This window comes from Streptomyces thermodiastaticus (assembly GCF_014656135.1).
In the GTDB taxonomy this organism is placed as follows: domain Bacteria; phylum Actinomycetota; class Actinomycetes; order Streptomycetales; family Streptomycetaceae; genus Streptomyces; species Streptomyces thermodiastaticus.
Window position 1 is genome coordinate 57672 of record NZ_BNBV01000022.1, and the last position, 44472, is coordinate 102143.

A 44472-nucleotide genomic window follows, 5' to 3' on the forward strand; every position below is an offset into this window, starting at 1 on the left:
TCGCCGCCGCCGTCAAGGAGTGGTTCGCCGAGGACTGGCACCGCGAGATCATCCGCAAGTGGAAGGCCGCCGGCGTCCCGCTGGAGGACGAATCCACCGGCGAGGAGGAGGGCCCGCGCCCCCTGGAGGGGCTCACCGTGGTGGTCACCGGCACGCTGGAGCGCTACACCCGGGACGCCGCCAAGGAGGCGTTGCAGAGCCGCGGCGCCAAGGTGACCGGCTCGGTGTCGAAGAAGACCTCCTTCGTGGTGGTGGGGGAGAATCCCGGCTCGAAGTACGACAAGGCCGTGCAGTTGAAGGTGCCGGTGCTCGACGAGGCCGCATTCGGCGTGCTGTTGGAGCAGGGACCCGAGGCGGCGGCCCAGGCCGCGCTCGCGCCCGGCCAGTAGCGGTCGAAGGCCACCCGTACGCCGCATACCAGGTGCATACGGGTGGCCGGGGCGCATTCGGGCAACCGCCGACGACCGCTGCCCTGAACGGCCTTGAGCGGCCTACTGTTGAGGGGTGCGCCTGCCGCTCCCGGCTGCGGCCGGGGCATCCCCGTGCTCCCGCTCGGGCACGGGGGAGTTGTGCGGCGTGGTGCCCCGCAGGATCGCCGGGCACGGCGCCGGAACGAGGCGTGGCGCGGGCACCGCCGGCTGTGAGAGGGACGGGAATGGAACCGACCGGAAGCGCCGCCCCGCACTCACGGCTGCGCCGGATGACCGGCGTGTGGCGGGGGTGCCGGGGGCGGACCGGGAAGCGCACGGACGCTTCGCGACATCACGGGCAGGCCGCCCAGGGGCAGCCTGTTCCCGCCGGGCACAGGACGAGCGGGTCCAGGGCGCCGGCCGGCGCGCGGCCCGCCGCGCCGTCCGCCGCCGGGACGGGCCCCGTCCGGCAGACCCTGCCCGCAGTGGTGGTCGCCGTCGCCGCGCTCGCCCTGGGCTTCGGCTTCTACCGGGCCTTCGCCCGCGGCCACGCCCTCTTCCCCGCGGGCGCGGCCGGCTGGTCGCTGGCCGTGCTCACCGGCATCGTCGTCGGCCACCTGGCGATGCTCGGCCGCGCCCGCTGGTGGGGCGGCACGGGCTCCGGCACGGCCCTGACCCTGGCCGTGTTCCTGCTCTACGGCTGGGTGCCCGCGGGGCTGGTCAGCCTCACCGTGGTCGTCCTGGTCGGCATGGCCCGCCGCCACCGCTGGCGGCCCGGCGTGCTCGACGGCGCCGTGGACATCACCGGGCTGTGCGCCGCCGCCTGGGTCCTCGGCGCCCTCGACCGCGTCCCGAGCGTGGAGCACCCCTGGGACCCGGCCACCTGGACCGCCCGCACCGCCCCCGAGGTGGCGCTGGTGGCGGCCGTCTACCTCACGGTCACCCGCACCCTGCAGTGGTTCGTGCACGCGCCGCCCTCCGACGGCCTGCCCACCGCGGTCCGCACCGCCCTGGCCCGGCAGGGCCTGCTCGCCGTCGCCCTGCTCGGCATCGCGCCGCTGATCTGCGTCGTCGCGGTCGCCGAACCGGTGCTGCTGCCGCTGTTCGCCATCCCGCTCATCGCGCTGGACTCCGCGCTGTGGATCGCCCGCGCCCGCGCCGAGGAGCAGCTGCGCGACCGGCTGACCGGCCTGCCCAACCGGCAATGGCTGCTGGAACGCATCTGGACCGCCCTCGACGACGCCGAACGCCTCGGCGCCCGCTCGGCGTTGATGCTGATCGACCTGGACCGGTTCCGCTCGGTCAACGACACGCTCGGCCATCTCGCCGGGGACCGGCTGCTGCTGCAGATCGCCGACCGGCTGCGCCAGGCGCTCCCGCGCGGCGCGGAGGCCGCCCGCCTCGGCGGGGACGAGTTCGCCGTGTTACTGCCCGTCGCCGACTCCACCACCTCCGCGATCCGCATCGCCCGCGCCCTGGTCACCACCCTCAGCTCACCGCTCGACCTGGACGGGCTCACCCTGGTCCTGGAGGCCAGCGCGGGCGTGGCCGTCTTCCCCGACCACGCCCTGGACGCGGAAGGCATGCTGCGCCGCGCCGACGTGGCGATGTACCAGGCCAAACGGGACCGCACCGGCGTGGAGGTCTACGAGTCCAAGCGGGACTCCAACACCCCCGACCGGCTCGGGCTGCTCGGCGACCTGCGCCGCGCCCTGGACGCCCACGAGGTCCAGCTGCACTACCAGCCCAAGGTCCGCTTCGACGGCCAGGTCGCCGGGCTGGAGGCGCTGGTGCGCTGGATCCACCCCGAGCGCGGAAAGGTCCCGCCGGACGAGTTCATCGCCATCGCCGAGTCCTCCGGGCTGATGCCCCAGCTGACCGAGTACGTGCTGGAGACGGCCCTGGAGCAGGTCGCCGCCTGGCGCGCCCAGGGGCTGTACGTGCCGGTCGCGGTCAACGTCTCCCCGCGCGATGTGCACCTGCCCGGTTTCGCCGGCTCGGTGGCGGCGCGGCTGGCCCGGCACGGCGTCCCGGCCGGCTCCCTGCAGCTGGAGATCACCGAGCATGTGCTCCTGGAGGACCCGCAGCGGGCCGCCGACACCCTCGCCGCCCTGACCGGGCACGGCGTGAAGATGTCGCTGGACGACTTCGGCACCGGGTACTCCTCCCTGGTGCATCTGCGCCGGCTCCCGGTGAGCGAACTGAAGATCGACCGCTCGTTCGTGGCCCGGCTGGCGAAGGACACCGAGGACGCCGAGATCGTCCGCTGCACCGTCGACCTGGCGCACTCCCTGGGCCTGCTCGTCGTCGCCGAGGGCGTCGAGGACGACGAGACCTGGGAACGCCTGCGCGACCTGGGCTGCGACGCCGTCCAGGGCTGGCTGGTGGCGGCCGCCATGCCGGCGGAGGAGACCACGGCCTGGCTGCGGGCGCGCGGCTCGCGGGGCTGGGTGAAGCCCGCGAAGCCCGCCGCGGCCCTTCCCGCGGCGGCGAGCGACGAGTGACCCGCCGTCCGGGCCGCACCGTCACCACCGCGGCCGGGACGGACCCCGCACCACCGCGGCCGGGACACACTCCGTTCGGAGCCCGGTGCGAGGTGTGGCCCGCCCGCCGCGTGGCACTCGGGCCGCCCGCAGGGCCGCAAGCCCGAGGGACGCCCGCCCGGGGCGCCGGGCGGCCGGCGGCACCCCAGGGCGCACCCTTGAGCGTCCCTCACCGCGCCCGGCGCGCCCGTAGCACCCGGAACGGCGCGCCCGCCACCGCGCCCGCGGCCGCCGCACGGCCCGGACCGCACCACACCGAGGGATCGCCATGTCACTGTTCGTGCCGCACTTCGACGGCACCGTGCTCGTCCGCGAGGCCGACGCCGAGACCGTCGGCCGGGCACCCGTCACCGTCCGCCTGCTCGCCGACAGCAGCGCCACCGGCGGCGCCCTGTCCACCCAGCGCGTCACCCTCCAGCCCGGCGCCGACGGCGCCCTGCCGCACCGGCACACCCGCAGCGCCGAGATGTTCTTCCTGCTCGACGGCGCCGCCGACATCCTCACCGGCGAGGAGGTGGTGACCGCCGGCCTCGGCGACCTCGTCGTCGTCCCGCCCGGCACACCGCACGCCTTCGCGGCCGTGCCCGGCACCGGCGCCGACCTGCTCATCGTGCTCACCCCGGGCGTCGAACGCTTCGAGTACTTCCGGCACCTGCAGCGCGTCCGCACCGGCGAGGCCACCCGGGAGAGCCTGCTCGATGTGCAGGAGCGGTACGACAACCACTTCCTGCACAGCACTGCCTGGCAGGCCCGCCGCGGCTGAGCCGCGGGCGAAACCGTTTCACGGCCACCACCGCCCGCCCCATAGGATTGGCCCCAAACCGCACACACTCACCCCAGAGGATCGCTGCATGCCTGGCATCACGCGCGAGGAGGTCGCCCACCTCGCCCGGCTGGCGCGTCTGGAGCTGAAGCCCGAGGAACTCGACCACCTCGCGGGACAGCTGGACGACATCATCGGCGCGGTGGCCCGCGTCAGTGAGGTCGCCGACCAAGACGTACCGCCGACCTCCCACCCGCTGCCGCTGACCAACGTCATGCGGGCGGACGAGGTCCGTCCGTCGCTCACCCCCGAGCAGGCGCTCTCCGGCGCCCCGGCCCAGGAGCAGCAGCGTTTCAAGGTGCCGCAGATCCTGGGGGAGGAGTGACCGCCATGACGGACACCAACAGCATCATCAAGCTCACGGCCGCCGAGATCGCGGAGAAGATCGCCTCCGGCGAGCTGACGGCCGTCGAGGTCACCGAGGCCCACCTCGCCCGGATCGAGGCCGTCGACGAGAAGGTGCACGCCTTCCTGTACGTCGACCGCGAGGGCGCCCTCGCCCAGGCCCGCGCCGTGGACGAGAAGCGGGCACGCGGCGAGAAGCTCGGCCCGCTGGCGGGCGTGCCGCTCGCGCTGAAGGACATCTTCACCACCGAGGGCGTGCCCACCACGGTCGGCTCCAAGATCCTCGAAGGCTGGATCCCGCCGTACGACGCCACGCTCACCAAGCGGCTCAAGGCCGCCGACGTGGTGATCCTCGGCAAGACCAACATGGACGAGTTCGCCATGGGCTCCTCCACCGAGAACAGCGCCTACGGGCCGACCGGCAACCCCTGGGACCTCACCCGGGTCCCCGGCGGCTCCGGCGGCGGCTCCTCCGCGGCCCTGGCCTCCTACCAGGCCCCGCTGGCCATCGGCACCGACACCGGCGGTTCCATCCGGCAGCCCGCCGCCGTCACCGGCACCGTCGGCGTCAAGCCGACCTACGGTGCCGTGTCCCGCTACGGCATGGTGGCGTTCTCCTCCTCCCTCGACCAGGGCGGCCCGTGCGCCCGTACGGTCCTGGACGCGGCGCTGCTGCACGAGGTGATCGCCGGGCACGACCCGATGGACTCCACCTCCATCGACGCCCCGGTCCCGCCGGTCGTCGAGGCCGCCCGCAACGGCAGCGTGCAGGGCATGCGGGTCGGCGTGGTCAAGCAGTTCCGCGGCGAGGGCTACCAGGCCGGTGTCGTCCAGCGCTTCGACGAGTCCGTCGAGCTGCTGAAGGAACTGGGTGCCGAGATCGTCGAGCTCGACTGCCCGTCCTTCGACCTGGCGCTGTCCGCGTACTACCTGATCGCGCCCAGCGAGTGCTCCTCCAACCTGGCCCGGTTCGACGGCCTGCGCTACGGCCTGCGCGCCGGCGACGACGGCAGCCGCTCCGCGGAGGAGGTCACCTCGCTGACCCGCGAGGCCGGCTTCGGCGCCGAGGTCAAGCGCCGCATCATGCTCGGCACCTACGCCCTCAGCTCCGGCTACTACGACGCCTACTACGGCAGCGCGCAGAAGGTCCGCACCCTCATCAAGCGGGACTTCGACAAGGCCTTCGAGCAGGTCGACGTGATCGTCTCCCCGACGACCCCGACCACCGCCTTCCCGATCGGCGAGCGCGCCGACGACCCGATGGCGATGTACCTCGCCGACCTGTGCACCATCCCGGCCAACCTGGCGGGCAACGCCGCCATGTCCCTGCCCTGCGGTCTCGCCCCGGAGGACAACCTCCCGGTGGGCCTGCAGATCATCGCCCCCGTGATGAAGGACGACCGCCTGTACAAGGTGGGTGCCGCCGTCGAGGCCGCCTTCGTGGAAAGGTGGGGTCACCCGCTCCTGGAGGAGGCTCCGTCGCTGTGAGTGCACTGTCCAAGGCCAAGGGCTTCAAGCAGTCGAAGTCCGGCACGTACCTGTCCATGGCCACGACCGCGCTCGGCGCGATCGGTGTCGCCAAGCAGATCAAGAAGGCCCGCGCCGAGAGCGACACGCTGCGGCTGATCGACGCCGTCGTCACCGCCGCCGGCGTCGTCACCGGCCTCGCCATCCTCTACCGCGAGCTGAAGCGGCTGGGCGACGACGACGTCCTGCTGGGCTGAGAGGGAAGTTTCACCGTGACCACCACGACCGACCTGGTGTCGTACGAGGACGCGCTGGCGTCGTACGACCCCGTCATGGGCCTCGAGGTCCATGTCGAACTCGGCACCAAGACCAAGATGTTCTGCGGCTGTTCGACCGCGCCGGGCGCCGAGCCGAACAGCCACACCTGCCCGGTCTGCCTCGGCCTGCCCGGTGCGCTCCCGGTCGTCAACGCGACCGGCGTGGAGTCCGCCATCAAGATCGGCCTCGCCCTGAACTGCGAGATCGCCGAATGGTGCCGGTTCGCCCGGAAGAACTACTTCTATCCGGACATGCCGAAGAACTTCCAGACCTCCCAGTACGACGAGCCGATCGCCTTCAACGGCTACCTCGACGTGCAGCTGGAGGACGGCGAGGTCTTCCGCGTGGAGATCGAGCGCGCCCACATGGAGGAGGACACCGGCAAGTCGACGCACGTCGGCGGCGCCACCGGCCGTATCCACGGCGCCTCCCACTCCCTGCTGGACTACAACCGCGCCGGCATCCCGCTCATCGAGATCGTCACCAAGCCGATCGTGGGCGCCGGCGAACGCGCCCCCGAGGTCGCCAAGGCGTACGTCCGCGAGCTGCGCGAGGTCATCCGCGCCCTCGGCGTGTCCGAGGCCCGCATGGAGATGGGCCAGATGCGCTGCGACGTGAACCTGTCGCTCATGCCCAAGGGCGCGGACACTTTCGGCACCCGCAGCGAGACCAAGAACGTCAACTCGCTGCGCTCGGTGGAGCGCGCGGTGCGCTTCGAGATCCAGCGCCACGCGGCCGTCCTGTCCGGCGGCGGCACGGTCGTGCAGGAGACCCGCCACTTCCACGAGGACACCGGCTCCACGACCTCCGGCCGGGTCAAGGAGGAGGCCGAGGACTACCGGTACTTCCCCGAGCCGGACCTGGTACCGGTCGCCCCGTCCCGCGAGTGGGTCGAGGAGATCCGCTCCTCGCTGCCCGAGCTGCCGCTGGTGCGCCGCAACCGGCTGCGCGAGGAGTGGGAGATCTCCGGCACCGACATGCAGGCGATCCTCAACGCCGGCGCGCTGGACCTGATCGTCGCCACCATCGAGGCCGGGGCCGATGCCGCCTCCGCCCGCAAGTGGTGGATGGGCGAGCTGGCCCGCCAGGCCAACGAGTCCGGCAAGGCCCTGGACGAGCTGGCGATCACGCCGCGGCAGGTGGCGCGGATCACCGAGCTGGTCGCCAAGGGCGACCTCAACGACAAGCTGGCCCGCCAGGTCATCGAGGGCGTCCTCGCGGGCGAGGGCGGCCCGGACGAGGTGGTCGACAAGCGCGGCCTGAAGGTCGTCTCCGACGAGGGCGCGCTGACCGCCGCCGTCGACGAGGCCATCGCCGGCAACCCGGCCATCGCGGACAAGGTGCGCGGCGGCAAGGTCGCCGCGGCCGGCGCGCTGGTCGGCGCGGTGATGAAGGCCACGCGCGGCCAGGCCGACGCGGCCCGCGTCAAGGAGCTGATCCTGCAGAAGCTCGGCGTCGGCGAGGGCTGACCGGAGCGGACGACGCCCCAGGGCAGGGGGACGCATCGCGTGCGGTGCGTCCCCCCGCGCATGTCCGCGCCGCGCGGTCCGGCGGTACTCGGGGGCCCGGCGTTCGTCAAGAGCTTTCTCAGCAAGCGTCCGTACGCTGCCCGGCATGGAGACCACGACCGCGGACGCGACGACCACCGCAGACGACACCGCACCGACCACCACCGCCGGCGCCACCGGTACGCCGGACGAGACCGCCGGGGCCCCCGAGGCCGGGCAGCCCGGCGGGGCGGCCGAGGCCACCGGTGACGGCACCGGCGCCCCGGACGACGCCACCCCGGACAGCGCCGCCGACGCCCAGGAGGACACCAGGGAAGACACCGAGAGCGGGAAGCCCGGGCGGACCGGAGCCGGCCAGGGCGCCGGTGCCGTCGTCTCCGCGGCGCTCGGTGTGATCTCGCTCAGCGGCAGCTGGGTGGGGACCGTGGCCGGCGCCCGCGAACAGCTGATCGGCCAGCTGCGGACGTCCACCTCCGCGAGCGTCGCCAAGCAGCTCCAGGAGGTCTACGGCGACGCCTGGCACACCACCGCGGTGTGCGGCGGGCTGTTCGCGCTGCTCGCCCTCGTCGTCGGGGCGGCGGTGCTCGTCCGGCCCGCCTTCGGCACCCCGGGCCCGGCACAGGCGCCGTGGATCAGGTCGGTGTCCTGGGCCGGCGTCGTCCTCGGCGTGCTCGGCCTGCTGCTGGCCGTGCTGAAGTTCACCGACGCACTGCTCCCGCTGCCCTCCGCCTGAGCGGCCCCGGCCGGCAGCCCCCGCCGCACGGACGCACGGCCGGCGAACCCGGCGGCACCGGGCGGCGCGGGCGCCGCGCGCCGGCGTGGTGGCGCACACCGCGTGCCGGACCGCACCGGTGCCTTGTGGCGGACCCGCGTGCGATCCTCGACGCTGTGGAGTGCAGGTCCGTCAGCCCGGTGTTCGTCGGCCGTGCCGGTGAACTGGACACCCTGCACGGCGCGCTCGCCCGGGCCGGTGCGGGCTTGCCGCAGGCCGTCCTGATCGGCGGCGAGGCCGGCGTCGGCAAGACCCGGCTCGTCGAGGAGTTCACGGCCGCCGCCGCGCGCCGGGGAGCTGTCGTCGCGGCCGGCGGCTGCGTCGACACCGGCGCCGACGCCCTGCCGTTCACCCCCTTCGTCTCCGCCCTGCGCGCGCTGCGCCGGGCCCTGCCCGAGGACTTCGCCGCCGCGGCCGTCGGCCGGGAGGACGAACTGGCCCGGCTGCTGCCCGAAGCGGGCCCGCAACCCGACACGCCGCGCACGGGCCGGCACGGCGAGGAGGGCACGGCCCGGCTGTACGAGCTGACGGCCCGTCTGCTGGAGCGGACCGCCGCGCGGCACACCGTCGTCCTCGCCCTGGAGGACCTGCACTGGGCCGACGCCTCCACCCGGCACCTGCTGTCGTACCTCCTGCGCACCCCGCACACCGGCCGCCTGCTGATCCTGGCCGCCTACCGCTCGGACATGCCCCGCCGCCACCCGCTGCGCCCCCTGCTGGCCGAACTGGACCGGCTGCGCGGCGTGCGGCACCTCCGGCTCCCCCGCTTCACCCGGAGGAGACCGCCCGCCGGCTCGCCGGCGTCCTGGGCGCCGCACCGGACGCCGCCCTCGTCGACGAGATCTTCGAACGCAGCGACGGCAACGCCTTCTTCGTCGAGGAACTCGCCGTCGCCGCCCGCGAGCAACGCCGCACCGGCCTGAGCGACTCGCTGCGCGACCTGCTCCTGGTCCGCGTCGACGCGCTGCCCGCCCCGGCGCACGACGTCGTGCGCCTGGCCGCCGAGGGCGGCGCCACCGCCGGGCACCGGCTGCTGGCCGCCGCGGCCGGGCTCGCCGAGGACGACCTCGACGAGGCGCCGCGCAGTGCGGTGGACGCCGGCATCCTCGTCACCGCGCCCGCCGGGGACGGCTACCGCTTCCGGCACTCCCTGGTCCGCGAGGCCGTCGCCGGCGATCTGCTGCCCGCGAACGGACCCGCCTCAACCGCCGTTACGCGCGGGCACTTCAGGCCGACCCCACGCTCGTGCCGGACGGCGAGGCGTCGTACGGCTGGCCGGCCACTGGTACCGCGCCCACGATCCCGCCCGGGCGCTGCCCGCCGTCCTGGCCGCCGCGTCCGCGGCCCGCGCCCGCCACGCCTACGGCGAGCGACTACGGTGGCTGCAGCGGGCGATGGAACTGCGGGACACCACCCCCGAGGAGGTGCGCCGGCGGCTGCGGACCGACGACGGCACCGGCACCCGCCCGCCCTGCGGCGCCCGGCCCGCGACCCGCCCCCCGGACCTTGTGGACCTGATGGCCGGGGCCGCGGTCGCGGGCCGCCTGTGCGGCGAGCGGGAGCGCGCCCTGGAGAGCACCGAACGGGCGCTGCACCTGCTGGAGAAGGACCACGACCCCCTGCGCGCCGCCTGGTTCTGGGTGCAGCGCTCCCGGCTGGTGCGGGACGGGGCGCAGGGCGACGGCCGGGCGGAACTGGCCCGCGCCCAGGAGCTGGTGCGCGGACTGCCGCCGTCCGGGGTGCACGCCGATGTGCTCGCCGACGTCGCCGGCTGGTCCATGGTGCACGCCCCCGGTCCCGAGGCGTTCCGCGCCGCCGAGCACGCCGTGCGGTACGCGCGGATGCTGGGCCTGCGGGAGACCGAGCTGTCCGCCCGCCTCACCCTCGGCGGGCTCCTGGTCCACTCCGGTGACGTGGAGGCGGGCCTGGCCGTGATGTACGAGGTCAACAGGCGCAGCGTGGAGGAGGGGCCGGCCACGGTCGCCGGGCGTTCCTTCGCCGTGCTCTGCGGCGAACTGCAGGCCGTGGGCCGCTCCCGGGAGGCGATCGCGCTGCTGGAGCAGGGGCATCGCCCATACACGCGACCGCGGACTGCTCGACGAGGAGGCCCGGTTGCGGGGCAGCCTCGCCGACTGCTCCGGACCGAGGGGCGCGACGACCCCGGCACCTGGGCGTTGCTGGTCGCCGCCTTCGAGACGCTGGACCGCCCCTGGGACCTCGCCCGGCTCCGCTGCCGCCTGGCCGAGTCCCTGCTCGCCGGCGGGGAGGAGCAGCGTCCGCGCGCCGCGGAACTGCTCCGCCTGGCACGCGCCGTCGCCGAGCACCTGGGCGCCCGCCCGCTCGCCGACACCGTCGACGAGGTCGCCCGGCGCGGCCGCCTGTCCCTGACCTGTGCCACGCGGCAGGGTGCCGACCCCGCCGGGAGGCTGGGCCTGACCGGCCGGGAACGCGAGGTGCTGCGCCTGGTGTCGCTGGGCCGCACCAACCGCCAGATCGCCCAGGAGCTGTTCATCTCCCCGAAGACGGCCAGCGTGCACGTCTCCAACATCCTGGCCGAACTCGCCGTCTCCAGCCGCGGCGAGGCGGCGGCGGTGGCCCACCGGCTGGGGCTGTTCGACCGGGACACCGGGGACCGGCCGGCGGCACGGTGCTGGACCGTGTCCGGACAGTCCCGTCCGCCGCCCGGCACGCACCGCGCTGTCCCCGGGACGCCGGTGACACCGCCTAGGAGACCCGCAGCTCCAGGATCCGGTCGTCGCCCTTCTTCGGCTCGCCCCGGCCGTCGGTGGCGCTGGTGACCAGCCACAGCCTGTCGTCGCCCGCCGGGGCCACCGTGCGCAGCCGGCCGTAGGTCTTCGTGAGGAACGCCTGGGGAGTCGCGGCCGCCCGCGTGCCGTCCAGCGGGATGCGCCACAGGCGTTCGCCTCGCAGACTTGCCATCCACACCGAGCCCCGCACCAGGGCGATGCCGCTCGGGGAGGCGACGTCCGTGTGCCACTGGGCCACCGGGTCCCGGTACCCGCTGCGACGGGCCGTGCCCTCGACCACCGGCCAGCCGTAGTTGCCGCCCGGCGCGATCGCGTTCAGCTCGTCCCAGGTGTCCTGGCCGAACTCCGAGGCGAACAGCCGCTGCTTGCCGTCCCAGGCCAGGCCCTGCACATTGCGGTGGCCCCAGCTGTAGACGGGGGAGCCGGGGAAGGGGTTGCCGGGGGCGGGCTCGCCCTCGGGGGTCAGGCGCAGGATCTTGCCGCCCAGGGACGCCTTGTCCTGGGACAGGCCGCGCCGCCCGCTCTCGCCCGTGCCGGCGTACAGCATCCCGTCCGGGCCGAAGGCGATCCGGCCGCCGTTGTGGATGAAGCCCTTGGGGATCCCCTTGAAGACCGTGTCCGGCGCGCCCAGCTGCCGGCCGGCCGGTTTCGCCTGGTCGTACCGCATCCGCACGATGCGGTTGTCCGACGCCGAGGTGAAGTAGGCGTAGATCATGCGGTCGTCGGCGAAGTGCGGGGAGAGCGCGATGCCGAGCAGGCCGCCCTCGCCCTCCGGCCTCACTCCGGGGACCGTGCCCAGCTCCGTCTTCCGCCCGGTCTGCGGGTCCACCCGGGTGATCGTCGCCTCGTCCCGGGAGGAGACGAGCAGCGCGCCGTCGGGCAGCTCGGCCAGGCCCCACGGGGAGCGCAGGCCCTGCGCCACCGTGCGCAGCACCGCCACCGACCCCTTGGCCGGCGCGTCGCTCACCCGTTCGGAGGGCGACGGTGCGGCGGCGGTACGGCTCGGCACTCCGCCGCTCCCCCCGTCGGGTGAGGACCCGCCCGAGGAGCAGCCCGCCAGCAGCAGCACGGCGGCGGCCAGTGCACCTGTCACAGCTCGGCGTTGCTGCACGATCCCGTCCCTTCGTCGCGGGGGCGTGTGTCCCGATCGCACCGCCCATGCCCTCCAGGGTCGCGCCCCGAGGCGGACACCGCCACGCACCTAGTCACCCGGACGGTCAGTCCCACGACCCCCGTGCCGGCGGCAGCCGCCGCAGCTCCTGAAGGTCCTCGGGCGTCAGGCGCAGCCCGGCCGCGGCCGCGTTCTCCTCGGCCCAGCAGGCCTGCTTGGTGCCCGGAATCGGGATCACGTGCGGCCCCTGGGCCAGCACCCAGGCCAGGGCCACCTGCGCCGGGGTGACCTCCTCGCCGTGGCGGGCGGCCACCCGGCGCAGCCCGGCGACGATCGGCTGATTGGCCGCCATCATCTCGGCGGTGAACCGCGGGTGCCGGGCCCGCAGATCGTCCGGCTCGAAGCCCTGGCCGGGGGTGAGCGTGCCGGTCAGGAACCCGTTGCCGAGCGGCATCGCCGCCAGGAAACCGATCCCGCGCGCCGTGCACCAGGGCAGCAGCGAGCCGAGCGCCTCCGGCGACCACACCGAAAGCTCGGCCTCCACCGCGCTCACCGGGAAGACCTGCTGCACGCGTTCCAGTTGCCGGATCGTGGTGTCGAACAGCCCCGCCCCGGGCCGCCGCTCACCGCGCACGCCCACGGCGCACAGACCCAGCGCGCGCACCTTCCCGGCCCGCACCAGCTCCGCCATCGCCCCCCAGGTCTCCTCGACGGGCACCTCGGGGTCGGCACGGTGCAGCTGGTACAGGTCGATCACGTCCGTCTGCAGCCGCCGCAGCGACGCGTCGCAGGCCCGCCGGACGTATCCGGGCCGCCCGTTGGCCACGATGTGCTGCTCGCCCACCAGCAGGCCCACCTTGGTCGAGACGAAGGCCTCCGAGCGCCGCTGCCTGAGCACCCGCCCGAGGAGCAGCTCGTTGGTGAACGGGCCGTACATGTCGGCCGTGTCCAGCAGAGTCGAGCCCAGGTCCAGGGCGCGGTGCACCGTCCTGAGCGACTCCGCGCCCTGCTGCCGCGACGTGCTGTAGGCCCAGCTCATCGGCATGCACCCGAGTCCCACGGCCCCCACCGCGAGTGCCGTCGCGCCGATCGTCCTGCGCTCCACCTCGCCGCAATCCTCCCTCGCCTGCGCAGCACCAACCTAACCTCCGGCCCCTTCCCGCCTGGCATAGCCTCCTGTCATGACTGGTGACGTGTGGCTGCCCATACCGCCCGAGGAGATCGCGGCGCTCCCCGAGGGTTTCGACTACCTGTTCTGGAACGGGGGAGAGGACGGCACGCAGGAGTATCCCGGCGATCCGGCCGACTGCGTGTTCTACGTCGTGCCCTACATGACCCCCGCCGAGATCGTCCTGCGCCCGATGCCCCGCATGACCTCGGTGCGCGTGGTGCAGACGCTGACCGCCGGCACCGACCATGTCGAGCCCGGCTTGAAGGACCTCCCGCCCGGCGCGCGTCTGTGCAACGCGCGCGGCGTGCACGACGCGAGCACCGCGGAACTGGCGCTCACCCTGATACTCGCCTCCCTGCGGGGCGTTCCCGGCGCGGTGCGCGCCCAGGACCGCGGCGAGTGGCTGGGGGGCTTCCGGCCCGCGCTGGCCGACAGGAACGTCCTCGTCGTCGGGTACGGCTCGATCGGGGCCGCCATCGAGGACCGGCTCGCGCCGTTCGAGGTCGCGCGGGTGACGCGCGTGGCGCGCTCCGGGCGCACTACCGCGCGCGGTCCGGTGCATCCGCTCACCGAGCTCCCCGCTCTGCTTCCGGACGCCGACGTCGTCGTCCTCTCCACGCCCTTGACAGACGCCACGCGCCACCTGGTCGACGCCGGCTTCCTCGCCCGCATGAAGGACGGCGCGCTCCTGGTCAACGTCGCGCGCGGCGCCGTCGTCGACACCGAGGCGCTGCTGGCCGAGCTGGAACGCGGCCGGATCACCGCCGCCCTGGACGTCACCGACCCCGAGCCGCTGCCCGCGGACCATCCCCTCTGGCACGCACCCGGCGTGCTGATCACCCCGCACGTGGGCGGCGCCACCTCCGCCTTCCGGCCCCGCGCGGAGCGGCTGCTGGTGGACCAGTTGACGCGTTTTCTGCACCAGGAGCCGCTCGCCAACGTGGTGTTCACGACGGGCCCGGCCTGATCCGGGTGGCAGGCGCCGCCCCGCCCGGGCGGCGGCGCCGCGTCCGCGCGCGCCGCGGCCGGGTGCCCGCATCGCCTCGTCACGCAGAGTAGACGAACTATGTCCCTGAGTGACGGTCCTGGTGTATCGTCCCCGACAGGGACTGCGCCGCGACGGATCGGCGCCGGGGACGGACATCTCGAACTGCGAGGGGGGCGACGGGCGATGCACGGCCTAGGGACCAACCATCCGACGCGGCGGGGCCGCCATCACAGGCCCTGGCACGCGGCCGCACGCAGGCGCGGCCACCATGGCGGTCGGCACACCCGCCGGGGCGGACTGCCGCACTGTCACGGCCGTCCCGCGCGCTACAGCCATCATCAGCACCGCCGGCCGGGCGGCCGCAGGAGGCACACGGCCCACCGCGACGCGCCGGAGCCGGTGGCACCCACCGGAGGGGTCCGGTGAGTCCCCCGACCTCCGCCGGCACCACGTTCGACGCCGCGGTCGGCGGCCGCTCCGGGGCACAGGCGCCCCCGCTCGGGAAACGGGCCGCCGCCGGCCGCGCACGCCGGCTGGTACCGCAGCTCGCCCTGGCGCTGATCTGCGCCGGCTATGCCGTCGGCTCCGCCTGTGCCTGGGGATCCCCGCGAGTCGCGCGGATCATGGGCGACTTCGGCCTGGCGGCCGCGGCCGGCACCGCCGCCGTGTCCTGCGTGCTGTACGCCCGGGACCGCCGCGTCCGCTTCCGCTCCGCCTGGCTGCTGTTCGCCGCCTCGCAGGCGATGGTGTCGCTGGGCAACGCGGTCTGGGGCTGGTACGAGGTCGTCCTCGACCGGCGGGTGCCCCACCCCAGTTACGCCGACCTGTTCTACCTCTGCTTCGCGCCGCCCGCGATCATCGGCCTGCTGGTGCTCGCCAAACGGCCGGTGACCAAGGCCGGATGGGTGTGCCTGGCGCTGGACGCCTGGCTGATCGGCGGCTCGCTGCTCACCCTGTCGTGGAGCCTCGCCCTGGCCCAGGCCGCCGCGCTCGACGGGCCGAGCGTCGCCCACACCGCACTGTCGCTGGCGTACCCGCTGCTCGACATCGCCCTGGTGAGCATGGTGCTCGCGCTGCACTTCGGCCGCACCCCCGGAAACCGCACCGCGGTGAACACCGCGATCGGCGGTCTGGCCCTGACCGTGGTGAGCGACGCCCTGTTCACCTCCCCGCTGCTGCACCACAGCTACCGGTCCGGGCAGCTGCTCGACGCCGGCTGGTTCGCCGGCTCGCTGCTGCTGGCGTACGCCCCGTGGGTCACCCGCCGGTCCGCCGCCCAGGCCAGCGAACAGCACGACCGGGACGGCACCGGCACCCCGTGCGCCGCGCTCGGCACGGCCGCGGCCCTCCCGTGGCAGCCGGACGGCCATCAGGCACCGCCCCGCCGGGACGAGGGCCACGCGCGTGACCACACCGACGACCCTCCGGGAGACCACACCGGCACCCCCGCACCGGACCGGGGGGACACGCATCCGCGCGACGGGGACGGCCGCACGCCCGAGGCCGACGGCCACGCGCCCGCGGAGCCCGAGCAGGAGCCCGGACACCGCGCCGCACCGTTGTGCGGGGACCACGGTCTGCCGTCCGTGCCGGGCGGCGACCACGACCGCTATCCGGCGGGCCGGCCCATCGCCGGCTCCCTGGCCGCCCTCACCCCGTACCTCGCGGCCGCCGTGTGCACGCTGGGGATCCTCTACAACGTGCTCAACGGTCGCAGCGTGGACCGGGTCGTGCTGATCACCGCGGGCGCCGTGGTGCTCGCCCTCGTGGTGCGACAGGGCATCATGCTGCTGGACAACATCAGCCTCACCCAGGAACTGGCCGAGAAGGAGAACCACTTCCGCTCCCTGGTGCAGGGCTCCAGCGACGTCATCATGATCGCCGCACCCAACGGCGTCCTGCGCTACGTCTCCCCGGCCGCCGCCGGGGTGTACGGACGGCCGGCGGAGGAACTGGTCGGCACCGAGCTGGCCAGTCTCATCCATCCCGAGGACCTCGGCTGCGTCGTGCACGAGGTGCGCCGATTCCTCGTCGCCGGCCCGCAGGAGGAGCCCACCACCCGCATCGAGTGCCGCTTCCGCTCCGGCGACGGCGGCTGGCTCAACGTCGAGTCGACCATCAACCGCCACCGCGGCGGCCTGATCTTCAACAGCCGGGACGTCACCGAGCGGGTGCGCCTGCAGGCACAGCTGCAGCACAACGCCGAGCACGACCCGCTCACCGACCTGCCCAACCGCGTCCTGTTCACCAAGCGGGTGCAGCAGGCCCTGTCCGGCCGCCGCTCCACCGACCACGGCACCGCCGTGCTCTTCATCGACCTGGACGGCTTCAAGGCCGTCAACGACACGATCGGGCACCAGGCCGGGGACGAACTGCTCGTCCAGGCCGCCCGCAGACTGCAGGACGCGGTACGCCAGGGCGACACCGCCTCGCGGCTGGGCGGCGACGAGTTCGCCGCGCTCATCCTCGGGGACGGCACCAGCGACCGCAGAGCCCGCGAAGGGCACATCCTGGAGCTCGCCGACCGCCTCAGGGTGACCCTCTCGCAGCCGTACACCATCGACGGCAACGATGTCCGCGTCGCCGCCTCCATCGGCGTCGCCTTCGCCGAGCCGGGCCTCGGAGCGGGAGAGCTGCTGCGCAACGCCGACCTGGCGATGTACCGGGCGAAAGCCGCGGGCAAGGGCCGCGTCGAGCTGTACAAGCCGCAGATGCAGCAGGACGTCGTCTGCAAGGCGCAACTGGCCGGAAGACTCCGGGCCGCCCTGCACGACGGCGAGTTCACCCTGCTGCACCAGCCCGTGGTGGACCTGGCCGACGGCCGGATCGTCTCGGTCGCCGCCCAGGCCCGCTGGCGCTCCGCCCAGGGGGTGCTGTTCACCCCCGCCGAGTTCCTCCGGGTCTCCGAGGACAGCGACAAGACGGCCGAACTGGGCCGCTGGGTGCTGGAACAGGCCATCAGGCAGGCCGCGGAACGCGCCCGGGACGGCCTGAGCGTGCCCGTGGTCGTGCGGATGGGCGCCCGGCGCCTGTCCGAGCGCTCCCTGCCGCCCGGCACCGTGGAGTCGCTGCTGACCCAGCACGGGCTGCCCTCCGACGCCCTGGTGATCGAACTGTCCGACACCGACCCACGGGTCCCGCTGGACGAGCTGGAACGGCGGCTGTCCGCCCTGCGCCGGCTCGGCGTGCGGATCGCCCTGGACGGCTTCGGCAGCGGCCACGGCGCCATCACCGCCCTGAGGAAACTGCCCGTCGACATCCTCAAGCTCGACCGCGGGCTGGTGCAGGGCGTCGTCGAGTCCGCCCGGCTGCACAAGATCACCAGCGGGCTGCTGCGCATCGCCGGCGACCTCGGACTGCAGTCCGTGGCCGACGGCGTCGACCTGCCCGAGCAGGTCGTCGCCCTGCGTGCGATGGGCTGCACCCACGGGCAGGGCATGGCGTTCTCCGGACCGCTGGAGGAGTACCGGCTGCGCCGGGCGCTCGGCACGGGCCCCTACACCGTGCCGCACGGCCCGGCCGAACCGGCGCTGGCCGCGGGGGTGCGCGACGCGGAGGGACATGTCGGCGTCGACGGCGGCACGGCCGCGCGCCGGCCCGAAGGGCTGAGCACGGTCGTGGCGTCACCGCCGACCATGGCCCCCCGGAGGTGAGCCGGCCGCGCGGCTCCGGCGGCCGGCTCACCCCCTGCGGTACGGCGGTGGGCGAGCCGTGCCCGCCGGCGTGTCCCACGGCGCCTCATCACCCGTTCGTGGCAGGACAGAGCCCCCTTCGCCCATATCGTGAGACGCCTGTCCCACCCACTTGACACCGGGTGCGCGGCGGCGAGAGGGTCAATGCCATGCGCACCCGAATTCTCGTACTTGGACAGCGCGTCGGCTGAGCCGGGACCCACCGGAGATCCCTCCGGAAACTCCGGTGACCCCCCCGACGCGCTCCCCTCGCTTGCCCTGCGGCACGAGGGGTTTTTTGTTGCACGGGCATCTGCCGCACCGCAGCCGAACGTCGTGCGAACCTGGCGAAAGCCGTATCGCACACCCCCGCACACACCTCAGCATCGAGAAGAGAACGCCGATGACCGAGCAGGCCACCGGGGCCCATCATCCGCAGCCGCGGCCCCGAACCTCAGGACAGCCGTCCGCGCCCGTCGAGCACGTCACGGGTGCGCAGTCCCTCATTCGCTCTCTCGAGGAGGTCGGCGCCGACACCGTCTTCGGTATCCCCGGCGGTGCGATCCTTCCCGCGTACGACCCGCTGATGGACTCCACCCGGGTGCGGCACGTCCTCGTCCGGCACGAGCAGGGCGCCGGTCACGCGGCCACCGGCTACGCGCAGGCCACCGGCAAGGTCGGTGTCTGCATGGCCACCTCCGGCCCCGGCGCCACCAACCTGGTCACGCCGATCGCCGACGCGCACATGGACTCCGTGCCGCTGGTCGCGATCACCGGCCAGGTCGCCTCCTCCTCGATCGGCACCGACGCCTTCCAGGAGGCGGACATCGTCGGCATCACCATGCCGGTCACCAAGCACAACTTCCTGGTCACCGAGGCCAAGGACATCCCCAGGGTGATCGCCGAGGCCTTCCACATCGCCTCCACCGGCCGCCCCGGCCCGGTCCTGGTCGACATCGCCAAGGACGCCCTGCAGGCGAAGACGACCTTCTCCTGGCCCCCGGTGCTGGACCTGCCCGGCTACCGGCCCGTCACCAAGCCGCACGCCAAGCAGATCCGCGAGGCGGCCCGGCTCATCACCGCCGCCAAACGCCCCGTCTTCTACGTCGGCGGCGGCGTGCTCAAGGCCGGCGCCACCGCCGAGCTGAAGATGCTGGCGGAGCTGACCGGAGCGCCCGTCACCACCACCCTGATGGCGCTCGGCGCGTTCCCCGACAGCCATCCGCTGCACGTGGGCATGCCCGGCATGCACGGCAGCGTCACCGCGGTCACCGCGCTGCAGAAGGCCGACCTGATCATCGCCCTCGGCGCCCGCTTCGACGACCGCGTCACCGGCCGGCTGGACAGCTTCGCCCCGCACGCCAAGGTCATCCACGCCGACATCGACCCGGCCGAGATCGGCAAGAACCGCGAGGCCGACGTGCCGATCGTCGGTGACGCCCGCGAGGTGCTGGCGGACCTGGTCCAGGCGGTGCAGAAGGAGCACGCCGAGGGCCGCGAGGGCGACTACAGCGCCTGGTGGAAGGACCTGGACCGCTGGCGCGGCACCTATCCGCTCGGCTACGACCAGCCCGAGGACGGCTCGCTGTCCCCGCAGGCGGTCATCGAGCGCATCGGACAGCTCGCCCCCGAGGGCACGATCTTCGCGGCCGGCGTCGGCCAGCACCAGATGTGGGCGGCGCACTTCATCCAGCACGACACCCCCGGCACCTGGCTGAACTCCGGCGGCGCCGGGACCATGGGCTACGCCGTCCCGGCCGCGATGGGCGCCAAGGCCGGCCGTCCCGAGAGGACCGTCTGGGCCATCGACGGCGACGGCTGCTTCCAGATGACCAATCAGGAGCTGACCACCTGCGCCCTGAACAACATCCCCATCAAGGTCGCCGTCATCAACAACGGCGCCCTGGGGATGGTCCGTCAGTGGCAGACGCTGTTCTACAACCAGCGCTACTCCAACACCGTCCTGCACTCCGGCCCGGACGACGTCAACCCCGAGGCCCGCGGCACCCGCGTCCCCGACTTCGTGAAGCTGGCCGAGGCGATGGGCTGCCACGCGCTGCGCTGCGAGCGGCCCGAGGACCTGGACAAGGTCATCGAGGAGGCGAACGCCATCGACGACCGGCCCGTCGTCGTGGACTTCATCGTCCACGAGGACGCCATGGTGTGGCCGATGGTCGCCGCCGGCACCTCCAACGACGAGATCATGGCGGCCCGGGACGTGCGACCCGACTTCGGCGACACCGAGGACGACTGAGAGCACCGGGACACCCGAGGACTTCAGGAAGGTACGACCGACATGTCCACCAAGCACACGCTCTCGGTCCTGGTCGAGAACACCCCCGGCATCCTGGCGCGGATCGCCGCCCTGTTCTCCCGCCGCGGCTTCAACATCGACTCGCTCGCGGTCGGCGTGACCGAGCACCCCGACATCTCCCGCATCACCATCGTGGTCAGTGTCGAGGACCTGCCGCTGGAGCAGGTGACCAAGCAGCTCAACAAGCTCGTCAACGTGCTCAAGATCGTCGAGCTGGATCCCGCCCAGGCCGTCCAGCGCGAACTCGTCCTGGTGAAGGTGCGCGCCGACAACGAGACGCGCTCCCAGATCGTCGAGATCGTGCAGCTCTTCCGCGCCAAGACGGTCGACGTCTCCCCGGAGGCGGTGACCGTGGAGGCCACCGGGTCCAGCGACAAGCTGTCGGCCATGCTCCGCATGCTCGAACCGTTCGGCATCAAGGAGCTGGTCCAGTCCGGCACCATTGCGATCGGACGCGGCGCCCGTTCGATCACGGACCGTTCACTGCGCGCCCTCGACCGGTCGGCCTGACGGCACGACCCAGCGAGTCCGTCCCTCTGACGACGCATCCGGGCGGCCGGCGCACACCCCGGCCGCCCGCATACCGAGACCTCCGGACCCCTGTCCGCCCACCGGCATACGGTGGGACGCACAACCCGCACATCAAGGAGAGAACACAAGTGGCCGAGCTGTTCTACGACGCTGACGCCGACCTGTCCATCATCCAGGGCCGCAAGGTCGCGGTCATCGGCTACGGCAGCCAGGGCCACGCCCACGCGCTGTCGCTGCGCGACTCCGGCGTGGACGTCCGGGTGGGTCTGCACGAGGGCTCCAAGTCCAAGGCCAAGGCCGAGGAGCAGGGCCTGCGGGTGGTCACGCCCGCCGAGGCCGCCGCCGAGGCCGACGTCATCATGATCCTGGTCCCGGACCCGATCCAGGCCCAGGTCTACGAGGAGTCCATCGCCCCGAACCTGAAGGACGGCGACGCCCTGTTCTTCGGCCACGGCTTCAACATCCGCTTCGGCCTGATCAAGCCCCCGGCCGGCGTGGACGTCTGCATGGTCGCCCCGAAGGGCCCGGGCCACCTGGTGCGCCGTCAGTACGAGGAGGGCCGCGGCGTCCCCTGCATCGTCGCGGTCGAGCAGGACGCCTCGGGCAACGGCTTCGCGCTGGCGCTGTCCTACGCCAAGGCCATCGGCGGCACCCGGGCCGGCGTCATCAAGACCACCTTCACCGAGGAGACCGAGACCGACCTGTTCGGTGAGCAGGCCGTGCTGTGCGGCGGCACCGCCGCCCTGGTGAAGGCCGGCTTCGAGACCCTGGTCGAGGCGGGCTACCAGCCGGAGATCGCCTACTTCGAGTGCCTGCACGAGCTGAAGCTGATCGTCGACCTGATGTACGAGGGCGGCCTGGAGAAGATGCGCTGGTCGATCTCCGAGACCGCCGAGTGGGGCGACTACGTCAGCGGCCCGCGCATCGTCACCGACGCAACCAAGGCCGAGATGAAGAAGATCCTGTCCGAGATCCAGGACGGTTCCTTCGCCCGGGCCTGGATGGACGAGTACCACGGCGGTCTGAAGAAGTACAACGAGTACAAGAAGCAGGACTCCGAGCACCTGCTGGAGACCACCGGCAAGGAGCTGCGCAAGCTCATGAGCTGGGTGAACGAGGAGGCGTAAGCCTCGCCCGCGCGGGGCCGGAGCATCGCTCCGGCCCCTTTTGCCGCCTGCCAGGGGGTACCGTCGACAGCGACGGGGTGTGCGGCATTGTCCACCCAGTCCAGCCACGGACGGGTGATCCTTCCGCAGCGGCGCACTGCGACGCGCCCGGCGCCACTACACTGCAGAAGAACAACGCGTCAGGCCCACAGCGTCGTGCGTCTTCCACGCGGTAGCCCCCCTCCTCCGCCTGCGGCCGTCGGGACGGCCGTCCGCATCGCACATGTGAGGACTCACGTGAGCTCGAAACCTGTCGTACTCATCGCTGAAGAGCTGTCGCCCGCCACCGTCGACGCGCTCGGCCCGGACTTCGAGATCCGGTACTGCAACGGCGCCGACCGTGCCGAACTTCTCCCCGCCATCGCCGACGTCGACGCGATCCTGATCCGCTCGGCCACCAAGGTCGACGCCGAGGCGATCGCCGCCGCCCGCAAGCTCAAGGTCGTCGCCCGCGCCGGCGTGGGCCTGGACAACGTGGACGTCTCCGCCGCCACCAAGGCCGGCGTGATGGTCGTCAACGCGCCCACCTCGAACATCGTGACCGCCGCCGAACTGGCCTGCGGTCTGATCATCGCCACCGCCCGCAACATCCCGCAGGCCAACGCCGCGCTGAAGAACGGTGAGTGGAAGCGCAGCAAGTACGTCGGTGTCGAGCTCGCCGAGAAGACCCTCGGCGTCGTCGGCCTCGGCCGCATCGGTGCCCTGGTGGCCCAGCGCATGTCCGCCTTCGGCATGAAGGTCGTCGCCTACGACCCCTATGTGCAGCCCGCGCGCGCCGCGCAGATGGGGGTGCGGGTGGTCTCCCTGGACGAGCTGCTGGAGATCTCCGACTTCATCACCGTCCACCTGCCCAAGACGCCCGAGACGATCGGCCTGATCGGCGAGGAGGCCCTGCGCAAGGTCAAGCCGACCGTGCGCATCGTCAACGCCGCTCGCGGCGGCATCGTCGACGAGCAGGCGCTGTACTCGGCGCTCAAGGAGGGCCGGGTCGCCGGTGCGGGCCTGGACGTGTACGCCAAGGAGCCGTGCACGGACTCCCCGCTGTTCGAGTTCGACCAGGTGGTGTGCACCCCGCACCTGGGCGCGTCCACCGACGAGGCGCAGGAGAAGGCGGGCATCGCCGTCGCCAAGTCCGTGCGGCTCGCGCTGGCCGGTGAGCTGGTCCCGGACGCGGTGAACGTCCAGGGTGGCGTCATCGCCGAGGACGTCAAGCCGGCTCTGCCGCTCGCCGAGCGCCTCGGCCGCATCTTCACCGCGCTCGCCGGCGAGGTCGCCGTCCGCCTGGACGTCGAGGTGTACGGCGAGATCACCCAGTACGACGTGAAGGTGCTGGAGCTGTCCGCGCTCAAGGGTGTCTTCGAGGACGTCGTCGACGAGACGGTCTCCTACGTCAACGCGCCGCTGTTCGCCCAGGAGCGCGGCGTCGAGGTACGGCTGACCACCAGCTCCGAGGCGAGCGACCACCGCAACGTGGTCACCGTGCGCGGCACCCTCGCCAGCGGCGAGGAGGTCTCCGTCTCCGGCACGCTGGCCGGTCCGAAGCACGTGCAGAAGCTCGTCGCGGTCGGCGACTACGACGTCGACCTGGCGCTCGCCGACCACATGGTGGTCCTGCACTACGAGGACCGTCCGGGCGTCGTCGGCACCGTCGGCCGCATCATCGGCGAGGCGGGCATCAACATCGCCGGCATGCAGGTCTCCCGCTCGACGGTGGGCGGCGAGGCCCTGGCGGTGCTCACCGTCGACGACACGGTTCCCTCCGCGGTGCTGTCGGAGGTCGCCGCCGAGATCGGCGCGACGTCCGCCCGCTCGGTCAACCTGGTCTGAGACCTCCGTCCGAGGCATCGACGAACGAACGCCGGACGGGCTGATCCCTGTCAGCCCGTCCGGCGTTCGGCTTCGTGCTGCCGGTGCCCGTCAGTTCTGCCCGACCCGGATCGTCCGCAGCGTCACCGCCGCCCCCACCGCGGCCAGGCCCAGGATCACCATGCCGACCAGCGCGGCGCCGTGCATCGAGCTGGTGAACGCCTCCCGTGCCGCCGCGGCCAGTGACGCGCCGGTCCGGTCCGGCAGCCGGGAAGCGGCGGCCTCGCACCGCCCAGGGTCTCGCGGGCCTCGGCCGGGGCGGTGACCGGCGTCGTGTGGCGGTAGACCGCCGCACCGGCACAGCCGAGGACCGCCATGCCGAGCGCGCCGCCGAACTCGCTGCCGGTCTCCAGCAACGAGGAGGCGGTGCCCGCCCGCTCCGCCGGCGCGTTGCTCATCGCGAGGTCGGTGAGCTGGGACGTCACCATGACCACCCCGCTGGCGAGCACGCCGGCCGCGGCCAGCGCCGGCCAGAGGGAGTCGGTGCCGGCGAGCGCGAGCAGCGCGAAACCGGCGGCACCGACCGCGAAACCGCAGGCGACGAGGAGTCCGCGAAAGACGCCCCGCTGGACGAGCTGCGTGGTGACCGGCCCGGCGACGCCGATGAGGACCGACGGCAGCAGGCTCCACAGCGCCGCCTCCAGCGGGCTCCTGTCCAGGACGGACTGGAGGTACTGGGTGGTGAAGACGGCCGATCGGGCGCAGGTCGGCGCTGATCACGGGGGTCGCGACGTACAGGACCGAGACGTCCGTGGAGACCAGGAGCAGCGGCAGCATCAGCACGCCGAGCGCGGTCCGCTCACGGCGTCCGGCGCGGGCGGGTGCGCTCTGCGCACCGGGCAGGGCGGTGGTGCCCGTCGGGTTCGTCGTCATGCCGAGGACTGTTCAAGCGTATTAGACAAGCGTCTAGAACGCACGTTTAGATCGTCTGTCTAGGACGCCTGTATGGATCCCGGGTAGGGTGACCGCATGGGACACCGTGAGGATCTGCTCGGGGGCGCCAAGCGCTGCCTGCTTCAGAAGGGCTTCCTGCGCACCACGGCGCGCGACATCGTCAAGGAGTCGGGCACCAACCTTGCGTCCATCGGGTACCACTACGGCTCGAAGGAAGCGCTGCTGGCGCAGGCCTACCTGGACCTGGTGGCCGAGACCTCCGACGCCTTCGAGGGGCCGGGGAGCGGCGGCGTCACGGCCGGGCCCGGATCCCTGGAGCGGTTCCGGCAGGTGTGGGTGAACATCATCGGCACCATGCGGGAACCCGGCTCGGTGTGGCGGCTCAGCATCGAGATCGCCGCCATGGGCGACCAGCTGCCCGTGGTGCGCGACCACCTCGCGCAGCAGCAACGGGAGGCCGAACGGGACCTCGTCTCCCTGTTCATGGGCATCCCGGCAGATCAGGTGACGGACGACGTCCTGAACACGGCCGGCCGGTTCTACACCGCCCTGATGTCGGGCCTCATCCTGCAGTGGCAGTTCGACCCCGAGCGCGCCCCCGACGCCGACGCGCTCACCGAGGGCCTGCGGCGGGTGATCGAGGGCATGGGGCGAAACTGACGCGCCGGTGGCCGCGTCACGCCCGCCGCTCGCGCATCCGGCGCCGGTAGTGCAGTGGCGACACACCCATCTCGCGTTTGAACGCGGTGCTGAACGCGCTCTCCGAGCTGTAGCCCAGCTCGTCGGCCAGCGCCCCCACGCGGGTGTCGTCCGCCTGGAGCGCGCGCTGCGCCAGCAGCATCCGCCAGCGGTGCAGATACGTCAGCGGCGGCACACCGGCGACGGTACGGAACCGCTGGGCGAACGACGTCCGGGACATGGCCGCGGCACGCGCCAGCTCCTGTAGCCGCCACGGCCTTCCGGGCTCGGCGTGCAGCAGGCCGAGCGCGGGCCGCAGCCGCTCGTCGGACAGCAGGCGCAGCCATCCCGGCGGCAGGTCGGTCTGGTCGACGTAGGCGCGCAGCACGTCGAGGAGGAGCAGCTGGGTGTACTGCCGGACCGCGAAGGCCGACCCCATCCGGCCGGCGGTCGCCTCCTGAAAGAGCCGGTCGAGCGTGCCGCGCAGGTCGACGGCCTCGGCGGCCGACGCCCGGACGTGCCCCACCGGCGGCAGCGCCTGCCCCAGCAGCGCCTCACCGGCAGCGTTCAGTTCGACGCGGCCGCCCAGCAGGACGTCGTCGAGGGCGCGGTCGACCGCGGCGAGGGCGGCATCGAAGCCCTCCTCGGGCTCGACCTCGCGGGGCTGCCCCTCACCGGTGCCGCCCTCGACCTCCAGCCAGGACCGCCCGTTCAGGACGGCGACGTCGCCCGCCTCCAGCGGTACCGGTTCGTCGAGGCCGTCGGTGCTCAGCCGCGCCCGCCCGCACACCATCGCGAGGAACTTCACCGGGGCGTCGACCTTCGCGCGCGCCACCCAGGGGCCCCGTACCGCGAACCCGCCCGTCACGTGTCCGCGGACCTCGATCAGATCGAACACCTCGGACAGCTGGTCACCGGCCATAGTCGTACTCTCGCGCAAAAAGTGCGGACGGTCAATGATTCACAGTACGGGAGGTCCGGTCGCACAGTGGGGGCATGACTCACCGACAGCACCCCATCGGCACCGGATTCACCGCGGCCTCGACGGCCCTGGAGGTCGTCGAGGGCCTCGACCTGTCCGGCAAGCAGGCCGTCGTCACCGGCGGCCACCGCGGCATCGGCCTGGAGACCACCCGGGCCCTCAGCGCGGCCGGCGCGCACGTCACCGTGGCCGCGCGCAACCCGGAGCGCGCCGCCCGCGCCCTGGCGGGGATCGAGCGGGTGGAGACCGCCCCGCTGGACCTGCTCGACCCGGCGTCCGTCGACGACTTCGCCGCACGATGGAGGGCTTCCCGACGGCCGCTGCACATCCTCGTCAACAACGCCGGCATCATGGGCGGCGACCTCGTCCGCGACGCCCGCGGCTACGAGTCGCACTTCGCGCTCAACCACCTCGGCCACTTCCAGCTCACCCTGGGCCTGTACCCCGCGCTGCGGGCCGCGCACGGCGCCCGGGTGGTCACCGTCTCCTCCGGCGCCCAGCGTATCTGCGGCATCCGCTGGGACGACCCGCACTTCACCACCGGCGGCTACGAGCCGATCGTCGCCTACGCGCAGTCCAAGGCGGCCAACGTGCTGTTCTCCGTCGAACTGGACCGCCGCTGGTCCACGGACGGCATCCGCGGCTATGCCGTCCACCCGGGCATCGTCCACGGCACCGCGCTCGGTCCCCTCCTGGCCGAGGGCGAAGAGCGCACCCCCTGGCTGAGCACCGACGAACTGCGGGCCATGGGCATCGTCGACGCCGACGGCCGCCCGGTCCGCGACCCCGACCGGGAGCTGAAGACACCGGAACAGGGCGCGTCCACCAGCGTGTTCGCGGCGACCAGCCCGCTCCTGGACGGCATCGGCGGCGTCTACCTCATGGACAACGACATCTCCCCGCTGGACACCGACCCCCGGCCCATCGCCTTCGGTACCGAGCAGGACATCCCGTCCACGGTCGTCCCGCACTCCATCGACCCCGGCTCCGCCCGGCGCCTGTGGGAGATGAGCGAACGCCTCATCGGCAGGTGACCGGCCACCGTCCTACAGCCGCGCCGCCTTCAGCGCCATGTGCAGCAGCAGCCGGTCCTCGCCCTCGTTCAGGTCCAGGCCGGTCAGCTGCTCCACCCGGGACAGGCGGTAGTACAGGGTCTGCCGGTGGATGCCCAGTTCCGCGGCCGCCCGGCCGGCCTGGCCGGCGCAGTCGAGATAGACCTCTGCGGTGCGGGCCAGCTCGCGGTGGGCGGGGGCCAGCAGCGGTCCCACCACGGGATCGTGCGCGGACCGCGGCGGCAGCGCGGTCAGCAGCCGGTACGGGCCGATGCGCGCCCACTGCGCCACTGGTCCGAAGCGCGGCTCGGCCAGCGCGGCCCGTGCCGCCGCCGACGCCTGCGCCCAGGCCGTGCCCAGCCCGGCCAGGCCCGTGCAGCCGGCGGCGATCCCGGCCGCCGCCGCGCCGCCGGCCCGCTCCAGCAGCCGGGCCGCCGCCGAGGTCGCGGGGGCGGCCGTGTCCGTCGAGCGCAGCCTGATCAGCACGCCCAGGCACTGGCCCGCGGCTCCCCACGGCACCGTGCACAGGGCCGTCGCCCCCGGCAGGGTGCGCACCGACGGGGCGTCGTCGGGGTCGGTCGACGGCCAGGGCGCCACGCACACCATGGTGTGCGGGCCCTCGCCGCGCGCCCCCAGCGCCGTGCGCAGCTCCGCCACCGCCGCCTCCCGCGGCCAGCCCTCCTGCGCGGTGAGCACCGCGCGCAGCTCCCGGGTGAGGTCGGCGCCGTGCTGCACCTCGTCGGCGAGCAGCGCGCCGATCCGTGCCGTCACCGCCATCGCCGCCGCCAGCTGCTCCTCGCCGGGTCCGGGGTCGTCGTCCAGCAGCCACACGTAGCCGAGGACGACACCCCGATGGCGTACCGGCAGGCAGATCCGTCCCCGGTAGACGCCGGCCTCGGGGGTGGGCGGGATGCGCACCGGTCCGGTGGCGCGGGTGATGCCGAAGCTCTCGAACCAGCGGCGCACCGCGGCGGTGGACCGACGGGTGAGGATCGACCGGGTGCGCACCGGGTCCAGCGCCGACGGATCCAGGTCGCCCTCGCTGTCGTAGGCGCCGAAGGCGATCAGTTCGAAGGTGCGGTTCTCCAGGGTGGCCGGTGCGCCGAGCAGCTCCGAGATCTCGTCGACCAGCTCCTGGTAGTCACCCCTGTCGTCGGCCCTCACCCGGGCATTCTCCCGCATTCCGGAGCAGCCTTCATACACCTGTCTGAGATCACGGGCGCGGATGCGTGACAGCTGTCGATGGCCCACGATCACAGTGATCCATAGCTTTCACGGTGGTTCTCCGTGCCGACCCGGATCGCCGGGTTCGGCCCCTTGCTGACAGTTGTGGAGGTGCCCCGTGCTGGGTCCCGTGATTCTCGCCGCGTCGCGCAGCGACCGGATGCGACGGCTGATTACGGCGGCCCCGGTGACCAAGCAGGTCGTCGACCGCTTCATCGCCGGCGAGACCGTGGACGACATCGTCCCCGTCGTCGAGGACCTGACCGGCAAGGGTCTTCAGCTGACCATGGACGTGGTCGGCGAGGACATCACCACCCCGGAGCAGGCCACCGCCGCACGGGACGCGTATCTGACGCTGATCGACCGGCTCAAGGACCTGAACCTGGGGGAGAGGGTCGAGATGTCGGTGAAGCTGTCCATGTTCGGCCAGGCGCTGCCCGGCGGGCACGAGCTGGCGCTCGCCAACGTCCGACCGGTCGTCGAGGCCGCCGCCGGCATCGGCACCACGGTCACCCTCGACGCGGAGGACCACACCACCCTGGACTCGATGTTCGCCGTCCATGAGGAGCTGCGGAAGGACTTCCCGCAGACCGGCTGCGTCATCCAGGCGTACCTGTTCCGCACCGAGGCCGACGCGCGCCGCCTCGCGGCGAGCGGCTCTCGCGTACGGTTGGTGAAGGGGGCCTACAAGGAGCCCGCCGAGGTCGCCCACCAGAACAAGCACGAGATCGACAAGGCGTACGTGCGGATCCTGCGCACCCTGATGGAGGGCGACGGCTATCCGATGGTCGCCTCCCACGACCCGCGTCTGATCTCCATCGCGCAGGAGATGGCCCGCACCGCCGGCCGCAAGCTGGACGAGTACGAGTTCCAGATGCTGTACGGCATCCGCACCGAGGAGCAGCTGCGGCTGGCCGCCGAGGGCCACCGCATGCGTGTCTACACGGCCTACGGCACCGACTGGTACGGCTATTTCATGCGCCGTCTGGCGGAGAAGCCGGCGAACCTGCGTTTCTTCCTCCGCTCGATGGTCACCAAGGACTGAGCCCGGACCCGCGACGTACCCCGAACACCCGCTCACGTACAAGGAGCCACGGAACCCATGGACGCTGTGACCCAGGTCCCCATCCCCGTCAACGAGCCGGTGCACGGCTACGCCCCCGGCTCGCCCGAGCGTGCCCGTCTTCAGGCCAAGCTCAAGGAGCTGGCCGAGAACCCCATCGACCTGCCCTGCACCATCAACGGGGTGAAGCGGATGGGCGGCGGTGAGGCCTTCGAGGTCGTCCAGCCGCACAACCGCAAGGCCGTCCTCGGCACCTACCGCAACGCCACCAGGCAGGACGCCCAGGACGCCATCGACGCGGCCCTGGCCGCCGCGCCGGCCTGGCGGGCGATGTCCTTCGACGACCGGGCGGCGATCATCCTGCGCGCCGCCGAGCTGCTGTCCGGTCCGTGGCGCGAGACCATCGCCGCCTCCACCATGCTGGGCCAGTCCAAGACCGTCCAGCAGGCCGAGATCGACACCCCCTGCGAGCTGGTCGACTTCTGGCGCTTCAACGTCCACTACGCCCGGCAGATCCTCGCCGAGCAGCCGGCGGCCAACTCCCCGGGCGTGTGGAACCGCCTGGACCACCGCCCGCTGGAGGGCTTCGTCTACGCGATCACGCCGTTCAACTTCTCGGCGATCGCCGCCAACCTGCCCACCGCGCCCGCCCTCATGGGCAACGTGGTGATCTGGAAGCCGTCGCCGACCCAGACGCACGCCGCCGTGCTGCTGATGCGGCTGCTGGAGGAGGCCGGCCTGCCCGCGGGCGTCATCAACCTCCTCACCGGTGACGGCCTGGAGGTCTCCGAGGTGGCGCTGAACCACCGCGACCTGGCCGGCATCCACTTCACCGGCTCCACCAAGACCTTCCAGCACCTGTGGAAGACGGTGGGCAACAACATCGAGAAGTACCGCACCTACCCGCGGCTGGTCGGCGAGACCGGCGGCAAGGACTTCCTGGTCGCCCACCCCAGCGCCGACCGCGCGGTGCTCAAGACCGCTCTGATCCGCGGTGCCTTCGAGTACCAGGGCCAGAAGTGCTCGGCGACCTCCCGCGCCTACATCCCGGCGTCCATCTGGAACGACGGGTTCAAGGAGGAGTTCACCGCCGAGGTGGACGCGCTCACCATGGGCGACGTCACCGACCTGTCCAACTTCATCGGTGCGGTCATCGACGAGCGGGCCTTCGCCAAGAACAAGGCCGCCATCGACCGGGCCGCGCAGGACCCGGCGTGCACGATCGTCGCGGGCGGCACCTGTGACGACTCGGTGGGCTGGTTCGTCCGCCCGACCGTCATCGAGTGCACCGACCCGGAGAACGAGGTGTTCCGCACCGAGTACTTCGGCCCGATCCTCGCCGTGTACGTCTACGAGGACGACAAGTACGACGAGATGCTGACCCAGATGGAGTCGGTGTCGGACTACGCGCTCACCGGCTCGGTCATCGCCAACGACCGTGCGGCGGCCGCCTACACGGCGGAGAAGCTGCGCTACGCGGCCGGCAACTTCTACATCAACGACAAGTCGACCGGCGCCGTGGTCGGCCAGCAGCCCTTCGGCGGCGGCCGCGCCTCCGGCACCAACGACAAGGCCGGCGCCCCGCAGAACCTGCTGCGCTGGACCCTGACCCGGGCCATCAAGGAGGCCCTGGTCCCGCCGACCGACTACACCTACCCGCACATGGGCTGACCGCCGGCGAGCGGACGGACGGCACGGACGGGCCGGGTGCCGCGGCACCCGGCCCGTCCGGCATGTCCGGCACCGTCCCGCAAAACCCCAGGTCAGGGCAGCGGGCGGGGGAGTGCTGTCTCAGATAGTAGGAAGTCCGAGCACTTGTGCAGACAGCCGCGTGATCCTCCCCTAGCTTTGTAGGAGCCGAACGTCTCGCTCATCCAGCGAATGGCGGTCGTGAGCCGGGCCCCGCGCAGGCGATCCCTGCGGCTTCGCTGCTCCCCGCCGCATCCGGCGTCTCCCCTTTTCTTCTTCCGCGCTCCGTGCTGTCCCGAAGGAGTGGATTGCCATGGCCGAGACGACCGTCCGCCGCCGCGTCCGTCACGTCTCCCGTTCGAACGAGGCCGACCGCCGGAACGCCGCCGCCGCCCTCCAGCGCGCTCTTGACCGCCGCGACAACGGCGGCGCGACCGGGCGCTGACCCCTCCCCGGCCGTCCACGACCGGCACGGTGTCCGCATCGCGGACACCGTGTGTCATGTCATGGGACACGGAGTAGGGTGCGGGCATGTCTCGCAGCATCGACCTCGCAGTGATCCCCGGTGACGGCATCGGCCCGGAAGTGGTGGCCGAGGGCCTGAAGGTCCTCACCGCCGTCCTCCCGCAGGACGTGAAGCTGGAGACCACGGAGTACGACTTCGGCGCCCGGCGCTACCACGCCACCGGTGAGACCCTCACCGACGCCGACCTGGAACAGCTCAAGCGGCACGACGCCATCCTGCTCGGTGCGATCGGCGACCCGTCCGTGCCCTCCGGCGTCCTGGAGCGCGGCTTCCTGCTCAAGCTCCGCTTCGCCTTCGACCACCACGTCAACCTGCGCCCGAGCAAGCTGCTGCCGGGCGTGGCGACACCGCTGGCCGGTGACCCGAAGATCGACTTCATCGTCGTCCGGGAGGGCACCGAGGGCCCGTACACCGGAAACGGCGGCACGATCCGCAGGGGCACCGAGCACGAGGTCGCCACCGAGGTGTCGGTCAACACCGCCTACGGTGTCGAGCGCGTGGTCCGCGACGCCTTCGCCCGTGCCCAGGCCCGCCCCCGCAAGAAGCTCACGCTGGTCCACAAGAACAACGTGCTGACCTTCGCGGGCCATCTGTGGACGGACGTCTTCAACCGGGTCGCCCAGGAGTACCCCGAGGTCACCACCGAGTACATCCACGTCGACGCCGCCACCATCTACCTGGTCACCCAGCCGGAGCGGTTCGACGTCATCGTCACCGACAACCTCTTCGGCGACATCATCACAGACCTGGCCGCGGCCGTCTCGGGCGGCATCGGCATCGCCGCGTCCGGCAACATCAACCCGAGCCGGGCCTATCCGTCCATGTTCGAGCCCGTCCACGGCTCGGCCCCGGACATCGCCGGCCAGGGCAAGGCCGACCCCACCGCCACCGTCCTGTCCGTCGCTCTGCTGCTGCGCCACCTCGGCTACGAGGCCGAGGCCGGCCGGATCGAGGACGCCGTCTCCGCCGACCTCGCGGAGCGGGCCACGCTGCCCGCGCGCAGCACCTCCGAGATCGGTGACGCGCTCCGCGTACGCGTAGCCGCCGGCTGACCCGCCGCGCCGCTCGAAGTCTCGAAGCCGTCGGGTAGCCCACCGGCACCCGGCGGCTTTCCGTATGCCCGGCCGCGGCCGCGGCCATCGGAAGTCATCACCGCACTCACCCCCGTCCCTTATCGCCGCACGCCCCCGAGACGCACCCCTGTCCCTTGCCGCCGCACGCCCGAGCGCGATAATCCGACGTGGAGCCGCGACAAGAGGGAACACTAGGACGTCCAGGCGTCGGCCGCCGGTCGCACGGGCGTGAGCGCGGCCCGTCACGACAACGGTGAAGGACACGCACACATGACGACGCCCACGATCGCGCTCAAGCCCTCGTCCACCCCGCTTCCCGCGGCCGAGCGAGAGGCGATCCTGGCCAACCCCGGCTTCGGCCGCCACTTCACCGATCACATGGTGACGATCCGCTGGACGCAGGGCCGGGGCTGGCACGACGCCGAGCTCGTCCCCTACGGGCCGATCTCCCTCGACCCCTCCTGCCATGTGCTGCACTACGGCCAGGAGATCTTCGAGGGCCTGAAGGCCTACCGCCAGCCCGACGGCTCCGTCGCGGTCTTCCGCCCGGAGGCCAACGCCCGGCGCTTTTGCAACTCCGCCCGCCGCATGGCCATGGCCGAGCTGCCCGAGGAGCTGTTCATCGCGGCCCTGGACGCCCTGATCACCCAGGACGCCGACTGGGTGCCGCCGCACGGCGGCGAGGAGGCCCTGTACCTGCGGCCCTTCATGTTCGCCGCGGAGAACGGGCTCGGGGTCCACCCGGCCAACGAGTACCTGTTCCTGCTGATCGCCTCGCCGTCCGGTGCCTACTTCTCCGGCGGTGTCGCCCCGGTGACCATCTGGGTCTCCGAGGACCATGTGCGCGCCGTCCCCGGCGGCACCGGTGACGCCAAGACCGGCGGCAACTACGCCGCCTCCCTGCTGCCGCAGGCCGAGGCCGCGGCCAACGGCTGCGACCAGGTCGTCTACCTCGACGCGGCGACCCGCACCAAGGTCGAGGAGAGCGGCAGCATGAACGTCGCCTTCGTCTACGGCGACCGGATCATCACCCCGGAGCTGAGCGGTTCCATCCTGGAGGGCATCACCCGCGACTCCCTGCTTCAGGTCGCCCGCGACCTCGGCTACACCGCCGAGGAGGGCGTGATCACCCTGGAGCAGTGGCGGGCGGACGCCGCCTCCGGCGCGCTCACCGAGGTCTTCGCCTGCGGCACCGCCGCCGTGGTCACCCCGATCGGCCACGTCAAGACCAAGACGGACGCCTGGACGCACGGCGACGGCACCCCCGGCCCGGTCACCATGCGGCTGCGCGAGGCCCTGCTGGGCATCCAGCGCGGCCTCGTGGAGGACCGGCACGGCTGGATGCACAAGGTGTGCTGAGCCGGATCCACCCCTCCGGCCGACCCTCAGGCCGCCGCGGACGAGCTGTCCGCGGCGGCCTCTTCACATCTCCCGGCCCCGGCGCACACCCTTCTCCGACTACTGCATCTCCCTTCAGAGCAGTGATCAAGAGGGGCGGCGGCGCACCCTGTGGCGCATGCGCACGGCGAGTTCCAGCCCGTAAACCCCGACCGCTTCGCCACCCGGCTGCGCGCCCTCCTCGACGGCTTCTCCCTCCACGTGGTGATCGGCCTGCGCGGCACCGACCGGGAGCACGTCCCTCGCCCACGTCCGCGCGTTCCTGGACGACACTCTGGGACGGGCTCGGCTCGCGGACGCCTGAGCGACCGCCCCGGTTCTACGCCGACGAGCGCATTGACGCGGGCCCCGGGTGCGCTTGCATGCTGGTGGGGTCCTCGGTGCGGGACCGGGGACGACAGGGTTTCGGGGGGAACCATGTCCGTGACCGCACGTGCTGGCGCCCGAACGGCGGCCCGGGGCGCCCAGGTTTCCGGCACGCCGCCGCCCGGCGCCGGCGACCGCCGCCTGCGCACGCAGGCCTCGCCGCGCCCCGCGGACCTCCCACCGGCCGGCGTGTCCCGACCTCCCACCGCCCCGCGTGCGCTGACCTTCCGTCGGCCGCGTGTGCCGACCTCCCACCGGCCGGCGTGCGCTGACCGACCGTCGGCCCGCGCACGCTGACCTTGCGCGCTCACCCGTCCTGTTCGCCCGTTCGCCTCGGGGAGACACCCATGCCCACCTCTGCCTTACGCCGTACCGCGCTCACGGCCGTCCTGGCCGCCGCACTGGGCGCGACCACGCTCCTCGGAACCGCGCAGGCCCGGCCGCGGGCCCCGCAGCCGTCCCGCCCGTCACCCGGCCCGCGCATCGAGCGGATCAGCACCGCCGCCGACGGCACCCAGGCGGACGGCGCCTCGGGAGAGGCGGTGATCAGTGACGACGGCCGGCAGGTGGCGTTCTCCTCCAAGGCCCACAACCTCGGCTGCGGCAGGGGCGGGAGCCGGTGCCTGTTCGTCAAGGACCTGCGCACCGGCGCGCTCACCACCGTCGGACACCTCGACAACCTCGACCACTGGGCGCCGATGGTGATCAGCGGCGACGGCAGCCACGTCGGGTACTCCGAGGGCAGCCACACACCTTGGGGCTATGTCTACGACCGCACCAGCGGCACCACCGAGCGCATCGCACCCGCCGACCCGCCGCCGGACGCCTCCCAGACGGAACTGCTCGCCTTCGACCGCCACGCCCGCCACCTGGCCTTCCGCGCGGGCAACCGCTACGGCTCGAACGAGGGGTTGTACCTGTACGTCCGCGACACCGCCACCGGCACCGACCACCTGGTCTCCGGCCCCGAGGACCTTTCGAAGACGGCCGCCCAGCTCAGCGGCGACGGCCGCCGCGTGGCCTTCGCCACCCGTGCCACCGCCGACCGGCCCGGGAACGTCTATGTCGCCGACGTCCCGACCGGCGCCCGGATCCAGGCGAACCAGGGGCTCGGCACCGCCACGCTGGTCCGGCTCAGCGAGGACGGGCGCGCGGTCGTGTTCACCGCCCAGGGCGGCACGTACCTCCGTGACCTGCGCACCGGCCGGCTGCGCCGGGTCGCCGACACCCCGGCGGTCACCGCCGGCCCGCAGGCCCGCGAGGTGCTGCTGTCCACCGCGCAAGGGCTGAGCCTGCTCGACGTGCGCACCGGCCGCACCACACCCGTCGCGCCCGCCGGATCCACCGCGCAGCCCGGCGCCGTCGGCGCCCGGGGCCGCAGCGTCGCGTTCACCTCCGCCGCCGACGGCCTCGTACCCGGCGACACCAACGCCGCCGCCGACGTCTTCGTCCGCCGCGTCCCCTGACCCGTGAGGATTCGCCGCACGCACCCGAGCGGGAGGACCGGGCCGGCTCGTCCTCGCCGTCCGTCCGGCCGCCTTCGACTCCGGCGCCGGGGACCTCGTCGCAGGGACACCGGCGGAGCCACCGATGTGCCGGACCGCCCGCTGAGGTGACAACGCGCTGCTGGTGGGGCAGTTACGGCTCATGGGACGAGAGAACTGGAAGAGAATCTGGATCGGTTCGGCCGGCAACATGGTGGAGTGGTACGACTGGTTCGTCTACGCCAGCTTCGCCACCTACTTCGCCGGAGCGTTCTTCCCGCACGGGAACCCGACCGCCCAGATGCTGAACACCGCGGGCATCTTCGCCGTCGGCTTCTTCATGCGGCCGGTCGGCGGCTGGCTGCTCGGCCGGGTCGGCGACCGCCGGGGCCGCAAGGCGGCGCTGACCCTGACCGTCACGCTGATGTCCGCCTCCGCGGTGCTCATCGCCGTCGCGCCGACCTACGCGGTCGCCGGCTACGGCGGAGCAGCGGTCCTGCTCGTCGCCCGGCTGCTGCAGGGGCTGTCGGTGGGCGGCGAGTACGCGGCCAGCGCCACCTACCTCACCGAGGCCTCCGACCCCCGGCGCCGCGGCTTCACCTCCAGCTTCCAGTACGTCTCCATGACCGCCGGACAGATCATCGGCCTCGGCCTGCAGATCCTGCTCCAGCACACGATGTCCGACGACGCCCTGCACAGCTACGGCTGGCGCATCCCCTTCGTGATCGGGGCGCTCGGCGCTGCCGTCGTCTTCTACCTGCGCCGCAGCATGCTGGAGACCGAGATCTACGAGGCGGACGCCGGCGCGGACCCGGAGCGCGGCACGCTGCGCGCCCTGTGGCAGCACAAGCGCGAGGCGCTGCTGGTGATGGCCCTGACCATGGGCGGCACCGTGGCGTACTACACCTACACGACGTACCTGACGAAGTACCTGTCCAACACGGCCGGCCTGCCCAAGCGGACCGCGACCCTGGTGTCCTTCACCGCGCTGATCGTCTTCGCCTGTCTGCAGCCGCTGGCCGGCCGGCTGTCCGACCGGATCGGCCGCCGCCCGCTGCTGATCGGGTTCGCGGTCGGCTCCACCCTGCTGACGGTGCCGATCATGACCCTGCTGGGGCACGCCGGCAGCTTCTGGCCGGCCCTCGGGCTGTCCCTGCTGGCGCTGGTGGTGGTCACCGGCTACACCTCCATCAACGCCTGTGTGAAGGCCGAGCTGTTCCCCACCGGCGTGCGCGCCCTCGGCGTGGCCCTGTCCTACGCCCTGGCCAACGCCCTGTTCGGCGGCACCGCCGAGTACGTCGCCCTGTGGTTCAAGAACGCCGGCGCCGAGTCCGGGTTCTACTGGTACGTGGCCGGCTGCGCGGCCGTCTCGCTGGTGGTGTATGTCACCATGCGGGAGACCCGCGACCTGGACCTGACCCGGGTGCGGACCGCGGACGACGCCCCGGTCCGCAGCCGCGTGCACGGCTGAGCCAGGGACAGGCCGCCGACGCGCGGCCTGCCCGCACCGTGCCGTGGACCTACCGGGCCGGTGCCCGGCGGTCCCGGGCGGGTGTCCGGGGCGTCGCCCGCATGCTGAGACGCCGTGCGTGCGCGGGCGGACCTGTGCGAGACTGCCACCGTGCTCTCGTTCGCCATGATTATTGGCAGCAGGCGCGCCGGTCCGCAGTGACCGCCTCGTACGACCAAGTACGGGCGGCCGCCGTCGTCCTCGACCCGCGCGCAGACCTCTCGCACCCGCGAGAGGTTTTTCGTTTTCCTGGCCCACCTCAGCCGGGAACGAGGCGCGAGGGAGGATGGGGGGACGGTGGAACCGGTTATTCCGGTATGACCGAGATCCCACACCAGGAGCCTGAGACATGTCCGCATCCAGCCCGCTGGACGACTCGTTCCACGTCTTCGACACCACCCTGCGCGACGGCGCCCAGCGCGAGGGCATCAACCTCACCGTCGCCGACAAACTGGCCATCGCCCGGCACCTGGACGACTTCGGCGTGGGCTTCATCGAGGGCGGCTGGCCCGGCGCGAACCCGCGCGACACCGAGTTCTTCGCGCGCGCCCGTGAGGAGATCGACTTCCGCCACGCCCAGCTGGTCGCCTTCGGCTCCACCCGCCGCGCCGGGACCACCGCCGCCGAGGACCGGCAGGTGCGGGCGCTGCTGGACTCCGGCGCCGAGGTGATCACCCTGGTCGCCAAGTCGCACGACCGGCACGTGGAGCTGGCCCTGCGCACCACCCTGGAGGAGAACCTGGAGATGGTCCGCGACACCGTCTCCCACCTGCGCTCCCAGGGCCGCCGCGTCTTCGTGGACTGCGAGCACTTCTTCGACGGCTACCGCGCCAACCCCGAGTACGCCACCGCGGTCGTGCGCACCGCCGCCGAGGCCGGCGCGGACGTGGTCGTCCTGTGCGACACCAACGGCGGCATGCTCCCCGCCCAGGTCCACGCGACCGTCGCCACCGTGCTGGCCGACACCGGCGCCCGGCTGGGCATCCATGCCCAGGACGACACCGGCTGCGCGGTCGCCAACACCCTCGCCGCCGTCGACGCCGGCGCCACCCATGTGCAGTGCACCGCCAACGGCTACGGCGAGCGCGTCGGCAACGCCAACCTCTTCCCGGTCGTCGCCGCCCTGGAACTGAAGTACGGCAAGAAGGTGCTCCCCGAGGGCCGGCTGCGCGAGATGACCCGCATCTCCCACGCCATCGCCGAGGTCGTCAATCTCACCCCTTCCACCCACCAGCCCTATGTGGGCGTCTCCGCCTTCGCCCACAAGGCCGGTCTGCACGCCTCCGCCATCAAGGTCGACCCGGACCTGTACCAGCACATCGACCCCGAGTCGGTCGGCAACACCATGCGCATGCTGGTCTCCGACATGGCCGGCCGGGCCTCGGTGGAGCTGAAGGGCAAGGAACTCGGCATCGACCTCGGCGGCGACCGGGAACTCGTCGGCCGCATCGTCGACCGCGTCAAGGAACGCGAACTCGAGGGCTACACCTACGAGGCCGCCGACGCCAGCTTCGAACTGCTGCTGCGCGCCGAGGCCGAGGGCGGGCCGCTGCGCTACTTCGACGTGGAGTCCTGGCGGGCCATCGTCGAGGACCGCCCCGACGGCACACACGCCAACGAGGCCACCGTCAAGCTGTGGGCCAAGGGCGAGCGGATCGTCGCCACCGCTGAGGGCAACGGCCCGGTCAACGCCCTCGACCGCGCCCTGCGCGTGGCCCTGGAGAAGATCTATCCCCAGCTCGGCACCCTGGAACTGGTCGACTACAAGGTCCGCATCCTGGAGGGCCGGCACGGCACCTCCTCCACCACCCGCGTGCTGGTGTCCACCTCCGACGGCGCGGGGGAGTGGGCCACGGTGGGTGTCGCCGACAACGTGATCGCCGCCTCCTGGCGGGCCCTGGAGGACGCCTACACCTACGGGCTGCTGCGGGCGGGCGTGGAACCGGCCCGGTAGCCGAGTCGCGGCTTTCCGGCGCCGCGGGCCCCGGCGCGCGCCGGAGGGCGTCCGTCCCCCCGCCTGTCAGGGTGCCCGCCAGATGTTGTCGAAGGCGGCGTCCTCGATGCGGCGCCGCTGCCGTACGCCCTCCAGCTCGGTCACCGCGTGACCGACGGCGGCCAGCACGGTCTGCAGCGCCTCGTCGTCCAGGACGACGGGCTGCCCGGCCTCGATGCCCAGGGCGGCGGCCAGCGCGACCAGGACCGGCTCGCGCGCGGCCCAGCGACGGGCCGCCGCGCTCCGGGCCGGCGAGTCGGCCGGCTGCGGCGGCCCGGCCGGCATCCAGCGGTGGCGCGGGGCGGCCAGCTGTCCCTGGGCCCGCATCTCGGCCACGTACGCCGCGGCCAGCCCGCGGCCCCGGCGCCACAGCCAGTCCTCCACGGTCTCGTACGGCGCCTGGCGCACGAGCGCGGCGCTCGCCCGGCCCCGCAGCCGGTCGCCGGTGGCCGGGATCAGGCCGGGCACGATCCGGTCGTCCTGAAGGGAGACGGACTCCTCGGCGAGCAGATCGGCGAGTTCCGCGCCCGCCAGGGCCAGCGAGAGGTCCCCCTGCTCCACGGGACGGGTGCCCGGGACGTCCAGGGTGACGAGCAGCAGGTCCCGTGGTGTGGTCATGCCGTCCTCCCGGGCGTCGGTGCCGTCGGCCCGGGCCTGCCGGTCCGGATCCACCGCCGACCCTACGTCGCCGTGCCTGGCGCGCACACCCGTACGGGTGACCGTCTTGCCCGGATTTCGGGTAGTTTCGAACCATGAAGGCCGTCGTCCTGCCCCGAGCCCCTCTGCGGCTGCTGGTCGCGCTCGCGGTGGCCGTCCTGGCCGTGCTGTCGACCGGGCTGCCGCGCGCCGAGGCCGCCGACAGCGTCTCGACGGTCGCACAGGCCCTGCGCGAGAGCCCCGTCTACGTGGATCCGGCCGCCTCCGGCCAGCTGTCCGAAGAGGACGCCGCGGCACTGGCCCGGCGGATCGAGGACGCCGACAAGCCGCTGTTCGTCGCCGTGCTCCCGGCCGGCTACCCGACCGAGAACCTCTTCACCGACCTGCGCACCGCCACCGGCGTCACCGGTGTCTACGCCGTCCGCCTGGGCGACCGCTTCGACGCCCGCGCCGACTCCTCGGTGCTCTCCCGCACCGCCGTGCGCAACCTGGTCACCAGCGTGCAGGGGGAGGGCGCCGTCACCCAGCTCACCGACTTCACCGACCGGGCCCTGCCCGCCATGCGCGGCTCGGCCCCCGCGAGCTGGGGCAGCTCCGGCCGCACCGGTGTGCCCTCCACGACGCTGATCACCGTCGGGGCGCTGCTGGTGCTGTGCGGGGCGGGCGCCTACGCCATGGCGCGGCACACCCGGCGGCGCCGGGAGGAGGAGCAGCGGGCCGCCCTGGAGAAGCTGCGGGTCGTCGTGGACGAGGACATCACGGCCTTCGGTGAGGAGCTGGACCGCCTGGACTTCCATCCGGCCGAGCCCGGCGCCGACGACGCCATGCGCGCCGACTACGAACGGGCCCTGGACGCCTACGAGCAGGCCAAGCAGCACATGGCCGAGGCCCGCAGACCCGAGGACGTGCGCACGGTCACCGAGGCCCTGAAGGAGGGCCGGCTCAGCCTCGCCCAGCTCGCCGCGCGCCGCGAGGGGCGGCCGCTGCCCGAGCGGCGCCCGCCGTGCTTCTTCGACCCCCGTCACGGCCCCTCGGTGGCCGACGCCTCCTGGACCCCGCAGGGCGGGGTGACCCGCGAGGTGCCGGTGTGCGCCGCCGACCGGGTGCGGCTGGCCGAGGGCCGCGAGCCGCAGATCCGCGAGGTCGACACCGCCTGGGGCCGCCGGCCCTACTGGGACGCCGGTCCCGCCTACGGCCCCTGGGCCGGCGGCTACTTCGGCGGCGGCATCCTGCCCGGCCTGCTGGTGGGCACCCTGCTCGGCAGCATGATGGCCACCCCCTCGTACGCGGCGGACTACGGCTCGGGGTACGGCGACTTCGGCGGCTACGACGGCTACGGAGGCCACGGCGGTGACTTCTCCGGCCCCGACTTCGACCCCGGGGACTTCGGCGGGGGCGACTTCGGCGGAGGGGACTTCTCAGGCGGCGGCGACTTCGGCGGGGGCGGCGGAGGCTTCTGAACCGCCGTACGCGGCGGGGCCGGCGGGCCCGGCGGCGGACACGGATATGCTCGGGCATGTCCCCCGGCGGCTCGTGCCGCACCAGGACGCCCGTCCGGCCCTGTGCCGTCACCCCGACAGCGGCATGCACCGCCATCGGACGGGTGCAGGCGCGGCCCCGCCCGCTTTGTGGGTTCCCTACAACGCCGATCCCCTCTGAGCAGTCGGAAAGGCTGCATCGGCCCACGGTTCTGTTCGGTGGCACCAGGAAAACGCTCCGGAGACTGTACGAAGTCAACGGCTCGCTTTCCCCGGTCGGCTTCGTAAGGTCACTCCATGACCGTTTTGGAAGAGACGACGGGTGAGCCGACCGGCCAGCCGACGGACGCGCGCGGGCGGGTCGCCGAACTGCACGAGATCCGTGCGCAGGCGGTGGCGGGTCCCAGCGAGAAGGCGACCGCGGCCCAGCACGCCAAGGGCAAGCTGACCGCCCGGGAGCGGATCGAGCTGCTCCTGGACCCGGGTTCCTTCCACGAGGTCGAGCAGCTGCGCCGGCACCGTGCGACCGGTTTCGGCCTGGAGGCGAAGAAGCCGTACACCGACGGCGTCGTCACCGGCTGGGGCACGGTGGACGGCCGCACGGTCTTCGTCTACGCCCACGACTTCCGCATCTTCGGCGGTGCGCTGGGCGAGGCCCACGCCACGAAGATCCACAAGATCATGGACATGGCCATCGCGGCCGGTGCCCCGCTGGTCTCCCTCAACGACGGTGCGGGCGCCCGCATCCAGGAGGGCGTCAGCGCGCTGGCCGGCTACGGCGGCATCTTCCAGCGCAACACCAAAGCCTCCGGCGTCATCCCGCAGATCTCGGTGATGCTGGGCCCCTGCGCGGGCGGCGCGGCCTACAGCCCCGCCCTGACGGACTTCGTGTTCATGGTCCGCGAGACCTCGCAGATGTTCATCACCGGCCCGGACGTGGTCAAGGCCGTCACCGGTGAGGAGATCACCCAGAACGGCCTGGGCGGCGCGGACGTGCACGCCGAGACCTCCGGTGTCGCGCACTTCGTCTACGACGACGAGGAGACCTGCATCGCCGAGGTCCGCTACCTGCTCTCCCTGCTGCCGCAGAACAACCGGGAGAACCCGCCGCGGGTGGCGTGCACCGACCCGGCCGACCGCCGCTGCGACACCCTGCTGGACCTCGTGCCGGCCGACGGCAACCGGCCGTACGACATGGCCAAGGTGATCGAGGAGATCGTCGACGACGGCGACTACCTGGAGGTACACGAGCGCTGGGCGCGCAACATCATCTGCGCCCTGGCCCGCCTGGACGGCCAGGTGGTCGGCATCGTCGCCAACCAGCCGCAGGTGCTGGCCGGTGTGCTCGACATCGAGGCCAGCGAAAAAGCTGCACGTTTCGTGCAGATGTGTGACGCTTTCAATATCCCGATCGTCACCTTCCTGGACGTCCCCGGGTTCCTGCCGGGCGTCGACCAGGAGCACGGCGGGATCATCCGGCACGGCGCGAAGCTGCTGTACGCCTACTGCAACGCCACCGTGCCGCGGATCTCGCTGATCCTGCGCAAGGCGTACGGAGGTGCCTACATCGTGATGGACTCCCAGTCGATCGGCGCCGACCTCACCTACGCCTGGCCGACCAACGAGATCGCGGTGATGGGCGCCGAGGGCGCGGCCAACGTCATCTTCCGCCGTCAGATCGCCCAGGCCGAGGACCCCGAGGCCATGCGGCAGAAGATGGTCAAGGAGTACAAGGCCGAGCTGATGCACCCGTACTACGCGGCCGAGCGCGGCCTCGTGGACGACGTCATCGACCCCGCCGAGACCCGTGAGGTCCTCATCAGCTCCCTGGCGATGCTGCACACCAAGCACGCCGACCTGCCCTCCCGCAAGCACGGCAACCCGCCGCAGTGACCGGCGGAGTCGTCGCCGAGCCCTTGCGGACCTCTCACGTACGGAGAACGACACCCATGAACACTCCCGACATCCGCGTCGAGAAGGGCCACGCCGAGCCCGAGGAGGTCGCCGCCATCACGGCCGTCCTCCTGGCCCGCGCCGCCGCCCGCCCCGCTCCCACGGCCCACCGGGCCCGCGCCCGCGCCGGCTGGCGCCGCCTGGAGCGTGAGCGCGGCTTCCGCGCCCCGCACAGCTGGCGCTGAAGCCCGAACGCCGCACCGACGACACAAGCCGCCGGCTCCCCTCCACGGAGCCGGCGGCTTGCGCTGTGCACCGGGCCGGCACGGTACGGAATGCTGTGCACGAGGCCGGCACGGTCCAGGATCCGCAATCGGCGGCCGACGGGGGCGCGGGCCACGGCCTCCGCGTACCGGATCGCGAACTCCGCGACCATCACGTCCGTGATCGCGTCCGGCAACTCCAGGGTCCCGGACGACGTGGGCATGGTGAGCACAGTGCTCGTGGCCGGCTTTCGTGCTCGCGTTCCAGGGGGAGTCAGGGGGAGTGCCCGGGGCAGCAAAGAGGGCGCCCTCCGTGCCGGAGAGCGCCCTCTCGTGCCGCGCGGGACGTCACCGCAGTCGTGCCATGAGGGCGTGTTCGACCAGGGTGATCAGGGTCGACTTGGCGTCGGCGCGGTGGCGGGCGTCGGTGGTGATGATGGGGGTGTCGGGGCCGATCTGGAGTGCTTCGCGGACTTC

The 44472-nt window shown here is 72.8% G+C and carries 32 protein-coding genes and 4 pseudogenes (1 of these 36 cut by a window edge); 29 read left to right on the top strand and 7 right to left on the bottom strand.

The features are described from left to right. The 9 genes and pseudogenes from ligA to IE286_RS19605 all read left to right on the top strand — a co-directional run. Positions 1-389: the 3' portion of an NAD-dependent DNA ligase LigA gene (ligA, locus tag IE286_RS19565; RefSeq protein ID WP_189798071.1), read on the top strand. 1807 nt of this gene lie to the left of the window's left edge; 389 of the gene's 2196 nt are visible here — the last part of the coding sequence; its start codon lies beyond the left edge, outside the window; it ends in the stop codon at positions 387-389. Between the two features lie 266 nt (positions 390-655). Then, a complete protein-coding gene (locus tag IE286_RS19570) occupies positions 656-2914 on the top strand; it encodes a putative bifunctional diguanylate cyclase/phosphodiesterase (RefSeq protein ID WP_189798072.1) in 2259 nt (752 codons plus the stop codon). A gap of 307 nt (positions 2915-3221) precedes the next feature. Further along, the gene (locus tag IE286_RS19575) at positions 3222-3716 is read left to right on the top strand and encodes a cupin domain-containing protein (RefSeq protein ID WP_189798073.1); all 495 of its coding nucleotides are present in this window, start codon (positions 3222-3224) and stop codon (positions 3714-3716) included. Between the two features lie 88 nt (positions 3717-3804). After that, positions 3805-4101 carry an Asp-tRNA(Asn)/Glu-tRNA(Gln) amidotransferase subunit GatC gene (gene gatC / locus IE286_RS19580; protein ID WP_125496205.1) on the top strand — a complete coding sequence of 99 codons (297 nt, stop codon included), beginning with the start codon at positions 3805-3807 and terminating at the stop codon, positions 4099-4101. Positions 4102-4106: 5 nt separating this feature from the next. Beyond that, positions 4107-5609, top strand: a complete 1503-nt coding sequence (gene gatA, locus IE286_RS19585) for an Asp-tRNA(Asn)/Glu-tRNA(Gln) amidotransferase subunit GatA (RefSeq protein WP_189798074.1) — start codon at positions 4107-4109, stop codon at positions 5607-5609. Continuing rightward, positions 5606-5845, top strand: a complete 240-nt coding sequence (locus tag IE286_RS19590; protein ID WP_189798075.1) for a hypothetical protein — start codon at positions 5606-5608, stop codon at positions 5843-5845. Before gatA ends, IE286_RS19590 begins: the two co-directional genes overlap by 4 nt. 15 nt (positions 5846-5860) lie before the next feature. Continuing rightward, positions 5861-7375: an Asp-tRNA(Asn)/Glu-tRNA(Gln) amidotransferase subunit GatB gene (gatB, locus tag IE286_RS19595; protein ID WP_189798076.1), complete on the top strand. Its 1515-nt coding sequence runs from the start codon at positions 5861-5863 to the stop codon at positions 7373-7375. Positions 7376-7520: 145 nt separating this feature from the next. After that, positions 7521-8147, top strand: coding sequence for a hypothetical protein (locus IE286_RS19600; RefSeq protein ID WP_189798077.1), 627 nt, complete (start codon positions 7521-7523; stop codon positions 8145-8147). 143 nt (positions 8148-8290) lie between these two features. Further along, positions 8291-10984, top strand: a pseudogene (locus tag IE286_RS19605) (ATP-binding protein). Here IE286_RS19605 and IE286_RS19610 read toward each other — a convergent pair. Beyond that, the gene (locus IE286_RS19610; protein ID WP_189798078.1) at positions 10911-12047 is read right to left on the bottom strand and encodes a PQQ-dependent sugar dehydrogenase; all 1137 of its coding nucleotides are present in this window, start codon (positions 12045-12047) and stop codon (positions 10911-10913) included. The pseudogene IE286_RS19605 and the gene IE286_RS19610 overlap by 74 nt on opposite strands. Positions 12048-12171: 124 nt before the next feature. Next, positions 12172-13170 carry an aldo/keto reductase gene (locus IE286_RS19615; protein ID WP_189798079.1) on the bottom strand — a complete coding sequence of 333 codons (999 nt, stop codon included), beginning with the start codon at positions 13168-13170 and terminating at the stop codon, positions 12172-12174. A 76-nt stretch (positions 13171-13246) separates the two neighbouring features. Here IE286_RS19615 and IE286_RS19620 point away from each other — a divergent pair, with 76 nt between their 5' ends. The 6 genes from IE286_RS19620 to serA all read left to right on the top strand — a co-directional run bounded on the left by IE286_RS19620 (position 13247) and on the right by serA (position 23733). Continuing rightward, positions 13247-14203: a 2-hydroxyacid dehydrogenase gene (locus IE286_RS19620; RefSeq protein WP_189798080.1), complete on the top strand. Its 957-nt coding sequence runs from the start codon at positions 13247-13249 to the stop codon at positions 14201-14203. Between the two features lie 443 nt (positions 14204-14646). Next, complete coding sequence (locus IE286_RS19625) at positions 14647-17877, top strand: putative bifunctional diguanylate cyclase/phosphodiesterase (RefSeq protein WP_189798081.1); 3231 nt, start codon at positions 14647-14649, stop codon at positions 17875-17877. A gap of 421 nt (positions 17878-18298) precedes the next feature. Then, a complete protein-coding gene (locus tag IE286_RS19630; protein ID WP_189798082.1) occupies positions 18299-20149 on the top strand; it encodes an acetolactate synthase large subunit in 1851 nt (616 codons plus the stop codon). A 42-nt stretch (positions 20150-20191) separates the two neighbouring features. After that, the gene (ilvN, locus tag IE286_RS19635; RefSeq protein ID WP_125496198.1) at positions 20192-20719 is read left to right on the top strand and encodes an acetolactate synthase small subunit; all 528 of its coding nucleotides are present in this window, start codon (positions 20192-20194) and stop codon (positions 20717-20719) included. 149 nt (positions 20720-20868) lie between these two features. After that, on the top strand, positions 20869-21867 hold the full coding sequence (gene ilvC / locus IE286_RS19640) for a ketol-acid reductoisomerase (protein ID WP_189798083.1): 999 nt from the start codon (positions 20869-20871) through the stop codon (positions 21865-21867). A 276-nt stretch (positions 21868-22143) separates the two neighbouring features. Further along, complete coding sequence (serA, locus tag IE286_RS19645) at positions 22144-23733, top strand: phosphoglycerate dehydrogenase (RefSeq protein WP_189798084.1); 1590 nt, start codon at positions 22144-22146, stop codon at positions 23731-23733. 90 nt (positions 23734-23823) lie between these two features. Here the strand turns inward: serA and IE286_RS19650 are convergent. Beyond that, positions 23824-24467, bottom strand: a pseudogene (locus tag IE286_RS19650) (MFS transporter); the annotation flags it as partial. Positions 24468-24741: 274 nt separating this feature from the next. Between IE286_RS19650 and IE286_RS19655 the strand changes: the two are divergent. Continuing rightward, positions 24742-25326, top strand: coding sequence for a TetR/AcrR family transcriptional regulator (locus IE286_RS19655; protein ID WP_189798085.1), 585 nt, complete (start codon positions 24742-24744; stop codon positions 25324-25326). Positions 25327-25342: 16 nt separating this feature from the next. Here IE286_RS19655 and IE286_RS19660 read toward each other — a convergent pair whose 3' ends face one another. Then, positions 25343-26266 (bottom strand): AraC family transcriptional regulator, encoded by a 924-nt coding sequence (locus IE286_RS19660; protein ID WP_189798086.1) that lies wholly within the window; start codon positions 26264-26266, stop codon positions 25343-25345. A gap of 74 nt (positions 26267-26340) precedes the next feature. Between IE286_RS19660 and IE286_RS19665 the strand changes: the two genes are divergently transcribed. Beyond that, the gene (locus IE286_RS19665; protein ID WP_189798087.1) at positions 26341-27360 is read left to right on the top strand and encodes an SDR family NAD(P)-dependent oxidoreductase; all 1020 of its coding nucleotides are present in this window, start codon (positions 26341-26343) and stop codon (positions 27358-27360) included. A gap of 12 nt (positions 27361-27372) precedes the next feature. Here the strand turns inward: IE286_RS19665 and IE286_RS19670 are convergent, their stop codons facing one another. Beyond that, complete coding sequence (locus IE286_RS19670; RefSeq protein ID WP_189798088.1) at positions 27373-28560, bottom strand: PucR family transcriptional regulator; 1188 nt, start codon at positions 28558-28560, stop codon at positions 27373-27375. 160 nt (positions 28561-28720) lie between these two features. Here IE286_RS19670 and IE286_RS19675 point away from each other — a divergent pair, with 160 nt between their 5' ends. The 9 genes and pseudogenes from IE286_RS19675 to cimA all read left to right on the top strand — a co-directional run bounded on the left by IE286_RS19675 (position 28721) and on the right by cimA (position 39665). Then, positions 28721-29647 carry a proline dehydrogenase family protein gene (locus IE286_RS19675; protein WP_189798089.1) on the top strand — a complete coding sequence of 309 codons (927 nt, stop codon included), beginning with the start codon at positions 28721-28723 and terminating at the stop codon, positions 29645-29647. Positions 29648-29704: 57 nt separating this feature from the next. Beyond that, positions 29705-31336, top strand: coding sequence for an L-glutamate gamma-semialdehyde dehydrogenase (gene pruA, locus IE286_RS19680; protein ID WP_189798090.1), 1632 nt, complete (start codon positions 29705-29707; stop codon positions 31334-31336). 331 nt (positions 31337-31667) lie between these two features. Then, positions 31668-31799, top strand: a complete 132-nt coding sequence (locus IE286_RS27675; protein ID WP_267969934.1) for a hypothetical protein — start codon at positions 31668-31670, stop codon at positions 31797-31799. A gap of 86 nt (positions 31800-31885) precedes the next feature. Beyond that, positions 31886-32932 carry a 3-isopropylmalate dehydrogenase gene (locus IE286_RS19685; RefSeq protein WP_189798091.1) on the top strand — a complete coding sequence of 349 codons (1047 nt, stop codon included), beginning with the start codon at positions 31886-31888 and terminating at the stop codon, positions 32930-32932. A gap of 291 nt (positions 32933-33223) precedes the next feature. After that, entirely contained in the window at positions 33224-34312 is a 1089-nt protein-coding gene (locus tag IE286_RS19690; RefSeq protein WP_189798092.1) for a branched-chain amino acid aminotransferase, read from the top strand. A gap of 159 nt (positions 34313-34471) precedes the next feature. Further along, positions 34472-34655, top strand: a pseudogene (locus IE286_RS27290) (TetR family transcriptional regulator C-terminal domain-containing protein); the annotation flags it as partial. Positions 34656-35064: 409 nt separating this feature from the next. Then, positions 35065-36183 carry a TolB-like translocation protein gene (locus IE286_RS19695; RefSeq protein ID WP_189798093.1) on the top strand — a complete coding sequence of 373 codons (1119 nt, stop codon included), beginning with the start codon at positions 35065-35067 and terminating at the stop codon, positions 36181-36183. Between the two features lie 181 nt (positions 36184-36364). Continuing rightward, positions 36365-37672, top strand: a complete 1308-nt coding sequence (locus IE286_RS19700) for an MFS transporter (protein ID WP_189798094.1) — start codon at positions 36365-36367, stop codon at positions 37670-37672. 388 nt (positions 37673-38060) lie between these two features. Continuing rightward, entirely contained in the window at positions 38061-39665 is a 1605-nt protein-coding gene (cimA, locus tag IE286_RS19705; RefSeq protein WP_189798095.1) for a citramalate synthase, read from the top strand. Between the two features lie 66 nt (positions 39666-39731). On the opposite strand, the gene IE286_RS19710 is transcribed toward cimA, so the two are convergent. Continuing rightward, a complete protein-coding gene (locus IE286_RS19710; RefSeq protein ID WP_189798096.1) occupies positions 39732-40322 on the bottom strand; it encodes a GPP34 family phosphoprotein in 591 nt (196 codons plus the stop codon). A gap of 134 nt (positions 40323-40456) precedes the next feature. Here IE286_RS19710 and IE286_RS19715 point away from each other — a divergent pair, with 134 nt between their 5' ends. The 3 genes from IE286_RS19715 (at position 40457) to IE286_RS19725 (ending at position 43977) form a co-directional block, all read left to right on the top strand. Continuing rightward, positions 40457-41821: a hypothetical protein gene (locus tag IE286_RS19715; RefSeq protein ID WP_189798097.1), complete on the top strand. Its 1365-nt coding sequence runs from the start codon at positions 40457-40459 to the stop codon at positions 41819-41821. 315 nt (positions 41822-42136) lie between these two features. Next, positions 42137-43732, top strand: coding sequence for an acyl-CoA carboxylase subunit beta (locus IE286_RS19720; RefSeq protein ID WP_189798098.1), 1596 nt, complete (start codon positions 42137-42139; stop codon positions 43730-43732). 56 nt (positions 43733-43788) lie between these two features. Beyond that, positions 43789-43977 carry an acyl-CoA carboxylase epsilon subunit gene (locus IE286_RS19725; protein ID WP_189798099.1) on the top strand — a complete coding sequence of 63 codons (189 nt, stop codon included), beginning with the start codon at positions 43789-43791 and terminating at the stop codon, positions 43975-43977. A gap of 366 nt (positions 43978-44343) precedes the next feature. Here IE286_RS19725 and IE286_RS19730 read toward each other — a convergent pair. Then, positions 44344-44472, bottom strand: a pseudogene (locus tag IE286_RS19730) (ATP-binding protein); the annotation flags it as partial.

What these genes read in the sequence shown, in the direction of transcription:
- IE286_RS19575 (WP_189798073.1), top strand. Translation starts at nt 3,222, where the DNA reads ATGTCACTGTTCGTGCCGCACTTCGACGGCACCGTGCTCGTCCGCGAG.
- IE286_RS19720 (WP_189798098.1), top strand. Translation starts at nt 42,137, where the DNA reads ATGACCGTTTTGGAAGAGACGACGGGTGAGCCGACCGGCCAGCCGACG.
- IE286_RS19690 (WP_189798092.1), top strand. Translation starts at nt 33,224, where the DNA reads ATGACGACGCCCACGATCGCGCTCAAGCCCTCGTCCACCCCGCTTCCC.
- IE286_RS19630 (WP_189798082.1), top strand. Translation starts at nt 18,299, where the DNA reads ATGACCGAGCAGGCCACCGGGGCCCATCATCCGCAGCCGCGGCCCCGA.
- ilvN (WP_125496198.1), top strand. Translation starts at nt 20,192, where the DNA reads ATGTCCACCAAGCACACGCTCTCGGTCCTGGTCGAGAACACCCCCGGC.
- IE286_RS19710 (WP_189798096.1), bottom strand. Translation starts at nt 40,322, where the DNA reads ATGACCACACCACGGGACCTGCTGCTCGTCACCCTGGACGTCCCGGGC.
- IE286_RS19655 (WP_189798085.1), top strand. Translation starts at nt 24,742, where the DNA reads ATGGGACACCGTGAGGATCTGCTCGGGGGCGCCAAGCGCTGCCTGCTT.
- IE286_RS19725 (WP_189798099.1), top strand. Translation starts at nt 43,789, where the DNA reads ATGAACACTCCCGACATCCGCGTCGAGAAGGGCCACGCCGAGCCCGAG.
- IE286_RS27675 (WP_267969934.1), top strand. Translation starts at nt 31,668, where the DNA reads ATGGCCGAGACGACCGTCCGCCGCCGCGTCCGTCACGTCTCCCGTTCG.
- IE286_RS19620 (WP_189798080.1), top strand. Translation starts at nt 13,247, where the DNA reads ATGACTGGTGACGTGTGGCTGCCCATACCGCCCGAGGAGATCGCGGCG.
- IE286_RS19665 (WP_189798087.1), top strand. Translation starts at nt 26,341, where the DNA reads ATGACTCACCGACAGCACCCCATCGGCACCGGATTCACCGCGGCCTCG.
- IE286_RS19670 (WP_189798088.1), bottom strand. Translation starts at nt 28,560, where the DNA reads ATGCGGGAGAATGCCCGGGTGAGGGCCGACGACAGGGGTGACTACCAG.
- IE286_RS19570 (WP_189798072.1), top strand. Translation starts at nt 656, where the DNA reads ATGGAACCGACCGGAAGCGCCGCCCCGCACTCACGGCTGCGCCGGATG.
- IE286_RS19715 (WP_189798097.1), top strand. Translation starts at nt 40,457, where the DNA reads ATGAAGGCCGTCGTCCTGCCCCGAGCCCCTCTGCGGCTGCTGGTCGCG.
- gatC (WP_125496205.1), top strand. Translation starts at nt 3,805, where the DNA reads ATGCCTGGCATCACGCGCGAGGAGGTCGCCCACCTCGCCCGGCTGGCG.
- cimA (WP_189798095.1), top strand. Translation starts at nt 38,061, where the DNA reads ATGTCCGCATCCAGCCCGCTGGACGACTCGTTCCACGTCTTCGACACC.
- IE286_RS19695 (WP_189798093.1), top strand. Translation starts at nt 35,065, where the DNA reads ATGCCCACCTCTGCCTTACGCCGTACCGCGCTCACGGCCGTCCTGGCC.
- IE286_RS19685 (WP_189798091.1), top strand. Translation starts at nt 31,886, where the DNA reads ATGTCTCGCAGCATCGACCTCGCAGTGATCCCCGGTGACGGCATCGGC.
- IE286_RS19700 (WP_189798094.1), top strand. Translation starts at nt 36,365, where the DNA reads ATGGGACGAGAGAACTGGAAGAGAATCTGGATCGGTTCGGCCGGCAAC.
- IE286_RS19600 (WP_189798077.1), top strand. Translation starts at nt 7,521, where the DNA reads ATGGAGACCACGACCGCGGACGCGACGACCACCGCAGACGACACCGCA.
- pruA (WP_189798090.1), top strand. Translation starts at nt 29,705, where the DNA reads ATGGACGCTGTGACCCAGGTCCCCATCCCCGTCAACGAGCCGGTGCAC.
- IE286_RS19660 (WP_189798086.1), bottom strand. Translation starts at nt 26,266, where the DNA reads ATGGCCGGTGACCAGCTGTCCGAGGTGTTCGATCTGATCGAGGTCCGC.
- gatA (WP_189798074.1), top strand. Translation starts at nt 4,107, where the DNA reads ATGACGGACACCAACAGCATCATCAAGCTCACGGCCGCCGAGATCGCG.